We start from the raw sequence: 57,671 nt of genomic DNA on the forward strand, positions 1-57,671 counted from the left end.
AATGCACGGAGCTCGGCGCGCATGGCCTCTATCCCGGCGCGCAGCCCTGCCGCGTCGGGGATGTTGAGCCGCACTCCGCCGAAGTCCAGGCGGTGCCGAAGATTCTCATCGACCGTCTTGAGCGCCACCGGCCATCCCAGCGACTCAGCGGCCTGAAGTGCCTCGTCAGCCGAGTCGACCGGGATCGAGGGCAGAGCTTCGATCCCGTAGCTGCCGAGGAGCCGGCGTGTCTGGTCGCTATCCAGGCGGCGCAGCCCCACATCCCTCACGCCGGACAGGACGCCGCCGAGCAAGGCCGCTGCGTCCTCCTCGTTGACATCGCTGAGCTCGGCGAAAACACCGTGCTCGCCCACGCGCCACCGGCTGTAACGTACGACGGCGCCCAGCGCCGACACGGCCGCTCCCGGACTGGCGAAACACGGCAGTCCCATACCCTCGTCCTCGCCACCGGGAACCGCGGCGGACCACAAGCCCTCAAGCTGCGCGGCTGGGTCCAGTACGCCCGTGAAGCATGCAACCACCGGCTTTCCCGCTGCCCTGCCGCACTCCTGCAGTACCGGCAGGATCGCGTTGGGGGCGAGCCCTACCGCGGGGATGAGCGTAAGAATCAGGGAGTGAACGGCCGGATCGTCGAGAGCTTCGGTGAGCGATGCCTTCAGCTCGGGCAGTGCGACCGACTGGCCCGCGTCGAGATCGAGGTGTGCGTTCATCCGAACCACGTCGAGCTCGTGCGCAAGGGCGGCGTCCGCGAGGACCTTTCCGAGGGCCAGGGAGTTGCTGAACACAGCTACGCCGGGACCATCGGGAACAGGCTGGCCGACCACGATCTGCGCCACGTCCATCAGCTGTTCGGTGGTCTCGACCCGGATCACGCCGGACTGGCGCAGCATGGCGTTCAGGGCGCCGCTCGGGGCCTGCGTCGTGCGCACCGCGTGACCGGGCGGCAGCTGCAGTCCCATCACATCGGACTTGGCGACGATGACCGGCTTCATCCTGGACAACCTGCGGGCTATGCGTGAGAACTTGCGCGGGTTGCCGATCGACTCCAGGTAGAGCGCAACGGCCCGCGTCTTCGGATCGTCTTCCCAGTACTGCATCGCGTCATTGCCGGACACATCGGCCCGGTTGCCCGCCGACAGCGCTGAGGACAATCCAAGCGAACGCCTGCTGGCGGCTGCGTGGAGCATGACGCCGATCGCCGCCGACTGGCTGAAGAGGCCGAGCCCTCCGCGTTTCGGCAGTTCAGGCGCCATCGACGCGTTCAGCCGGACTTCGGGATCGGTATTGATGATGCCAAGGGACGCCGGTCCCACCACCCGCATGCCATAGGATCGGGCGCTGTGCACCAGCGCGCGCTGCCGCGCCAGCCCCTCGCCGTCGTCGTCCGCGAAACCTGCCGTCGCCACGAGCAGGCCCTTCACGCCCGCGCGTCCGCACTCCTCGACGACAGGGAGGACCTGGTCGTAGGGCACCGCGATCACGGCGAGGTCCACGGGACCCGGCACCTCCGCAATGGAGCCGTACGCAACCATGCCGTTCAGTTCGAACGCTTCAGGATTGACTCCGGCGACGGGTCCGGTGAAGCCGCCGTCGACGATGTGCTCGAGGAGGGAATAGCCCACGCTCCCCCAACTGCGGCTGGCCCCAATCACCGCGACTGACGACGGCATGAGCAGCGTTTGCATGCTGCGGGCCTCCGCACGGTGCTCCCGTGCTTCCATGACCGCGCGGGACTTCTCGGTCGGGTCGATGTTGAAGGTCAGTTCGACCACGCCGTCGTCGAACCGGCGGTCCACTTCGTAACCCGCTTCGGCGAATACCGTAATCATCTTCCTGTTTTCGGGCAGCACCTCGGCGGTGAAGCGCCGGATGCCGTTCTCCCGTGCGGCCACCGCAAGGTGCTCGAGCAGGATGGATCCCAGTCCCCTGCCCTGGTAGGCGTCCGAGACGTTGAAGGCCACCTCGGCCTCGTCCGGATCATCCAGGCGGTCGTAGCGGCCGATACCGATGATGTCCTGGCCGCGGGTCACCACGAAAGCCACCCTGCCCACATGGTCAACCTCGGTGAACCGTCTGAGTTCCTTCTCGCTCAACGAAGACTTGTACGTGAAGAAGCGGAGGTAGATGGAGTTCTGGGACTGCTTCATGTGAAAGGCCTGAACGGCATCGGCGTCCGACGGCGCGATGGGCCTCAGATGGCCGGTGGAGCCGTCCCGCAACACGACGTCTGCCTCCCAATATTCAGGGTATAGTCCGTCAGCCACCATAGACTCACAGTAGTGGGCGGCTGCGGTTCCGTCAGCCAAGCACCACTGCGACCCGATACCGCGGCCAAACACAGCCGTCCCGACGACCACCGCAAGCACAGTTACGCAATCAGCTGCCGAAGGACCCGAAACACCATGGCCAGGCGCCAAGCAACACCACCGGATACGGATTACACCGAGAAGATCATCGACATTGACGTCACCTCCGAGATGGAGGGCTCCTTCCTGGAGTACGCCTACTCGGTGATCTATTCGCGCGCACTTCCCGACGCCCGCGACGGCCTGAAGCCGGTGCAGCGCCGGATCCTGTACATGATGACTGACATGGGCCTGCGCCCCGACCGCGGCCACGTGAAGTCAGCGCGTGTCGTGGGCGAGGTCATGGGCAAGCTCCACCCCCACGGGGACGCCGCCATCTACGACGCCATGGTCCGGATGGCCCAGGACTTCTCGCTGCGTCTGCCGCTCATCGACGGGCACGGAAACTTCGGTTCGCTTGATGACGGCCCCGCAGCGGCCCGTTACACCGAGGCCCGCCTCGCCGCAGCGGCGCTCACGATGACGGACCACCTCGGCGAGGACGTCGTCGACTTCATCCCGAACTATGACAACCAGCTCACGCAGCCCGAAGTCCTGCCCGCAGCCTTTCCGAATCTCCTCGTCAACGGAGCAACCGGCATAGCCGTCGGCATGGCCACCAACATGGCTCCGCACAACCTCGGTGAGGTCATCGCGGCGGCCCGGCACCTGATCGACAACCCGGACGCGACGCTGGATGACATCATGCGCTTCGTTCCCGGACCCGACCTCCCCAGCGGCGGCAAGATCGTCGGCCTGGACGGCATCCGGGACGCCTATGCCACGGGCCGCGGATCATTCAAGACACGGGCCGCGGTGGAGGTTGAGCAACTCTCGGCACGCCGCACCGGCCTCGTGGTCACTGAACTGCCGTACATGGTGGGACCCGAGAAGGTCATCGAAAAAATCAAGGACGCCGTGACAGCGAAGAAGCTGCAGGGCATTTCCGACATCGTGGACCTGACGGACCGTACGCACGGATTGCGTCTGGTCATCGAGCTGAAGAACGGGTTCAACCCGAACGCGGTGCTCGCGCAGCTCTACCGGTACTCCCCGATGGAGGACTCCTTCGGCATCAACAACGTCACCCTGGTAGACGGCCAGCCGCGAACCCTCGGGCTCGTGGAACTGCTGCAGGTGTACATCAGCCACCGCATCTCGGTTGTCCGGCGCCGCACCTCCTACCGGCTTGGAAAGAAGAAGGATCGCCTCCACCTGGTGGAGGGCCTGCTCATCGCCATCGTGGATATCGATGAGGTCATCCAGATTATTCGTTCCTCCGATGAGGCAGCAGCGGCCCGGACAAGGCTCATGTCGATCTACGACCTGACGGAGATCCAGGCCAACTACATCCTCGAGCTCCGCCTGCGCCAGTTGACCAAGTACTCGCGCATCGAGCTGGAGAAGGAGCAGGACGAACTGCGCAGGGAAATTGCTGAACTCGAGGAGATCCTCGGCTCTGAGCAGAGGCTGCGCGGTCTGGTTTCCGAGGAGCTCGCCGCCATCGCGGAGCAGTTTGCCACCCCGCGGCGCACCGTGCTGCTCGAATCGGAGGCAAGCGCCCCGTTGAGGGGCACCGTTCTGCCTACGCCGGCAGGCAACGGCGCCAAGGCGCCGCTGACCCTCGAGATCGCGGACGATCCGTGCTGGGTCGTCCTTTCGACCTCCGGTCAGCTTGCACGCACAACGGGCCAGGAGCCCATCGCCGACGGCGGCCAGCGGGTGAAGCACGACGCCTTCACCTCCATCGTCGCGACCACCGCCCGCGCGGAGATCGGAGCCCTGACCTCCTCCGGACGCATGGTGCGGCTGCAGGTGGTGGACATGCCCGCGCTCCCTCCCACGAACGGAATCCCGAATCTGGCCGGCGGAGTCTCGGTCAAGGAATTCATCACGCTCGAACGCGGCGAGTCTCTGGTGGGCCTCGTGCCCCTGGACAAGTCCTTCGCGCTCGGTACCGCGCAGGGCGTGGTCAAGCGCGTTGTCCCCGACTACCCCCTCAACCGCGATGATTGGGAAGCGATCACCCTGAAGCCCAAGGACAGCGTGGTGGGCCTTGCTCCGGCCGGCGACGCCGACGACCTCGTCTTCGTCACCCGTGAGGCGCAGCTGCTGCGCTTCAACGCCTCCGCGGTACGGCAACAGGGCCGCATGGCCGGCGGGGTGGCCGGCATCAAGCTGGCCGGTGACGACGCCGTCGTCCACTTTGGTGCGGTGAAGGCGGACGATCCTGACGCCGTCGTCGTGACCATTGCAGCGGGCAGTGAGGCCCTGCCGGGGACTACTCCGGGCTCGGTCAAGGTCACGGAGTTCGCCGAGTACCCGGCCAAGGGGCGGGCCACCGGCGGCGTGCGCTGCCACCGGTTCCTGAAGGGCGAGGACCACCTGGCGCTTGCCTGGGCCGGACATGGGCCGGCGCGGGCGGTGTCGGCTACAGGTGTGGCACGGGCGCTTCCAACGGAACATGGCCGCCGCGACGGTTCCGGTGTGGCGCTGTCGCAGCCGGTCGAGGCTATCGGTCCCAGCCCTGCCTAGACCCTGATGTCCCCAAGCCCAGGTGAGGCTATTCCGGCGTTATTCCGGCGTCCCGAGCCGCTTCTCGTAGGCCATCGACCGGCGGGTGGGCGTGTATCCCATGCGCTCGTACAGGCCAAGGGCGCCCGACGGATTCTCGGTGTCCACGCCGAGGCCGGCGTTTTCCATGCCGCTTGCCTTGAACCGGCGCATGGCTTCGGCGAGGAGCGCCGGTGCAAGACGGCGCCCGCGCCAGTCGCGTCTCACGCCGAGCAGCTCGATGTAGCCCTCGTCGTGGCCGACGAGCTCCTTTGACTCAGGGTCATAGCTGGCGATCGCATAGCCAACCACCTCACCGGACGAATTGTCGATCACCGCGAGGCTCCACTCGGCCCGGAACTCGGGGTGTGTGACGGTGTACCGCCAGCTTTCCTCGTCGCGGGGTTCACTTCCCCAGTGGTCCCGGAATGCGTCGTTGTGGGCCAAGCGGATTGCTTCGGAGAGGTCGTCGCTGAAGGTCACGATCTCGAATTCCGGATCGAGATCGACTTCCGGAATGTCCTCCGACAGATCCCGTGTCATCTCCGTGAACCATCGGACAATGCTGCTGCCTTTGGACTCCATCAGCGCCTGGTGGCCCGGGTTCAGCTCTTCGACGTAGGAACGGATGAAACCGCCCTCGATTCCGGCGTCCCTCAGCCGTTGCCGGGCCCGTGCGAGGTGCCAGTCATGAATCGAACTGCCGATCCCCCTCCGCCGCCAGGCAGGGTCGACACCTCCGAAGACGTGGACCAGTTGTGAACCGGGATTGGCGCTGATTCGGCCGAAAGCCCGGGGGGTTCCTTCCTCGTCCAGGCCCAGAATCGTGTCCAGCTCGGGGTCGTTCTTCGAGGCCTCGAGTACTTCCTCGAGATCCGCCCGCTGCTCGATCCAGTCCGGCTTGTCCGCGACGGCCATCCGGCGCAGCAGGGCCTCCCAGCCGTCGATGTCCGCGTCCGTTATTGCCCGCCAGCGCAGCTGCTGGTCGGTGGGTTTCAGCTCAGGCGTAGGCATGCTCCCAGCGTAGGTGATTGCCGGTATTGCCCGGAGAAAGTTCGACGCCGGTGTCGCACCTGAGTGCCTCCGCCCGGTCGTGGGTGACGAGCAGAACTGGTTTGTCACCCAGGCCGTTGCGCAGGTCGCGCATGAGCCGGCCGGCGCCGTCGGAATCCAGGTGGGCGGTGGGCTCGTCGAGGATCAGTGCCGGAGCGCGGGTCAGCAGTGCGCGTGCCACGGCAAGGCGCTGCCGCTGTCCGCCCGAGAGGCGGCTCCCGCCGGCGCCGATCCTGGCATCCAGTCCCCCGGTGCGGTCACGTACGGCGACGGCCAGTCCCACCCGCTCGAGCACGCGCCAGAGCTCATCGTCCCCGGGCAACTCGTTCGGGTCGCAGGCGAGCAGGAGGTTCGCCCGCACGGATGAATCGAACAGGTAGCCTTCCTGCGGGCACCAGGCGGCAGGCAGCGCGCCCGGCCCGGGATCCTCCGAAGCGCTGACGAGGTACCTGCCGCGGCTCAGCGGGAGGAATCCAAGCAGCGCGCCGATGATGGTGGACTTGCCGCTGCCCGAGGGGCCGGTGAGCGCGGTCCAGGACCCGCTGCGCACCTCAAGGGTGACGCCCTCCACCACATTGATGCCCGGCTCGTACCCGACGGCGGCATCCACCAACGCGAGGGCAGGTGCTTCCTCTGCCCGCACGGTCTCCGGCACACGTCCCGGACCCGCCTGACCCTCCAGGGCGGGCCGGGGCTGCAGGTTCGCGTCGAGCCGCCGCGTCACGGCACCGAACGGACCCCACTGCTGCACGGCGGCAACCCCGAGAGCAAGCGGCTCGATCAGCGCAAGCTGCATGAGTACGACGACGGCCACCACCTCCGCGGACTGCCCGCCGGAGCCGGCGAGAATGGCGATCGCGGCGGCCGTGCAGCCGAGGATGACGAGCGCTTGCCCCGTGCCGGCTGCCCAGGAACTGCGCCGCAGGCCGCGGGCGGCGCAGGCTTCCAGTCGCGCGAGGCGGTCGAGGGCCCGGCAGGTGAGCCCGTTGACGGAGATGTCCCGCGACGCCTGGAGAAGGCTGGTTGTTTCCGCAAGGGAAGCCGCGCGCAGGCTGATTCCCGCCGCTCCTGCCGAGCGTTCCGCCAGCAGCGCGGCGGCCGGGGCAGCCAGGAGCCCGACGGCGACCGCGAAGACCTGCCAACCGATAGCGGAAGGCAGGAGAATCGCCGTCGTTCCGATGGCGGCCAGGCCGGTCAGGACGGCGGTGAGCGGCGGGAAGGTTGCCCGCGCAGCGGTGTCGCGCAGCTCGTCGATGTCACCCACAAGGCGTTCGATGCCCCCGGACCCGCGGGAGAGCGAGCGCCAGGATTCGGCACGTCCCAGCAGGGTTTGCCATAGCCGTAGCCGGATGGCGTCGGCCGTCTGCAGGATGCTCTCATGCAGCCACAGTCGCTCACAGTAGCGCAGCAGGGAACGGCCGATTCCGAAGAACCGCACGCCGACGATGGCGGCCAGCAGATAGAGGATGGGCGGCTGCTCGGAGGCCCGGACGATCAGCCAGCCCGAGAGGGCGGTGAGCGCGACGGCGAAGACTGACGAACCCGTACCGAAGGCGAGCGCTGCGAGGAACCGTGGCGACCAGGGACGCACCAGGGCGAGCGCACGGAGAAAAGTGTGGGGGGTCGCGCGGTTGTCCGTCGGTTCGGGCGGCCCGTCCTGATGGACAGGCTCCCCTACCGCAGTTGCCGGCTCTGCCGGTTCCGGGGCCGTTTCCCGGCGGGCTGGAGCACCAGATCGAGGAAGCCGACCGGCCTGCATTTGCCTGTCCACCGCCGGCCCAAGGTCGATCGTCCGGTCGGCAAGGGCTGCGGTCTCGTCGTCGTGCGCGATGAGCACAACCGTCACGGTTCCGCGCAGGTGGTTGACGGTGCGGCGGATGATGTCCGAGGAGGCTTCATCCACGTGCGCTGTGGGTTCATCGAGCAGGAGGGTTCCGCCGGTGGGCTCAATGCGCAGCAGGGCCCTCGCCAGCGCGAGCCGCCGGAGCTCTCCCGGGCTCAGTTCGCCCGTCGACTTGTCCAGCAGATGCGTGCCTCCCACTCGCGCAAGGGCGCGCAGGAGCGGTTCGTCGTCCGGGGGCGAGTCGGCGTAGAAGGCGAGTTCTTCCCGAACAGTACGAAGGAGTGGCTCGGGATGCTGCGGTACCCAAGCGATCGGTCCGGGAATCGGTGTCGCTGCTCCGGTTATCTGGAGACCGGGCTGGGGCATTCCGGCGAGCAGGCCCATCAGCGTGGACTTTCCCGAGCCGCTGGCTCCCCGCACCGCGGTGATGGTCCCCGGGACCAGCGTGAAGCTGAGGTTCTGCACGATCGGCGCCTCGGAGCCGTCGAACCGGAAGGTGAGTTCCTCCGCTCCGGCGGGTGCGCCGTCGTCCTGTCCTTGCGCCGCTCGGGGAGCCGGGGGCGAGTCGATGATGGCGCGCACGTTGCGTCCAACCTCAAGTCCGTCGTCGCTGGCGTGATGCGCGGCTCCCAGATCCCGAAGCGGCAGGTAGCACTCCGGGGCAAGGATAAGGGCGAGCAGGCCGACCTCGAGTCCCACGTCCCCGTGAATAAGGCGTACCCCGACGAAGACGGCTACAACGGCAACCGAGATCGTGCTGATGAGTTCGAGGGCGAGGGAAGACAGGAAGGCGATGCGCAGCGTTTCCATGGTGCGGCGCGAGTATCCCGCGCCGATGTCCTGGAGCGCGCGGGTCTGGGCGCTGGCACGGCCGAGGCCGACGAGCGCCGGCAAGCCCTTCGCCAGTTCCAGCAGGTGGTCCGACAGCCGGTCCAGCGAGGCCCGCGCGTCTGCCGTGCGGTCCTGCGTATGCCAGCCGATGAGCACCATGAATACCGGGATCAGCGGAATGGTCACCACGATGACGACTGCGCTGATCCAGTCAGCGGCAAGGATGCGCGCGCCGACCAGGAGAGGGACCACGGCGCAGGTGATCAGGGCGGGCAGATATTGGGTGTGGTATTTGTCGAGGCCGTCGAGTCCGCGCGTGAGCAGCACGCTGAGCGCTCCCGTGCCCTGCTTGCCGCTTCCGGAACCGCCCTCAGCGAGCACCCGCCCAAGCGCTTCGCGGCGCAGCTGCTCCTTCACGCCGTGTGCGAGTTGCTGCGCGGTTCCCTGCTGTGCCCAGGCGGCACCGGCGCGGAGCCCTGCGCCGGCCAGCCCTAGCCAGAGCAGTTCCACCGCAGGCTCCAGACCGCCCGCCAGTGAAGCAACGCCCCGGGCAATTGCTTCTGCGACCAGAATCAGAGCGGCCGCCTTCACCGCCGCGAGGACGCCCAGGACATAGATTGGCCCTACCGGGACGGCGGCACCCGCCGGTCCGCGGGCCAGCACCCGGTCGATCACAGCGGGCTCACGGAATGCGCTTCGGGGATGCTCTGCTCAGTGACGCGTTTCCGGAAGACCCAGTAGGTCCAGCCCTGGTACGCGAGCACCAGCGGCACGCCGAAGGCGGCGATGATGCTCATCAGCCCAAGTGTGTAGGGAGAACTGGATGCGTTCTCGACCGTGAGGCTGAACGCCTCGTTGAGCGTTGATGGCAGCACAACCGGATAGACCGAGCCGAAGATGCACGCCAGTGACGCCGCCAGCGCAACTCCCAGCCAGATGAAACCCCAACCGTCGCGCGAGGAACGCTCCGCGAACCACGACGCAACGGCCGCGACGACTGCACCGAGCAGGGCGAGGCCCGTCCAGACGGTTCCGTCCGCGATGTATACCCTCGCGGCCCAGAGCAGCAACGGCACGACGGCGATGGGCAGCAGCCGCACCAGGAGCCTGCGTGCCCGCTCCCGGATAGGGCCGTCGGTCTTCAGGACCAGAAACGCCAGCGCATGGGCAATGCAAAACAGCACGACGGCGGCGGCGCCAAGGAGCGCATCGAACGTCAGCCAGACGAACGGTCCACCCACCCGGTCGCCGTTCTCGTTGAGCGGCAGGCCGGTGGTTGTCAGTGCGAGGGCCGCGCCGATCCCTGCCGCTGAGGTGAAGGAGCCGAAGAAGATCGCCCGGTCCCAGCGGCGGCGCCACTGGTCGCTGTTCATCTTCCCCCGGTATTCAAAGGCGACCGCCCGAAAGATCAGTGCCAGGAGCACCAGGACGAAGGGCAGGTAGAGCGTGGAGAGCAGCGATGCGTACCAGAGCGGGAAGGCCGCAAGGGTGGCGCCGATGGCAGTCACGAGCCATACCTCGTTGCCGTCCCACACGGGGCCTACGGTGTTGAGGAGGACCCTCCGCTCGCGGTCCGTCCGTGCGAAGAGTTTCATCAGCATGCCGACGCCGAGGTCGAACCCCTCGAGGAAGAGGTAACCGGTCCACAGCACTGCGATCAGGATGAACCAGATCGTCGGAAGCAGTTCGTTCATGCGCGGTGTTCCTTTCCGCGGGGTAGGATTCGGGTCGGGAAGTCAGTAGGCGAAGGCGAGGACATCGTCGTCATCCTTTCCGCGGGAGGAGCTGTCGTCGTCGCTGGGTGCGGCAAGTTCCGGCATGGCCGAGGCAACGCCGCCGCGCACATAGGTGAAGAGCAGCCTCACCTCGACGACCAGCAGGACGGCGTAAACGAGGGTTAGCGCAACCAGGGAAAAGACGAGTTCGGCCAGTGACACCCCGGGCGACACGGCCGCGGCCGTGAACATGAACACGCCGTCGACGCCGCTGGGATCCGGGTTGGGCGCTACCACGAAGGGCTGGCGGCCCATCTCCGTGAAGATCCAGCCGGCGGAGTTGGCTCCGAAGGGGGCGAGGATCCCGAACACCGCAAGCTGCATGAGCCGGCGCGATTCGGGGACCGTCCCCTTCCGCAAAATCCACAGTGCTACCGCGGCTGCGCCGGCCGCCATCACGCCGAAGCCGATCATGATGCGGAAACCCCAGTAGGTAACCTCCATGACCGGGAGGTAGTCGATGGGCATTCCGGCGCGCTCGCCGTACATGGGGTCATTGGGAAGGGTCTTTCCGTACTGCTCCTCGTATTCCGGCAGAAGCGTGTTGACGCCTCTGACCTCGGTGGTGAAATCACCGTTCGCGAGGAAGGACAGCAGGCCGGGCACTTCGAAGACCGCCACTATGTCGTCGCAGTTCTGGGAACCCAGATTGCCCACCGAGAGGACGGAGAAACCGGTGCCGTCGTGGCAGGCGGCCTCAGCTGCCGCCATTTTCATAGGCTGCTGTTCGAACATCAGCTTCGCCTGCAGGTCACCCGAGACTGCCGTCCCGGCGAATGAAACAAGCGCGACGACGGCGCCGATTCGCGCTGAGCGCAGCCACACCTGGTGGTCCATGAGGCCGCGTGACCGGGTGTCATCCTTGCCGACGACCACCGTGCCGTCGTCGTCGACCGTGTCCAGGCCGTCGTGGCGCCGCTTCCAGAGGTGGTACCAGGCGATGCCCAGGAGGAAACCGCCGGCCACCGCGAGGGCTCCGAAAACCGTGTGGGTGAAGGCAACCAGTGCGGTGTTGTTGGTGAAGACCGCCCAGGCGTCCACCATGCGTGCGCGCCCGTCCACGAGCTCCACGCCGACGGGATGCTGCATCCAGGAGTTGGCCACGATGATGAAGTAGGCGGAGAAGACGGATGCCAGTACCGCGGCCCACAGTGAACCGAGATGCAGCACCTTGGGTAGCCGCTGCCAACCGAAGATCCAGAGGCCGAGGAAGGTCGACTCGACGAAGAACGCGAGCAGCGCCTCCATGGCGAGGGGAGCACCGAAGACGTCGCCGACGAACCGGCTGTATTCGCTCCAAGCGAGCCCGAACTGGAACTCCTGCACCAGCCCGGTGGCCACGCCCATGATGAAGTTGATGAGGAAGAGCTTTCCCCAGAACTTGGTCATGCGCAGGTAGTGTTCCTCGCCTGTCCGGTACCACTGGGTCTGCATGACCGCGACAACCAGGCCGAGGCCGATCGTCAGCGGCACCATCAAAAAGTGGTAAACGGTGGTGATGCCGAACTGCCACCGGGCGATTTCAAGTGCTTCCACAGGTCCTCGATTCCACAAGCACAGGCGACGATCCCAAGTTCTACATGTCGTAGAAAAGTATCTTCTACACATCGTAGAACAACTTCCGGGTCCTCTTCTACATGGCGTAGAACCTTTGGCGAAAAAGTTGTAGATTAGAGGAGTCGGAACCGGCTTTGCGACCGCAATACCCGCAGACCAGCGGGAACAAATGGACGAAGGAACAAGAATGGCCACGCTCGGTGAGCTCGAACGCACAGTCATGGACCTGCTGTGGGGTACCCAGGAGGCCTTGACGGCCAACGCTCTCCGTGATGCGTTGGCGCTTGCCCCGGAAGGCACCGCAGAGGGCAAGGAACTTGCGGTAACCACTGTGCTGACCGTACTGTCCCGACTGGAGAAGAAGGGCTTGGTCGAGCGCGAGCGCGACACCCGCCCGCACCGCTACCGCGCGGTGACCAGCCGGGAAGATCACACCGCAGAACTCATGCACGAGGTCCTGGTGACTGCCCCCGATCGCGAAGCAGTCCTCGCCCGTTTCATCGGCAGCGTTTCCGAGAGCGAGGCCCGCACCCTCCGGCGGCTACTGGGCAGCAACTAGCACCCGATGTTCTGGGCCTCCCACTTCCTGGCCACGCTCGCCGTGGTTCTGGCATGGCCTGCCCCGATCGCGCTCTCCAAGGCGCAGTGGCCCTCGCGCTCGCCGTTCACTGCCATGATCCTGTGGCAGGCAATCGCCCTTGCCGGTGGCCTCTCGATGATCGGCGCCATGCTGGTCTGGGGACTCGAGCCGCTGGGAGACAACCTGCTCCAAGCGTTACGCGGGCTCTGGGACGTCCTGGTGAACAATCGGCCGGCAGACACTCTCGGACTGGTTCACGTATTCGCCCTCAGTGCGGCGACCCTGCTGACCGCGCATCTCGTCTTCACGCTGCTCATCACCTATGTGCGGATCACGGGACAGCGACGACGGCACCGAAACCTGCTGAACCTGCTGAGCTCACCCTCGCGCACCAATCCGTCCACCCTCGTTATCAAGCACCCGACCCCGGTCGCTTACTGCCTGCCCGGCGGCGCACGTTCCGTAACGGTCCTTTCGGATGGTTTGATGGGGCTGCTGTCGGAGGAGGAACTGCGGGCCGTACTGGTACATGAGCGTGCCCACCTGAGCCAGCGCCATCATCTTCTGCTGTGGGCCTTTGCAGCGTGGCGCTCTGCCCTGCCCTGGCTTCCGACGTCGCGCCTGGCCCAACGGGCAGTCAACGAACTCATTGAGATGCTCGCCGACGACGAGGCAGTCAAGCAGGTGGATCAGGAAACCCTCGTCGGCGCGATCGCGATAGTGGCCACCGGGTCACACGGACCGGCGACTGTTGCGCCGAAACAGGCGCCCCCGGATGGCAGCATCGAACCGGATCCGGATCAGGAAGACGCCTCGCTCTCCACCGTTCGCAGGCTGCGCCGTCTGCTGGAACCGAAGCGACCGCTCTCCCCCGTGCAGTCCTTCGCCGCGCTGGCGACATCGGCGCTGCTGCTCATGGTGCCCACGGTGCTGCTGATCGCGCCGGGTCTCTTCGACTGACCAAATTTGCGGCCCGCCGCAGGTGCTTCAGGGCCGGCGGCGTCACCGCTCAGGCGTCGATGCGTTCCCGATCCAGCGACGCGGCGCCGGCGACGATGAAGTCTTTCCGCGGTGCGACATCGCTGCCCATCAGCAGGTCGAACACCCGTTCGGCGGCTTCGGCCTCCTGGATCCGCACCCTGCGCAATGTGCGGTGGCGCGGATCCATGGTGGTTTCAGCCAACTGACCGGCGTCCATCTCCCCCAGCCCCTTGTAGCGCTGGATAGGTTCCTTGTAGCGCTTCCCCTCGCGTTCGAGCGTGGCCAGCAACCTGTGCAGTTCCTGCTCCGAGTAGGTGTAGACGGTTTCGTTCGCCTTGCTCCCCGGGTTGAGGATCTCCACCCGATGCAGCGGCGGGACGGCCGCGTAGACACGACCTGCATCGACGAGGGGGCGCATATACCGGAAGAAAAGGGTCAGGAGCAGGGTGCGGATATGGGCGCCGTCCACGTCCGCGTCCGTCATCAGGATGACCTTCCCATAGCGGGCTGCGTCGAGTTGGAAGCTGCGGCCTGATCCGGCACCAACAACCTGGATCAGGGCTGCACACTCGGCGTTGGAAAGCATATCGCCGACCGAAGCCTTCTGGACGTTGAGGATCTTCCCGCGAATGGGCAGCAGCGCCTGGTAGTCAGAGGACCGGGCAAGCTTCGCTGTGCCCAGTGCGCTGTCTCCCTCGACGATGAACAGTTCGGAACGCTCAACGTCGTCGATGCGGCAGTCAGCCAGTTTGGTGGGCATGGAGGACGTCTCCAGCGCATTCTTCCGGCGCTGTGTCTCCTTGTGTACGCGCGCCGAAACGCGCGACTTCATTTCGGCGACGACCTTCTCCAGCAGGAGCGCGGACTGGGCCTTGTCTCCGCGTGCCGAAGAATTGAGTTTGGCCAGGATCTGCGTTTCCACGACCTTTGCGACGATGGCCCGGACGGCGGATGTTCCGAGGATCTCCTTTGTCTGTCCTTCGAACTGCGGCTCGGCCAGACGAACGGTCAGCACTGCCGTGAGGCCGGCGAAGACGTCGTCCTTCTCCAGCTTGTCATTGCCTGCCTTGAGCTTGCGGGCATTGGCTTCGACTACCTTCCGGAACGTCTTCAGGAGCGCCTGTTCGAATCCGGCCTGGTGGGTTCCGCCCTTGGGGGTGGCGATGATGTTGACGAAGCTCTTGACCGTCGTGTCATAACCGATGCCCCAGCGCAGCGCGATGTCCACCTCACAGTCGCGTTCCACTTCAGCGATCCGGCTGTGTCCCTGGTCATCGAGGACGGGCACGGATTCCTTGAACCGCCCGGAGCCGTGGAGCCTCCACACGTCGGTCACTGCGTGATCGATGGCGAGGAATTCCACGAACTCGGAAATTCCGCCGTCGTGGTGGAACACTTCCTCCACCACGCCGTCATGGCCGGGAAGGCCGCGTTCGTCCCGCAGCGTGATCCGGAGACCTGGAACAAGGAAGGAGGTCTGCCGCGCGCGTGCCTGCAGTTCCTCATAGGAGAATTTGGCATCGGCAGTGAAAATTTGGCGGTCTGCCCAGTAGCGGATCCTGGTACCGGTAACTCCGCGTTTTGTGGTGCCCACGACTTCGAGGCGGGAGCTGTCGACGAAGGGAGAGAACTTCGCTGTCGGCAAAGGCTTGCGCTCGTCGGCGAAATTCCCGGGTTCGCCCATGCGGAATGACATCTGGTAGGTCTTGCCGCCCCTGTCCACCTGCACGTCGAGACGGGCGGAAAGGGCATTGACCACGCTGGCGCCCACGCCGTGGAGGCCGCCGGATGCGGTGTAGGAGCCGCCGCCGAATTTTCCGCCGGCGTGGAGCTTGGTGAAGACCACTTCAACGCCGCTGAGCCCCGTCTTGGGTTCAGCGTCCACGGGAATTCCGCGTCCGTCATCGTGCACTTCCACCGAGCCGTCGGCGTGGAGGATGACCGTGATGCTTTGTCCATGGCCTGCCAGGGCCTCATCGACAGAGTTGTCGATGATCTCCCAGAGGCAGTGCATGAGGCCACGGGAGTCAGTGGACCCGATGTACATACCCGGGCGTTTGCGTACCGCCTCAAGACCCTCGAGTACGGAAAGATGGCGGGCTGTGTATTCAGAGCTGGGGGCCACTTCCTTGGAAACTCCTTGGGATTGCGGTCTATCGCGGGGTGGTGTGCGCGACGGGAGCGGCGCGCCGTACCAAGCATATTCTGTCATTTGCGCTAGTGACGGCAGGCTTGCCGGGGCGTTCAGCCCGCGCTTGGACCGCGCGCGGGAGGATACGCGCTCAGCGAAAGCACACCCAGCTTGCGAAGAAACGGCTACGAATAGTGGTTATATGAAGTACAGGAACCACTAAGGAGGCATCCATGACAACAGCTACAGCAACCCGCGAGCTGACCGCGCTTCACCGTTGTGACCGGTGCGGAGCCCAGGCGTATGTTCGCGCAGTCCTTCAGTCCTCCGGTGGTGAGCTTCTCTTCTGCGGCCATCACGCACGCGCTGTGGAGAGCACCCTTCGTCCGCAGACTTCCGAGTGGCAGGACGAAACTGCCCGGTTGACCGAGAAGTCCCAGAGCGCTGTAGAGGCTTAATCGCCATCGTGGTGGAGCCTCCTACTGGATGGCACAACATACAGGAAGAACCCCCTCCTCGGAGGGGGTTCTTCCTGTATGTTCGCCGTGCCGGGACCTCACGGTGCCCGATTCAGGATTCTAGTCGAGGTAGTCCCGCAGAACCTGGGATCGCGACGGGTGCCGTAGCTTCGACATGGTTTTGGACTCTATCTGCCGGATGCGCTCACGGGTGACCCCATAGACCTTGCCGATTTCGTCAAGGGTCTTAGGCTGACCGTCCGTGAGACCGAACCGCATTGCTACTACGCCGGCTTCCCGTTCGGACAGGGTGTCCAGGACGGAATGGAGCTGCTCCTGCAGGAGGGTGAAGCTCACGGCGTCAGCCGGGACGACAGCTTCAGAGTCTTCGATGAGGTCACCGAACTCGGAGTCACCGTCTTCGCCCAGCGGGGTGTGGAGCGAGATGGGCTCACGGCCGTACTTCTGGACCTCCACGACCTTCTCAGGGGTCATGTCCAGTTCGAGTGCCAGCTCTTCCGGGGTCGGTTCCCGGCCAAGGTCCTGCAGCATCTGGCGCTGAACACGAGCCAGTTTGTTGATGACTTCAACCATGTGAACCGGAATACGGATGGTGCGGGCCTGGTCCGCCATGGCACGGGTGATCGCCTGGCGGATCCACCACGTCGCATAGGTGGAGAACTTGAAGCCCTTCGTGTAATCGAACTTCTCCACCGCGCGGATGAGGCCAAGGTTGCCTTCCTGGATCAGGTCCAGGAAAAGCATGCCACGGCCGGTGTAGCGCTTGGCCAGCGAGACGACCAGACGGAGGTTCGCCTCCAGGAGGTGGTTCTTGGCGCGCTTTCCGTCATGGATAACCCATTCGAGTTCCCGACGCAGTTTCGGGTCGATGTTCTCGTTCGCCGCGAGCTTCTCCTCGGCGAAGAGACCAGCCTCGATGCGCAGGGCCAGATCGACTTCCTGCTCAGCATTGAGCAGCGCTACCTTGCCGATTTGCTTCAGGTAATCCTTGACCGGGTCCGCGGTGGCGCCAGCGGAAACCACCTGCTGCGCGGGCGCGTCGTCGTCGTCAGCGTCCGAATAGACGAAGCCGCTGCCGGTGGGTGCTTCCGCAACCTCCGGTTCGGCTGCGTCGGTGTCTGCACTGTCGACGTCCGCAGCTCCGGGCTCGATCTCCTGCTCGGGAAGATCCTCCGCGGGAGCCTTCGTGTTTACACTGCTCTCGTTTGCCGCGCGCTTGGCACCGCGCGCGGTACCAGCCTTCGACGCCGGTTTCGCGGCGGAGGCTTTGCGCTTGGTTGCAGTTGTACCGGGTTCGGTTAACACCGGTGCTGTTGTCTTCTTGGCCGACACTCAAGAACCTTTCATACGGCGGTTTGCGGCGCCACCAAGGGGGCAACACCACTATGACCCTGTCAAGTCCGTGTTTGAAATCAGACCTATCTTCGGAAACTGTTGATACATACAACAGCTCCGCCGAGTGCGCTATTCCCTTGCGGAGATGCAGTGGTGTGAACACCACATCCGCAAATCTATTGCGCGTCGATCTGAAACACGAACCCAACCGGGTCTCAAATTCCATTGTCGCACGCTTTGCGGAAGGCACGTAATTCCTGGACGTAGGATCGGGGGCACCCCGGCTCTCGCGTAGATCGGTCTGCCAACCTGCATCCGTACCGCGTAAGAGCCGTTCCCGGAGCATGCCGGATGTATCGGCCCGCTTAGGCGGCGCAGCGGGAATCTGAAGTCCAGGCAGTTTCGCGTCGGCGAGCCCATGGAGCGAGTGACCCGGTGCCGACCAACGCCAGCAGGAGTTCAGCGAGGGTGTATCCCGGGGTCTCGTCGAGCGCCTCCTGAAGGTAATGGTGCGCACGGGAGCCCCTGCCACGTGCCCACTCAAGCCAGCCGAGGATACTGAGGAGAGCAGCCCGCGGCTGCCCGCTTGCTACGGCCGTCAGCCTCACGAAGAGGGCGTGTGCCGCATCCAGGCGGTTCCAGTCGGGCGTGCCGAGCGTGGCAAGGAAAACCTTCCGGAAGAGAAGGGCAGGGTTCCCTGCAGCCTCTGCCTCCACGCGCGCCGGTTCCGCGGCTTCACCCGCATGCAGACCCCTCTTCATCACTTCGCAGGCCACCGGGAGGCCCACCTCCTCCGGGTCTGCCGGCAGGACGCCACCGTCGACAGCCGCCGCCTGGGCGGCACTGAGGCCGGCGGCAGCCAGCACGATGACGCTGTCGCGCACAGGAGCGCTGGCGAGCCCGGCAAGGAGAAAGGCGATCACTTCCGGCGCTTCCCCGGTGCTCGCTGCCTCCCCCTCGTCAGTGATGAGTGCATTCCAAAGCAAAAGGCTGTCACGGCCCAGACTGGACCTGTCCCATTTGCCGTGCCATCGCTCCATGTAGGCGGAAGTGAGTCTGTGGACCTCTTCGTTGTGAACGGCGTCGACAGTGCCCAAGGCCGCTTCCAGCGATTCGGCGTACGTGCTTCCCTGGAAGACCAACTCAGCGTTGAGGATGCTCTCAGTAATGCGGGTAAGAGGGTGCCCCGGCCATGGACAGCATGACGCGTCCTCGCAGAAGTAGTCCCGCCAGTGTGTGGAGCTGACCAGCCACCCGTCCAGCAGGGTCAGGCCTGCTGCGTCAAGGACCAGATCGAGGCAATGGACCATTGGAGCATGTGGCGGCGCGTCGGGCTCCGCCCATGCGGTGTCGGTGTAAATGACCATCAACGCGCCATCGGCCGACGAATCGGATTCAAGGTAGTCCCGGACTGTTGCCGCGTAGTCCAAAGGATCCGTGTCCGGGGACGGAAGGTCCAGGCGGAGGGTGGCGCCGACGCGCTTGCCCGACATGGTGAGGAACACCAGGCTCTCGCGCGGCTGAAAGCCGAGGACGTGCGGGACGTAGCTGAGGATGTCGGCGGGAGAGCTGACCTTGATGGGTGCGTCGGAACGGGATGCGTTAGCTGTCATGCTTACGACTCTGATACCGCAGCCGGGACCGGAGACGCTGTTGCCGCGCTATGTGGGTAACTGCCATGAACCAAGCCGGTGTGGAGGAAGGGTCGCTACCTGCGGGCTTCGCGGCGTCGTCGTAGTTCCCTTGCGATCGCCTGCCGAAGCGGGGGCACAATGATCGACTGACGCGCCAGCTGGGCACGAACCCGGCGACGGAGCACCACGATCGCGACCGTACCGATTCCAAGCACAAGGAACTGCACCGAAAAAGCGATCCGGAAGGAATCCAGGGCATACAGGTCGCCGTTGGAGAAGCCGCTTGCCAGCAGCACATCGAGAATAAGCCCCACGGCGAACATTGTGAGGAGGGCCGCTGTGAATCCACCGATGTTCACAATGCCGGTTGCGGTCCCGAGGCGGGACGCCGGATTGAACGTCCTGGCGAAGTCGAAGCCGATCATGGATCCAGGTCCCCCGACCGCCAGCGTCACGACCAGCAGCACCAGCAGCCAGACTGGCGCTCGACCCGGATAGGTCAGAACCACCAGCCAGGCAAGTGCGGTGACCGCCGTGATTGCCAGGACCATGGTCGAGCGGCGCAGCGGATGCCTGGCAACGTAAACGCCAAGAAGCGGCCCGCAGATCATGCCGACCACCACGAAGAGCGTCATCAGCAGTGAAGCCGTCGGAGCCGCGAGTTCCTGCGCGCTCACCAGGTAGGGGTAGCCCCAGATTAGGACGAAGACCGTTCCCGAGAACTGCGTCGTGAAGTGGCACCACAGGCCGAGGCGGGTTCCAGGTTGCTTCCATGCCTCCGACAGAGAGACGCCGGTCTGCCGCAGGGATATCCGGTTTCGCTGGTCGCTTCCTTCCGGGTGATCACGGATCAGTGTCAGGCCCAGTACAGCCGCAAGGATGCCAAGCCCGGCTGCGGAGAGAAAAGCGCTGCTCCATCCCACGACCTGCAGTATGGCGAGGAAGGGTACGACACTGAGGATCTGCCCGAGCTGGCCGAGGATGCCTGTCAGTTGGGTCAGCACCGGAATTTTCCGGGTTTCGAACCAGGCAGGCAACAGCCTGAGCACCGCGACAAACGTCATGGCGTCGCCGCCGCCAACCAACAGGCGTCCAACGATTCCCGCCGTGATGGACTCAGCGAAGGCAAGCTGGGTCTGTCCCAACGCCATCAGGACGGCCCCGCTGACAATCATGACGCGCGGTCCAAACCGGTCGACCAGCACCCCTACCGGGATCTGCATTCCTGCGTAGACCACGAGCTGCGCCACAGTGAAGACAGCCAACGCGGACGCTGTGGCGTCGAAACGTTCAGTTGCCTCAATACCTGCGACCCCGAAAGAAGTGCGCTGGGTGACCGCTATCAGGTACGCCAGGACTCCGGCGGCCCATACCACCCAGGCACGCCGGTCCGTCCGGTGTTCCGAATCAGTCCCCAGCCCGTTCCCCTCCGTCTTCACCGGTTGCCGGGGAACCGTCGTCGTCAGTGGTCGGCTCGGGAGCCGCGCTGCCAGGCTCGGGGAATTCATCTTCGTCTGCGCTGTTCAGCGTATCGGCGAGCTCGTCGGCTGCGCGCGGTCCGGCCAGGAAGGCCTCAACGGCGGCTGCGAGCTCTTCGGCGCTGGCCAATTCCATGTTCTGCTTGACCAGCAGGGAACGCCGGGAGCCATCCGTATGCTCGTCGTAGCGCTTCTCCAGCGAGGACACCACCCCCTGCACCTCGGCTGAATTGTCCACCTGCCGTGTGATCTGCCGCTCCACGTCCCGGCCGGCTTCCCGCATCCGGTCGGTGGGCAGGACGCGGCCGATGGATGCGCCAAGGTACTCCAGGGCAGTCACCGCGGCAGGCGGGTACTCGGCCTCCGCCAGATAATGCGGCACGTGCACCACGTAACCGACGACGTCGTGTCCCGTTTCCGTGAGACGCAGTTCAAGAAGATGGCCAACAGAGGACTGCAGCTCCGCAGTGGGTTTCCAGGCGGAGCCCATCCCCTCGATCAGGTCGCCCCGGTTTCCGTGTACCGTCACGCCAAGCGGGCGCGTATGGGGAACAGGCATGGGCAGCGAATGGACCCAGGCGACCAGCGGCACCTCAAGCAGGGAGATCAACTGTCCGACGGCGGCGCAGAACCTTTCCCATTGAAGGTCCGGTTCCATGCCGCTCAGCAGTAGAAACCTCTCCCCCAACCCGTCCTGAAGTACCCGAAGCTCAAGCGCCGGAGGCTGATAATCCCTGAGATGATCCTGCTCAAACGTGATGCGTGGGCGGCGACTGCGGTAATCAATGAGTTGGTCGGTGTCGAAAACCGCCAGCAGCTCATTGTCCAGGGAACCCAGCAGCTCATCGCGTACTTGTGCGACCACCTGGCCGGCATCGACAAAACCGGTGAACCCAGCGATCAGTGGAAGTCCCCGCAGGGTCGGATCTTCGCTGATTGAGTTGCTCACGTTGTAAAGGCTTTGCGGCTCCAACATTGCTTCCTCCTCAGCTCAGGTAAATAGGATCGCCGCCGATGCCGCGATCCTTCGTCACAGTAGGTACCACTCTGGTTGTCAACCCTAGTTGATCGCCTGTAGATCTCAGTTGTCTAACACCCCCGCAGCTCGTACTCATTCCCCTGAACGCGTCCATAGGACGCATGTCACAGGGTGCGACTACGATCGGTAGGAACCCCAAGAGCGTGGCGAAACCCGCACGCCCCTGCAGTAATCTCCAGCCATCGGAAGCGAGGACGAACCTTCGTGAGCAATACCCGCGATATTCACCTGACCGCAGTCTCCCGGGACATCAAGAAATCCGAGTGCGAGGTGTTGGTGATCGGCACCGGCCAGAGCCCGGACGGTCCGATCCTCCTGGACAGCCCACTCTCGGCGAAATCCGCCCGGGCACTGACCGACACCCTCCCCTCGCTGGGAGTTACCGGAGCTGCTGACGAAGTGCGCCGTTTCCCTGGACTGCCCGAGACCGGAGCGGACGTGCTCGTCCTTGCCGGCACCGGACGCAGCGCACCGGGTACCCCGCTCTCCGATGAGACACTGCGCCGTGCGGCTGGAGCCGCCGCACGGCAGCTGGGCGGTGTGGAAAGCATTGCTGTTGCACTTCCCGCAGCCACCGTTGAGCAGGCCGCTGCCGTAGCCGAGGGCATCCTGCTCGGTAGCTATACATACACGGAGCACTACACGGCAGTCGGCGGCAAGGCTCCGCGGCCCTCGGCAAAGACCCTCTCGCGTGTCGCGATTCTCACTCCGGCTGCTGAGGACCGTTCCCTGCGGGCAGCCCTTGACCGGGTGGAGGCACTCGTACGGGGCGTCAATGTGTCCCGTACCCTTGTCAACCAACCGCCGAGCCACCTCTACCCCGAGTCGTTCGCACAGTTCGCACGGGACCACGTCAAAGGCCTGCCCGTCAAGGTGACCGTCCTGGACGAGAAGAAGCTTGAGAGGGACGGCTACGGCGGCATTCTCGGCGTTGGCAAGGGCTCGTCCCGTCCGCCGAGGCTCGTAAAGCTTGAGTACACACCCGCCAAGTCGAAGATCAACCTCGCGTTCGTAGGCAAGGGCATCACGTTTGACTCCGGCGGCCTGTCCCTGAAGCCGGGTGCCGGGATGCAGACGATGAAGCTGGACATGGCAGGCGCCGCCGTCGTGCTCACCGCTGTCGCGGCAATCGCCCAGCTCGGCCTCCCGGTAAGCGTCACCGGCTGGTTGTGTCTGGCGGAGAATATGCCGTCCGGCACGGCTCAGCGGCCTTCAGACGTACTCACCACCTTCGGCGGCCGGACCGTAGAGGTACTCAACACCGATGCCGAGGGGCGCCTGGTCATGGCTGATGCGCTGGCCGCTGCCAGCGCCGAGTACCCCGATGCCATCATCGACGTAGCCACGCTCACGGGCGCCCAGATGGTCGCCCTCGGCAAACGCGTCTCGGGGGTGATGGGTGATGACGGCGTCCGGGACGCCGTGAAAGCTGCTGCCGATCGCGTGGGTGAGCAGTTCTGGCCCATGCCTCTGCCGGAGGAACTGCGTCCGAGCCTCGATTCGACAGTGGCTGACATCGCAAACATCGGGGAGAAATTTGGTGGCATGATGACCGCTGCGGTGTTCCTCCGGGAGTTCGTCGGTGAAGTGGACGGGGAGAAAATTCCCTGGGCACACCTCGATATTGCCGGTCCTGCCTTCAATGAGGGCGGCGCCTACGGTTACACGCCGAAGGGCGCCACAGGTGTGGGGGTTCGTACCCTCCTGGGCTACGTGGAGGACGTCGTCGAGCGCGCCGAGAAACAGTCCGCCTGAACCTGCACCCCCCGGGGTGAGACTCGACACATAGGGGTGTGCTTCAGCCTTCATCAAGTGGCTGATGGTGTGATCTGGCGATAGGGTGAACCCAGATCACACCAAGCATTCCGCCAGACATCAATAGACGCGCGAACCTAAGTGCGTCACCGATCACGCGAGGGAGCGTCCAAGTGGCCGATACGGCAACTGCGCAAGAATTCGACATCCTGATATTGGGCGGAGGCAGCGGCGGCTACGCCGCCGCCCTTCGTGCCGTTCAGCTCGGCTTCACTGTCGGGCTGGTTGAGAAGGCCAAGCTCGGAGGAACCTGCCTTCACAACGGATGTATCCCCACGAAAGCCCTGCTGCATTCAGCCGAGGTTGCAGACAGCGCGCGGTCCGCTGAGAAGTACGGCATCAAGGCCACCTTCGAATCCATCGACATGACGGCCGTGAACGCCTACAAGGACGGCATCGTTGCCGGCAAATACAAGGGCCTGCAGGGACTCATCAAGTCCAAGGGCATCACCGTCATTGAAGGCGCAGGCCGGCTGACCGGACAGAACACCGTTGAGGTTGACGGCACCACCTACACCGGCAAGAACATCGTTCTTGCTACCGGCTCGTACTCACGTTCGCTCCCCGGTCTCGAAATCGGCGGCAAGGTCATCACCTCGGACCAGGCCCTCACCATGGACACCATCCCCTCAAGCGCGATCGTGCTGGGCGGCGGTGTTATCGGTTGCGAATTCGCCTCTGTCTGGAAGTCATTCGGCGTCGACGTCACCATCATTGAAGGCCTGCCATCGCTGGTTCCCAATGAAGATGCCGTGATCGTGAAGAACCTCGAGCGCGCTTTCAAGAAGCGCGGCATAAAGTTCAACACCGGCACCTTCTTCGAAAAGGTCGAGCAGAGCGAGGACGGCGTCAAGGTCATCCTCGCCGACGGCAAGACTTTCGAGGCGGATCTGCTGCTGGTTGCGGTCGGCCGCGGCCCCGTCACGGACGGCCTGGGCTACGAGGACGCCGGCATCACCCTCGACCGCGGTTTTGTTATCACCGACGAGCGTCTGCACACGGGTGTCGGCAACATCTACGCTGTGGGCGACATCGTCCCCGGCCTGCAGCTTGCGCACCGGGGCTATCAGCAGGGCATCTTTGTCGCGGAGGAAATCGCGGGGCTCAAGCCGGTCGTCGTTGAAGACATCAACATTCCGAAAGTCACCTACTGTGAACCGGAGATCGCTTCGGTCGGCCTCACTGAGAAGGCGGCCAAGGAGAAGTTGGGCGATGACAAGGTTGATACACAGGAATATAACCTCGCGGGCAACGGCAAGAGCTCCATTCTCGGTACCGGAGGCATCGTAAAGCTGGTCCGCGAGAAGGATGGTCCGATCGTCGGCGTCCACATGATCGGCACCCGGATGGGCGAGCAGATCGGCGAGGCCCAGCTCATTGTGAACTGGGAAGCTTACCCGGAGGACGTGGCCCAACTGGTTCATGCACACCCCACCCAGAACGAGTCCCTGGGCGAGGCCCACCTCGCCCTCGCCGGCAAACCGCTCCACGGCTGACCGCAGCTTGCGCTGCCGCTTGAACCTGCACCAACTCCCATAAAGCATCACTGGCAACCTCACACCGACCGGCTGTTCCCGGTACCGGCGGTCGAAGGTAGAACGAACAAGGAGAACCGGACACCATGTCTGAATCCGTGAACTTACCGGCCCTGGGCGAGAGCGTCACTGAGGGTACCGTTACCCGTTGGCTCAAGCAAGTCGGCGACCGCGTTGAGGTTGACGAGCCCCTGCTCGAGGTATCAACAGACAAGGTCGATACAGAGATCCCATCCCCGATTGCCGGTGTCATCGAGGAGATCCTTGTCGCCGAAGACGAGACAGCCGAGGTAGGTGCTCCTCTCGTAAGGATCGGCGACGGTTCGGGTGGTTCTGGAAGTTCGGATGACGGCGGGTCGGCTACGGAGGCTCCTGCAGAGGAAGACCAGCAGAAGCAGTCTGCGGAATCAGAGGGACAGGGCGGCGAGGAAGCAGCCGCCCCGGCCGAGGAGCAGCCCTCGGAGTCCGGTGGCAGCGAGGGCGGCGGACAGGGAACCGAAGTTACTCTGCCCGCGCTCGGAGAAAGCGTCACCGAAGGAACCGTCACGCGCTGGCTCAAGGCGGTCGGCGACGAGGTAGAGGTTGATGAGCCGCTCCTCGAGGTCTCCACCGACAAGGTAGACACCGAGATTCCCTCCCCTGTTGCCGGAACGCTTCAGGAGATCCGGGTCAACGAGGACGAGACTGCTGAAGTGGGATCTGTTCTCGCCGTGATCGGCTCCGGCAGCGCCGCCCCAGCGCAGGCTGAGCCGAAGTCGGCCGAACCAGTTGCCGCTGCGCCTTCAACCGAGCGCGAGGAGCCCGCAGCTGAACCGGCGGCGGCCCAGACTGAGTCCCAGCCGGAACCGGCCAAGAGCGCCGAGCCGACTCCTGCCGAGGATACTCCCGCCCCCGCAGCCGCGGAGAAGCCGAAGGAGGAGTCCTCCGGAACGGATTCCGTATACGTCACTCCCCTGGTTCGCAAGCTCGCCAATCAGCACGGCGTGGATCTGGGATCGATCAAGGGCACGGGCGTTGGCGGACGCATCCGCAAGCAGGATGTCCTCGAGGCTGCCGAAGCCGAGAAGACCCCGAAGCAGGACACCCCGAGTGCTGCCTCAGCCGCAGCGTCACCCGCACCTGCTGCTCCGGCGGCCTCAAAGCTGCGTGGCACCGTAGAGAAGGCTCCGCGGATCCGCCAGACCATCGCACGGCGCATGCGGGAGTCGCTGGAAGCTTCTGCGCAGCTCACCCAGGTCATCGAGGTCGACATGACTCGAGTAGCCCGCCTCCGCTCGAAGGCCAAGGACAACTTCCAGGCGCAGAATGGAGCCAAGCTGACCTTCCTGCCTTTCATTGCCAAGGCAGTGACGGAGGCGCTGAAGCAGCACGCCAAACTGAATGCATCGTTCGACGAAGATGCCAAGGAAGTCACTTACCACGACGCCGAGCATCTGGCTATCGCAGTGGACACCGAAAAGGGCCTGCTGGTCCCGGTCATCAACGATGCCGGCAACCTCAATCTGGCTGGTCTTGCCAAGAAGATCGCCGATGTTGGTGCACGCACCCGCACCGGTCAGATCGGACCCGATGAGCTTTCCGGTGGAACCTTCACCATCACCAACATTGGTTCCGTCGGGGCCCTGTTCGACACTCCGATCATCAACCAGCCGCAGGTCGGCATCCTGGGAACAGGTGCCATCGTCAAGCGTCCGGTGGTGGTTACCGACGCTGACGGTGAAGACACCATCGCGATCCGTTCCATGATGTACCTGTGCCTCACCTATGATCACCGTCTGGTGGACGGCGCAGACGCGGGCAGGTTCCTGCAGTCGTTGAAGACCCGTCTTGAGGATGGGGCATTCGAGGCCGATCTCGGCCTGTAATCGCCACGGAAATGTAGAAGGCAGCGTTCCGGTTTCTCGGGGCGCTGCTTTCTGTCTTTCACGTGGCCGCACAGACTTCCCTGTCGAACTGATGGGGAAACACCGGACTTCCCGTCCGGTGCGCATGATTCAACCATTGAACAGGAGAACTCATGGCTACCACACGCTCAGCACACGCTATCTGGTCCGGTGATCTGCCCACTGGATCAGGGCAGGTATCACTCGACACGTCCGGCGTCGGCACCTACGACGTCACGTGGAAGGCCCGCGCGGAGCAGGCTGAAGGCAAGACGAGCCCGGAAGAACTGATTGCAGCTGCACACTCGGCATGCTTTTCCATGGCATTCAGCCTTGCGCTTAGTGAGGAAGGTAAGACCGCTGAGCGCATTGAGACCAATGCCGAGGTCGATTTCCAGCCGGGCGCCGGCATCACTGCCATCCGTCTGACGGTGAAGGCATCTGTGCCCGACCTGAGTGAGGAGGACTTCCAGCGCCTCGCGAACGATGCGAAGAATGGGTGCCCCGTGTCGCAGGCCCTCGCGGCTGTCAAGGACATTTCTCTGGACGCCACTCTCGAGTCCTGATCCCCGTACCACCACGCAATAAGCACGGCGCCCCCTTCACCGTCAGCGGTGAACGGGGCGCCCTGTGTATTGCCGGTATTCAGCGGCGGGGCGGGAGCGGCGGTGGAGCCAGGTTCGGGTAGTTGTTCCGGACCGGCGGCACGTCCGTAGGCAGTTCCTCCAGCATCTCGCGGAGAATACCGACGGCGTGCTCCAGCTGCGGATCCTCCTGGGAGGCGTAAGCGTGCGGTGGAAACGGCACCTCGATATCTGGATCCACTCCGTAGTTCTCCACGCCCCAGTCCACGCCTCCGGTCATCCAGAAGGCGTAGCGGGGTTGCGTGACACCGGTACCGTCAGCCAGCTTGAACCGCCCGTCAATCCCGACGACGCCGCCCCACGTGCGCGTACCGATGACCGGCCCGATGCCCCGAAGCTTCGCGACCTGCGTGATGATGTCGCCGTCGGACCCCGCGAACTCATCGGTCAGGATCACTACGGGGCCACGGGGTGCGTGCGCGGGGTAGGTTCCGGGCTGTTCGCCTCGCGGAAGCGACCAGGCAGTGACCTTGCGTCCGATGAGTTCAGCCACCAATTGCGACGTGTGCCCTCCGCGATTGCGACGCACATCGATGATGAGCCCGTCACGAGCGGTCTCGCGGTCGAGGTCCCTGTGCAGCTGCGCCCACCCGCGTGCAACCATGTCGGGGATGTGGAGGTATCCGAAGCGCTCGTCGGAGGCCTCGTGCACGATCGTGCGGTTCGCGTTCACCCAGTTCTGGTAGCGGAGCCGTTCTTCGCTGCGCAGCGGGACGACCGCCACTCTGCGCATTGCAGGCTGACCGCCGTCGTCGTCGTGTCTTGCGACCGTGAGCTCAACAGCGCGCCCGCCCGCTCCGGTCAGAAGGACAGACGGGCCAAGTTCGGGAGGAACAGGAACGCCGTCGACCGCCTGGATGATATCTCCGGGTTCCACGGCCACTCCGGGAGCAGCCAGCGGCGCGGCCGCCTGCGGGTCCGACGATTCGCCGGCGAAGATACGGTCCACCCGCCAGCCGCGCTCGGACCGACTGAGCTCGGCACCGAGGAAACCCTGCGCGCCGGCGCCCGGCTCGCTGACAAGTGCCGGGGTTACATAAGCGTGGGACGTACCGAGTTCACCATGAAGCTCCCAGAGGACATCCACAAGGTCATCGTGTGACCCGATGCGGTCCAACAGCGGCCGGTAGCGATCACCTACAGTCTCCCAGTCAAGGCCTCCCATGTCCTCGGCCCAGAAGAAGTCCCTCTGGAGACGCCAGGCGTCCTCGAAAGCCTGACGCCATACGCTGGGCGGATCGAGCAGAACGCGGATGCGGTTGAGGTCCACAGTGACCCGCTCGGTTGAATCAGGATCAGCCGGACCGGACGTCGGCACCGCTGTAACGGCTCCGGCGCGGATGACCACAGCCCGTTTGCCGTCGCCGCTGACCTCAAAGGAGTCCGCCTCCTGCACCAGCGTTGTCGTTTCCCGCTTGACCATGTCGAAGCGTTCGAGCCGCTTGGCAGGCTCCTTGGCATCGGTGGTGGCGCGGCCGTCTCCGGTGATCCCCATTGTGTCGGCTGCTACCCAGAGCAGCGCGTTCTCGATGGCCCGCAGGCCCTCATACGACCCCTGCGGCACCGGCACAGGGATGATCCGTTCGGCAAGGCGTTCCGCCGCAACCTCGACGACAGGCCCGGACTCGTCCTTCTCGGCAGCAGGCGCCGGCCGGTCGTGAACTGCCGGTCCGAACGGTGAAGCCGTACCGGCAGCAAGCGCCACTAGGAACGGTTTGGTTGAGCTGGGAAAGCTGAGATCGAAACGGTGGGTGTCATACACCGGATCGAAGCTGCGGTCTGAAAGGAAGGCAATGAACCGGCAGTCGGGCGTGAATGACGGCGCGTGGTCACGGAAGCGCCCATCGGTTACGTTGAGGATCTGTGCATCCCTGGCGGCTCGGGCCAACCGGATGCGGGTGCGTGCTCCCTCGCCCGTTACGGGCTCCGCCCAGACCAGCCAGGCGGAGTCAGGAGAGAATGCGAGGTCGTCGATTGCGCCGTGGGACGTCGTCGACAGGGTGAAGAAATCGGCGCTGCCCACCTCATGGACGAGTATTTCCCCCATCTCGCCTGCGACCGCGATGACCTTGCCATCGGGACTCACCGCAAGATTGCTCGCCCTGAACTTCCCTTCAAAGGGAATGCTGGACAGTGCGGCGCTGCCGGCCTGGTCCTGCGCGACGACGACGGCGGCGTCCGGCGCTCCAGCATCAGCAGTGGGGTCCGGCTCGGCAGCCTCCTGGTCTCCGCTGGAACCATCCCGTTGGGCAGCCGGCACGGGCGCCGGCAAACCGTCATCCGCTGTGCGGGCTTCCGGAAGGCCATGATCGTTCCCGGCAGGAAGGTCGACCTCGAACACATTGCGGATGTACAGCGACTCTTCACCGTCATGGTCAGCAATGTACGCAACTCTGTCAACTCCCATGGGCTTGCCGAGCCGGGCACGCACGCCCGCGGTTGCGTCCACAACCCTGGAAGGCCCGTCACGATGGGTGAGCAGGTGGAGAGTTCCGTGCGACTCAACGACGCTGGCCCGCCCGTCATCGACCGGAACTGCGGCTGCAAGATGGCGCGCGACGTTGAGCGGCTGGGGGCGGCGGCCGGTGGAAGCCGAACCCAGCGTGATGTCCAAAAGCTGCGCTTCGGTGTCGAGTTTGTCGAGAAGCCAAAGCGTTCCCGCCGATTCGTACACCACGCGACTCCCATCAGTGCTTGCGTGCCGAACGTAGAACTCCTCATGGTCCGTGTGGCGCCGAAGGTCCTGGCCGTTCGCACTCACCGAATAAAGGTTGCCGTATCCCTCGTGGTCGGACAGAAACGCCAGCCGCCCGCCAACCCACATGGGATCCGCCAGGTTGCCGTCCAGTTCGGGAAGGAAGCGGCTAAAATCACCCGACCCGTCCGCATCGATCCAGAACTTGCCCGCAGTACCCCCGCGGTAGCGCTTCCACCAGGCCTGTTCCCGGGTGATCACGCTGCCGATGACGACAGGACGCTCATCCCCGACCGCTTCGCCGTAGACGATGGCGTCGAGGGGTCCGTAGGGCACAACGCTGCCCGCGGAACCATCGGCAGGCAGTTTGTACGCCCAGGTGTGCCGTGGGTCCTCGTGGCGGAACGCGCTCGTTGCAATGATCTGACCGTCCGCGGTGAAACCCTTCACCCTGGTGCTCTGGTGGCCCCAGTATGTGAGTCGGCGAAAATTGCCGCCGTCGGTATCGGCTGCAACAACCTCGGGTGCAGCGCCCTGTACCACTGTCCACGCGATGGTGGACCCGTAAGGCGAAAATCTCGGACTCCGCACTGGCTGCTGGAGCGCCGATATCCGCCAGGCGCGTCCTCCGGACACCGGAGCAACCCAAATGTCGTTTTCTGCTGCGAATGTGACGAGATCACCGGACAGATGCGGATAGCGCAGATAGTGAGAGGGAGCCATTACCCGATCATAACCACACGGGAGTAGGGCTCTCAGACGCCGCCCTGGTTGTGCACACCGGCGATTTTCCACGTCTCCTCCTGCTTCACGAGCACAAAGACGAGTTCCTGCGGCGTCGAATCGGTGACCTGGCGCACCGCTGCGCCTGCGCTGTCCATCTCCGTGTATCCCGACATGATTACCGTCGCACTCACGGCTGTTGCGCCTTCCGGAACGTTGATCGAGTCCGTGAGAACTGCCTCCTGAAGGCGGATGCTCAGACCCCTGAATACGTGGCCGCGCTCATTGAGCCCCGACAGGAGCTCCTGGTCAGCCTTCATTGCCTCTGATTCGTTGACGTTCACGTCTGACAGGAGCCCGGCATTTCCAGTTGTCAGGACCATTGCTCTCACTGTTATAAGGGCGGAAAGGGCCTTAACCGGATCCGCGTCGTCCAGCCTTTCCCGCATCTCGGCAGAGAGTTCCGTGCCCGGCGCCTGTCCAGTCGAACCGCTCTTCGCTCCGATCACTTCCTCAACCGCTACTGGCTCCTGAGCCGCCCCACCCGTTGTTAGTCCGATCTCTTTGAGAAGGTACGGGCCGCCCAGCAGCGCTCCGCACAGCACAAGCAGTGCGGCAGCGACCCGCGGCACCGCCGCGCTCCGAGGGATGCGTGGCTGCCGACGAACCCGTACTCTACGGCGACCCGCCTCTCGGGGCTGGGGGCGTAACTCAACACGCCGCGGTGCGGGCCTGCTTGAGCGAAACCGCTCGAGAACCACGGAAAACCCGCGCCGTGGACTCTCCACCTTGTTGGCTGCAGCGCGCCGGGTAAGCAGCTCAGGGAGAACAGAGGGATGCACCGCAGTTACGAGGTCCAGAGGCTGCGGAGCTGCCGAGCGCAAGACAGTCTCCGCCATTTCGGCAGCGGTGGGGGGTTCTTCCGAATCTTCGTGTAACCCGGCTTCAAGAATGTGGAGCAGTTCCAGCGGTACTTCAGGCACGAGCAAGCTGAGCGGCGCCCGGTCCTTCCCCCGGCCGGGCGGGCTCCCGGTTAGCGAGTACCAGCCGACCGCAGCGAGCGAGAACACGTCGGAGGCGAAACCGGCGGCATGGCCTTCTCCATGGTCTTCTTCACCGAAACCCGGTGTGCCGGCGGCACGTACATTCGCTTCACCGAGAAGGCGGCCCACTCCCAGGTCAGCGAGTAGCGGTCTCCCTTCTGCCGTGAACAACACATTTCCCGGCGACACATCACCGTGCTGAACGGATGCGGCGTGGAGGCGTGCCAGCGCCTGGGCAATCGGCGCGAGGACGGTAATACATTCGCCGACACTCAAGCGCCCGCGGGCAGTCACGAGATTCAGAAGCGAACCCCCGCCGGCGTATTCCATGAGGATCGCCGAGCCCTGGTCGGTGGAGACGACGCCATGGATTCCCAGGAGGTGTGGGTGGTCCAGTGTGCCCAACACTGTGCTCTCCCGATTCAGCTGTGCCAGCTGTTCCTCGTCGTCCGGGGGGCCGGGAAATACTTTCAGTGCCCTGCTGGCACCTGTGCGCTCCTCCTCTACCAGCCAGACTCGTGAGCTTCTGCCAATGCCGAGCAGCCTCCCGGTACGGTAACCGCCTAGCCTCGGGGGCGCTTGCGGCTCGGGGCTGCACGTGGACCCCGCTGCCTGCCCAGCTGCGGTTTGGCGAAGGAAATTATCCATAATCACCAGTCTTGGCCATCACCGTTCACCGTGCAGGAGTTATCCACACCCCCACCATCCCTGCGAATGTGAGAACACCGCTGCCCGGGTCTACCCTTGAGGAATGACTCTGGAGTTCGCCCGAATCGGATTCGACCCCCACTTCGTCGACTATCTCGAAGGATGGGACCGGCAGAAGGCTCTGCATGAATCGGTTGTTGCAGGGACGTCGCCGAGTACCGTTCTCCTCCTCGAGCACTCCCCCGTATACACCGCGGGAAAACGGACCGAAGAGCACGAAAAGCCTTTCGACGGCACTCCCGTTGTTCCAGTGGACCGGGGCGGCAAACTGACCTGGCACGGACCGGGCCAGCTGGTGGGCTATCCCATCCTTGCCCTTCCCGAACCCACCCGCGTCGCTGACTACGTGGGAATCCTCGAGGATGTCATCATTGCCGTTTTGAGCGACTACGGCGTCACGGGCATTCGTATCGAGGGGAGGTCGGGCGTGTGGCTGGCCGCCGATCACCGCGGACCGGCACGGAAAATTGCTGCCATCGGAATTCGCATCAACCGGCGGGTGACTATGCATGGATTTGCAATCAACTGCAGTAATGACCTCTCGCCTTTCGCCCAGATCGTGCCCTGCGGAATCACGGACGCCGGAGTAACGAGCATCTCCCAGGAACTCGGCCGAACGGTGTTGCCCGCCGACATCGTTTCTCGGATCGAAGAAGAACTGCGCAACAATGAGACGTCACTGGTGCTCGGTGCCGAAGGCAACCCCCTAGTACCCGGGACAGCACAGGCCGTCGCCAACGACCGGCCGGAAGGAGCTTTACTGTGAGTTTGGCCCCCGAGGGAAGACGCCTGCTGCGCGTCGAAGCACGGAACGCAGCCGTTCCAGTCGAGCGCAAGCCTGACTGGATCAAAGCCAAGGTAAATATCGGTCCCGAATTCGTGGCCATGAAGAACCTGGTGAAAAAGGAAGGACTGCACACCGTCTGCGAGGAAGCAGGATGTCCCAACATTTTCGAATGCTGGGAAGACCGGGAAGCAACATTCCTGATCGGCGGCTCCGAATGCACCCGACGCTGTGACTTCTGCCAGATTGACACCGGACGGCCGGCTCCTCTTGACCGCAGTGAGCCGTTCAAGGTTGCCCAATCGGTCCAGTCAATGAACCTGCGTTACGCAACGGTCACAGGAGTGGCACGCGACGACCTCGAGGACGAGGGAGTGTGGCTCTACGCCGAGACCATCCGCCAGATCCATGCGCTCAACCCGGGAACCGGCGTCGAGATTCTGATTCCTGACTTCTCGGGCAATCCGGAACACATCACCGGCATCTGCGAGGCACGCCCGGAGGTCTTCGCGCACAATGTGGAGACAGTCCCGCGCATCTTCAAGCGAATTCGTCCCGCGTTCCGTTACGAGCGTTCGCTGGATGTCATCACGCAGGGCAGAGACCAGGGCATGGTCACGAAGTCCAACCTCATTCTCGGCATGGGCGAGACCCGCGCCGAAATCTCGGAAGCGCTCCGGGACCTTCACGCTGCCGGCTGCGATCTGATCACCATCACCCAGTATCTGCGTCCCAGCGAACGACACCTCCCAGTGGACCGCTGGGTCAAACCACAGGAATTCGTGGAGCTTCAGCAGGAGGCAGACGAGATCGGCTTCCTGGGTGTCATGAGCGGCCCATTGGTTCGATCCTCCTACCGCGCTGGCCGGCTCTGGGCACGGGCGATGCGCAAGAAGGGTCTCGAGCTCCCACCGGAGCTGGCCCACATCGAGGACTCGGGAAGCACCCTCCAGGAAGCGTCCAGTCTCCTCGCCGGGTAACACGGCAACAGCTGATCCATCAGTTCATCGGACGTTCGCGCCAACGCGCGAACGTCCGATGCGCGTTGGGTATCCCGTAGACTTAAGGCACTATGGCCAACAGTACTGACAACAGTTCCAGCACTCCTTTCGACGCTGACGGATCGAAGCGACGGCGCCGTCCTTTCTCGCGTAAACCGAAGGCGGACAAGCCCCCGAAGAAGCCGGGGACATTCAAGCGGATCGGTGAAGTGTTCGCGATGACGCGGCGCAACGATCCCAACGTTGTCTGGATTATGGTGCTGGCCTTCCTGGCCGTAGTTGCCGTTGGACTCCTCGTCGGATTCCTCATCAACAACGTAATCACTATGCTCCTCATCGCCGTCCCGCTGGCATTCCTGGCTGCACTCTTCATTCTGTCCAGGCGCGCGGAACGCGCTGCCTTCGCGCAGATCGAGGGAAAGCCCGGAGGTGCAGGAGCGGCCCTCAGCGTGTTGCGCCGTGGCTGGATCCTGAAGGATGAGCCGGTGGCGGTGAACGCCCGCACCCAGGATGCCGTCTTCCGCGCAATCGGACGCCCGGGGATCGTACTCGTCGCCGAAGGTCCGATCACCCGCGTCAAGCCGCTGGTCAACGCGGAGCGGGTCAAAATGAACAGGATCGTTCCTGGTGTCCCGGTCCACGTGGTACACGCCGGCAAAGGCGAAGGCCAGGTCCCACTGCAGCGCCTCTCCAAGACGCTGCAGAAGATGAAGAAGAACCTCACCAAACAGGAAGTATCCGCCGTCGACAAGCGTCTCAGCGCGCTTGCAACACGGATGCCCATCCCCAAGGGCGTAGATCCCTTCAAAGCGCGCCCGGACCGCAAGGCAGCCCGGGGCCGCTAGATGAGCGGGCCGGTGCTCTTGATCCGCACCGGCTAAATATGCACCAGCGCTAGATCCGCACCAGCACCGTGCCGACGGCCCGGTCATGCAATCCGCGCTGATCCTCATCGAAAACCACCGCGGGAATCACCAGACAGATCAAAAGCGTGCGCACGATGGCGGCGCCGAGACCAGCTGGCTTGCATTCCAGTCTCTGTACCTGCATGCCGAAGGCGCGGTGCCCAATGCTGTATCCGAGCGTGCCGACCAGCAGCATCTGTTCAAGCGCGAAAATGCCGAGTGTTGCCAAGCTGTCGTAGTTGAAGAATGCTGCCGAGATCAGGCTGCTCAGCGCCCAGTCGACTAAAAGTGCACCCAGCCTGCGTCCCGGGCGGGCAATGGACCCGGCGCCGACCCTCGGCCTGCCGAGGCGCTGACCAGGCCAGTGGCCTTCACCGCGCGACGGAGGCCCTTCCAGCCAAGAACTGATGTCTCTGCGGTCTATCACCTCTCCACTCTACCTGCGTGCCTCGCCGCCCCGAGGGCTCGCGAACGGACACCCACCGGCAGCATACGCCGCCGCAACCAGTGGTGTGCCGAGAGGAGTGCAGTGGAGAAACCGATAGGGTGTAACACGAGCACCGATGCGCGGCGGCCCACTTAAGTTACATGCCGGAAACATTTGCGACACCAGTGGGTAACTGCGCATTCATAGTGTGGAGGCTGTTGCGACCGCAGCAGGTTAAGCCTTGCGGCGTTTCCCCCGCGCTACCGGCCCCGGTCGCTCTCCCCCGAATATGCGTTAGGAGCATAATCCGATGTTCAAAAATGCGGACGAAGTCCTCAAGTACATCGCCGACGAAGATGTGAAATTTGTCGATATTCGTTTCACCGATCTTCCAGGCGTGCAGCAGCACTTCAACGTCCCTGCGAAGTCCGTCGATGCTGACTTCTTCATCCACGGCCAGCTGTTCGACGGATCGTCCATCCGCGGTTTCCAGGGCATTGCGGAATCCGACATGCAGCTGATTCCGGACGTTACCACCGCATTCATCGACCCGTTCCGGATCGAAAAGACCCTTGCGCTGAACTTCTCCATCGTGAATCCCCGCACCGGTGACCCTTACCACCGCGATCCGCGTGGCGTCGCCGAGCGTGCGGAGGCCTACCTGGCATCGACTGGCATCGCGGACACCGCGTTCTTCGCTCCCGAGGCAGAGTTCTACATCTTCGAGAACGTTCAGTACGAGTCCAGCCCGCAGGGCAGCTTCTACAAGGTCGACTCGATCGAAGCGCCGTGGAACACCGGCCGTGAGGAAGTCGGCGGCAACCTCGGCTACAAGACCCCGTTCAAGGGCGGCTACTTCCCCGTAGCTCCCGTGGACAAGCAAGCTGACCTCCGCGACGCAATGTGTGTCGAGCTGGACGCGGTCGGCCTTGAGGTTGAGCGTTCGCATCACGAGGTCGGCGGTGCAGGTCAGGCCGAGATCAACTACAAGTTCACCACCATGGTGCACGCAGCTGACGACCTGCAAAAGTTCAAGTACATCATCAAAAACGTTGCCAACGCTTGGGGGAAGTCAGCGACGTTCATGCCCAAGCCGATCTTCGGCGACAACGGGTCCGGCATGCACTGCCACCAGTCACTGTGGAGCAACGGCGATCCGTTGTTCTACGACGAGCGTGGCTACGCCGGGCTCTCGGATCTTGCCCGCTGGTACATCGGCGGGCTCCTCAAGCACGCTTCGGCAGTACTCGCCTTCACCAACCCGACGGTCAACTCGTACCGCCGTCTGGTCAAGGGCTTTGAGGCCCCCGTCAACATGGTGTACTCGCAGGGTAACCGATCGGCCGGCATCCGGATCCCGATCACCGGTTCCAACCCGAAGGCGAAGCGCATCGAGTTCCGCGCTCCGGATCCGTCCTCCAACCCTTACCTGGCCTTCGCGGCGCAGCTGATGGCCGGCCTTGACGGAATCAAGAACCGGATCGAGCCGGCGGACCCGATCGACAAGGACCTCTACGAGCTCCCCGCAGAGGAGGCCAAGGACATCCAGAAGGCTCCGGGTTCCCTCGAGGAAGCGCTCCTGGCCCTGGAAGCCGATAACGAGTTCCTTCAGGCAGGCGGTGTATTCACCCAGGACCTGATCGATACCTGGATCGCGTACAAGCGCGAAGTGGAGATCACCCCGCTCGCCCTACGCCCGAACCCGTATGAGTTCGAGCTGTACTACGGCGTCTAATAAGACAGACAACAGCAGAAGGGTCGCATTTCGGTGCGGCCCTTCTGCTGTTTAAGGTGCGACGGCGTCAGTCGCCGTAGCCGTAGAAATAGCGCTCGAAAATCGCGCGACTCCGGCGGGTCAACCGCAGATAGTCCTCTTCAAGCTGCGTCCCTTTCCCCGGTCCGTAGCCGCACCAGCGGGCCACCGCTTCGAGGTCGCGGCGGGAGGACGGCAGCACATCGGACTGCTTGCCACCCCATACAGTGTTAGCAGCCCTCACACGGGAGGCGAGCCGCCAGCTCGCTCGCAGGGTAGCGACGTCGTCGGCCGGCAGGAGCCCGTGCTCCTCCGCCGCCACCATCGCCTCGAGGGTTGAGGTGGTCCGCAGCGCCGGTATACCGCGGGCGTGCTGCAATTGCAGTAGCTGGATGAGCCACTCAACGTCACTCAGCCCTCCTCTGCCCAGCTTCAGATGGCGCGATGGGTCCGCGCCGCGCGGCAGCCGTTCGGATTCCATGCGCGCCTTGATGCGCCGTATCTCGCGCAGGTCGGCTTCCGTAACGTCCCGCTCGTAGCGCAGCGGATCAATGAGCTGCACAAAGTCGGCGGCCAGCTGGTCATTGCCTGCCATGGGCAGCGCGCGCAGCAGTGCCTGCGACTCCCAGACCAGGGACCAGCGCCGGTAGTACTCACGGAAAGACTCCAGGGAGCGCACCATGGGTCCCTGCTTGCCCTCTGGCCGCAGGTCCGCGTCCACCTCGAGGACCCGTTCCGCGAGAATCGGCGGCGTGCAGGGCTGCTGCAGTAGTTGGCGCAGTTGACCGACGATTCCCTCGGCCTGGGTCTGCGCGGCCGCGGGGTCGGCTCCGTCACGCGGCCGGTGCACATACATGACGTCGGCGTCGGATCCATAGGTGATCTCGCGTCCGCCTTGGCGTCCCATGGCGATGACGACGACGTCGGTCAGCGGCTGCTCCCCGGCGTACACCTTCGCTTCGGCAACGTTGAGCGCGCCGAGGACGGCCGCCCGATCGGCGTCCGCCAGCGCCGGACCCACATCCTCCTGAGTCAGCAACCCTGAGCTGTCCGCGATTGCGATCCGCAAAATCTCCCGGCGCCGGATCAGCCGGATGAGGCGCATCGCCTCCTTTGGCGCTGGGTGTCGGGACATCTTTGACTGGATTTCCTGCCATTGAGCCTCGAACGGCAGCGGCAGCAGCTTTTCGTCGGAGCCAAGCCACTTTGTCGATTCAGGAGAGACCTCGAGCAGGTCTGTGATGAAACGACTTGAGGAAAGAATGTGACACAAACGCTCGGCTGCGGCCCTCGAGTCTCTGAGCATCCCCAGATACCAGTGCGTCTCCCCCAGCGACTCGCTCAGGCGCCGGAATCCGAGCAGGCCGGCGTCCGGGTCCACGCCGTCGGCGAGCCAGTCAAGGAGCACCGGCAGCAACTGCCGCTGCAACGCCGACCGACGGCTGATCCCCGTGGTCAATGCCTCAATATGGCGCATCGCTCCGCGCGGATCGAGATAGCCGAGCGCCGCCAGCCGGGCGCGGGCGGCCTCCGGCGTCAGACGGACCTCGTCAGCACTGAGGTTTGCCGCGGCGTTCAGCAGCGGCCGGTAGAAGATCGCTTCATGCAACCGCCGCACAAGCCGCTTGGTCTGGTGCCACTGTTCGGTGAGCGCAGCCGCCGTCGGGCGCGTCTCCAGCAGGGAGCTGGCCGAAGATTTCGCCAGCGCCTTGAGGTTCGCCTCATCCTCAGGCATGAGGTGGGTGCGGCGCATCTGAACGAGCTGAATTCGGTGTTCAAGCACACGGAGGAACCGGTAAGCCTCATCGAACTCCCGGGCATCCCGCCGACCGATATAGCCCGCCGAACTCAGCGCTGCTATTGCTGCCGTAGTGGCTCGGGTACGGAGTGATTCATCAACTTTGCCGTGGACCAGCTGCAGCAGCTGCACAGTGAATTCGACATCCCGAAGGCCGCCCGCGCCCAACTTCAGCTGCCGGTTGACCTCGTGGGACGGGATATTGTCCGTGACCCGCCTTCTCATTCCCTGCACCGACTCGACGAAACCCTCGCGTTCCGACGACGTCCAGACCAGGTCGGATACCGCCGCAGCATAACTCGCGCCCAGCCCCGGATCACCTGCGATGGGACGGGCCTTGAGCAGCGCCTGGAACTCCCAGGTCTGGGCCCAGCGCGCGTAGTACATCAGATGCGAGTCGAGGGTGCGGACCAGTGGGCCGTCCTTGCCCTCGGGGCGCAGGTTCGCGTCGACCTCCCAGAGCCCCGGTTCCCGGCCAGCCGAGGTCACTGCGCGCGAGATGCCCGCCGCAAGGCTTGTCCCAATCCGGACGGCGGTGTCCTCTCCCAGACCATCCGCCTCGATGACATAGATGACGTCGACGTCGGAGATGTAGTTGAGTTCGCCTGCCCCGCATTTGCCCATCCCGATCACGGCCAGCCGGACGGACGCAATATCCCCGGGAGGGAAGGTCGCCGCAAGTTCCGCGCGTGCGACCGCGAGAGCTGCTTCGAGCGCCGCTGCCGCGAGGTCGGCAAGTTCCTGTCCGACAGATGGAAGGAAATCGGTCGGCGACGCGGCACCAAGGTCCCGAATGGCCAGTTCAGTGAGATGGCGACGGTAGCGCGTTCGCAAGGCGCGGTACGCTTCCTCCCCCGTCTGAGCGGCTACGGGATTACTGTCCCGGGCGTCTGCGCCGACGGAAGCCAGCAGGGAGGTCCGCAGTGATGCTGCGTCCACCCTTCCGGGTTCAGCGCTGGTCCTCATCCGGACCACATCGGCGTGCTCCGGATGACGCATCAGGAATTCCGCGAGAGCTTCGGAGGCTCCGAGCAGGCGGAACAGCGCTTCCGGGTCAGCGTCGTCCTCCTGCAACAGGTCGCGAATCCCCGGCTGGACCGCGAGCAGTCGCACGAGTGACTGGAGCGCAAGGTCGGGATTCGCGGCATGGATGAGCCCTGCGAAGAGCCTGTCCTCGGGGATATCGCGAAGTTCGGCAGCGGCGAGGAAGCGGCTGCTCTTGTCGAGGTCCGTGAATCCCCTGCTGATCAGTTCCCTGTTCAGGCTCATGTACTGCTTCTTTCGGGCTAGAGGATCCCGAGGTTGCGCCTCAGTTCGTAAGGGGTCACCTGGATCCGGTAGTCATGCCACTCGGCACGTTTGTTGCGGAGAAAATTCTCATACACCTGCTCGCCGAGGATTTCGGCAACCAGTTCGGAATCCTCCATGGCACGGACGGCGTCGTGCAGGCTGGCCGGCAACGGATCGTGGCCCATTGCACGCCGTTCCGCTGCTGTGAGGCTCCAGACGTCGTCTTCGGCTCCGGGCGGCAGATCGTAGCCCTCTTCAATACCCTTCAGGCCCGCACCGAGCAGCACAGAGTATGCAAGGTAAGGGTTGGTGGCCGAGTCTATGCCGCGGTACTCGATGCGTGCGGACTGGCCCTTGTTCGGCTTGTACAGCGGGACCCGCACCAGGGCGGATCGGTTGTTGTGTCCCCAGGACAGGTAGCTCGGAGCTTCACCGCCGCCCCACAGGCGTTTGTAGGAGTTGACGAACTGGTTCGTTACTGCGGTGAATTCAGGTGCATGGTGCAGGATGCCGGCGATGAACTGGCGTGCCGTTTTCGAGAGCTGGAACTCGGCGCCCGCTTCGAAGAACGCATTGGTGTCACCCTCGAACAGCGAAAAGTGTGTGTGCATGCCGGAGCCGGGGTGGTCGGAGAAAGGCTTGGGCATGAACGTTGCGTAGCTGTTCTGCGTCAGCGCCACCTCCTTGATCACCGTGCGGAACGTCATGATGTTGTCTGCGGTCTGCAGTGCGTCGGCGTAGCGGAGGTCGATCTCGTTCTGCCCCGGGCCTGCCTCATGGTGGCTGAACTCGACTGAAATGCCGACTGACTCGAGCATCGCGACGGCGGTCCGCCGGAAGTCCTGGGCAACCCCGCCGGGTACGTGGTCGAAGTATCCCGCCTGATCCACGGGAACGGGCTGGCCGTCCGGGCCAAGCTCGTCCGACTTGAGCAGGTAGAACTCGATCTCTGGGTGCGTGTAGCACGTGAAACCCATGTCGGCGGCTTTGGCCAGGGTCCGCTTCAGCACTCCACGCGGATCGGCCGACGACGGCTGGCCGTCGGGAGTGAGGATGTCGCAGAACATCCGGGACGTCTGCTCTTTCTCACCGCGCCACGGAAGAATCTGGAAGGTGGAGGGATCCGGCTGGGCGAGCATGTCCGACTCGAAGACCCGCGCCAGCCCTTCGATCGAGGATCCGTCGAAGCCGAGGCCCTCCTCGAACGCACCCTCTACCTCCGCCGGCGCGAGCGCCACCGACTTCAGCGAGCCAACGACGTCGGTGAACCAGAGCCGCACGAAACGGACGTCACGTTCCTCGATGGTGCGTAGGACGAACTCCTGCTGACGATCCATTCCAACCTCTTTCCCACTTCACAGCTTTTCCCACTGCCCGTCGGCCGCGACGGTCTCCCCACAACCGGAGCGTCTGCTCCGCAGTCCGCTGCTCACTTTACTGACAATGCCACGCCAACGCGGAACCTCGTCCCCCGGAACCACGCCCCGTACAGTATGCGGGGCTTGTGTTACGCGGGCATTACCCGTGAAGTAGGCTCGTGGTCATGAATTCCGCGGAAATCCCAGCCCCTTACGGCACCGGATCGCTGCCCGGCAGCACGCCGTCCTCCCCGCCGGTGGCCCGGATCCGGACCCATCATCTGCAGGCCGCGAAAGACGAGGGCAGGCGCTTTGCCATGCTCACAGCCTACGACCAGTACGCTGCCGAGATTTTCGATGCTGCCGGTATAGAGGTGCTCCTTGTCGGGGACTCAGCGGCGAACAACGTATTGGGTCACGCCACCACCCTGCCTATCACTCTCGACGAGATGATCCTGTTCTCCCGAGCAGTGGCAAGGGGCGCGAGCCGCGCGCTTGTGATCGCGGACCTGCCGTTCGGGAGCTATGAGGTTTCTCCTGCGCAGGGCGTCGAATCGTCCGTTCGTCTGATGAAGGAAGGCCTCGTGCACGCCGTGAAGATGGAAGGTGGAGCCAATTACGCGGATACTGTGCGCGCCATCGTCCGTGCAGGCATTCCCGTTATGGCTCACGTCGGCTTCACGCCGCAGAGCGAGCATTCACTCGGCGGCTACCGCGTCCAGGGCAGGGGCGACGCCGCCCGGCAAGTGGTTGACGACGCCGTCGCCCTCGCCGAAGCGGGAGCCTTCTGCGTGCTGATGGAAATGGTGCCCGCCGACGTCGCGGCTGAAATTGACCGGACGGTCAGTGTGCCGACCATCGGTATCGGGGCGGGTTCGGCAACCACCGGGCAAGTGCTGGTGTGGCAGGACATGGCCGGCATGCGCTCGGGTAAGCAGGCCAAGTTCGTCAAACAGTTCGCGGATGTCCGCTCGGTCCTCGCCGATGCTGCCCGTGCTTACGGCGACCAGGTCCGGGACGGGAGTTTTCCCGGCCCGGAGCACAGTTTCTAGGCAGACCCCTTTGGGGTCCGCGGCGCGCTATTCTTCATCCTGAGCCTCCCAGGCCCGGTTGCGCTCCTGTACCTTTTCCAACGCCCGCTCCGCTTCCGCCCGTGTGGGGTATGGCCCAATGAGCTGGCTCCAGTCGGACTGTGCGTCCTCTTCAACCTCATGCGTTCGGACGTTATACCAGTACTCCACCATCGCGGCCTCCTTAGTCTTACTTTCACTTTCGGCTCCGTGGTTCCACACCGATAGGATCTAGCGTATGCCCCACCATTCCTCTACCGCACCCGTCGGCACGCTCACGCAGGGGACCCTCAGCCCTCCCCGCAAGGTGCCGTCGTCGATTCAGCGCCCGGAGTATGTGGGCCGGCCGGGTCCCGCGAAGTTCGAAGGGTCCGAGGTCAAGTCCCCTGAGATGATCGAGCGGATCCGTCGGGCGGGCAAGATCGCAGCACAGGCTATTCAGGAGGTCGGCCGCCACATCAAGCCGGGCGTCACCACAGATGAGCTGGATGCAGTCGGGCACCAGTTCATAATCGACCATGGAGCCTACCCGTCCACGCTCGGTTACCGCGGGTTCCCGAAGTCGCTGTGCTCCTCGCTCAACGAGGTCATCTGTCACGGCATTCCAGACTCGACTGTGCTCACCGACGGCGACATCATCAACATTGACATCACCGCCTACATTGACGGTGTGCACGGGGACACCAACTACACGTTCCTGGTCGGCGAGGTCGACGAAGAATCGCGTCTGCTGGTCCAGCGCACCCAGGAGTCCCTGAACAGGGCAATCAAGGTGGTTGCGCCCGGGCGCGAAATAAACGTCATCGGCCGTGCCATTGAGTCCTACGCGAAGAGGTTCGGCTACGGTGTTGTGCGGGACTTCACAGGTCACGGAGTCGGCGAAGCCTTCCACACGGGGCTGATCATTCCCCATTATGATGCCGCGCCGGCCTACAACCGGATCATCGAACCCGGAATGGTCTTCACCATTGAACCCATGCTTACCCTCGGAACCATCGAGTGGGACATGTGGGCCGATGACTGGACCGTCGTTACCAAGGACCGGAAGCGCACCGCCCAGTTCGAGCACACGCTGGTGGTGACCGAGACCGGCGCCGACGTGCTGACGCTCCTCTAGCAAGACCAGCAGCACTTGCGCGCCACCCTGTGCGCTGACCGAACACACTCGAAACGATCCCTGGAGAATCATGGGCAAGAACAGCGACAAGAAGAAGGACGGCAGGAAGCTGCCCTCCACGGTTATTGGTATTGATATCGGCGGCACCGGCATCAAGGGCGGCATTGTCGACCTTGCCGCCGGGGCGATTCTGGGCGATCGATTCCGTGTGGAGACGCCGCGGCCGGCCACACCGGAGGCAGTCGCCGTCGTCGTCGCCGACATCGTCGCCGAGCTGTCCACCCGGGAAGGTGCGCCGCCGCAATCGCTGCCCATCGGAGTGACCTTCCCGGCGATCATCCAGCACGGTGTTGCACGCTCAGCGGCCAACGTCGACGAGAGCTGGATCGACACCGACGTTGATGCCCTGTTCACCAGGGTCCTTGGCCGTGATGTGCACGTCATCAATGACGCGGACGCCGCCGGTCTTGCAGAGGTTCAGTACGGTGCCGGCAAGGGCGTCAACGGTACGGTCCTTGTGATCACCCTCGGCACCGGCATAGGTTCGGCCTTCATCTTCGACGGCAAGCTCGTTCCAAATGCGGAGCTCGGGCACCTCGAGATCGACGGACACGACGCCGAAACCCAGGCATCAGCCGTTGCCCGCGAACGACTGGGGCTGGACTGGGAGGAGTACTCCGTCAAACTGCAGCGCTACTTCTCACACGTCGAGTTCCTGTTTTCGCCCGAACTCTTCATTGTGGGCGGCGGCATTTCCAAGCGCAGCAAGGACTTCCTGCCCAACCTGTCGCTGCGCACGCCCATCATCCCTGCAGAGCTGCGGAACCATGCAGGCATTGTCGGAGCAGCACTGCAGGCGGCGCTTCACTTCAAAAGCGAGCCCGTCGAGGCGCAGCCCATCGAAGTGAAGTAATGCAGGCGGCCGTGGTTCCAGCGGCCTGAAGCACGGCCTTGTTGGTGCCGGTGGTGGCAGCGGCTTCCCCTCCGCGGCCACCACCGGAGATCAGGTGGCCGTAAGCGGCCGTTGTGTGCCGGCGGGAACCTTGCCCGCCGCATTCTCCGCTTCGCGGCGAAGTTTCTCGATAGCCTTCTCGAAGTCCTCAAGCGAGTCGAAGCCCTGGTACACGCTGGCGAAGCGAAGGTAGGCTACCTGGTCCAGCTTCTGGAGTGGCCCGAGGATAGCCAGGCCAACCTCGTGGGCATCAATCTCTGCGACGCCGCTGGCACGGATGGACTCCTCGACTTCCTGCGCCAGAAGGGCCAGGTCATCTTCCGTGACCGGACGGCCCTGACACGCCTTGCGCACGCCGCTGATCACCTTGCTCCTGCTGAATGGCTCGGCCACTCCCGAACGCTTGATGACAGCCAGGCTGGTGGTCTCCACCGTCGTGAAGCGCTTGCCGCATTCAGGGCACTGCCGACGACGGCGAATTGCTGATCCGTCATCAGTCAGCCGGCTGTCCACGACCCGGGAGTCGGAACTGCGGCAGAACGGACAGTACATGCCACACCTCGTCTCAGCTCAAGCGAATTGACCATTTGATCGGATAACAGACGGCTTTTGCAGCCGTGCCATCAACTCATTCTAGAACTAGATGTAGTGAAACTACAACAGTGTCATTACTACATGTAGTGGTCGCCCCGCTTGCCGATGAACCGCAGAATCTATGAAGACTCAGGGAAGCGGACACGTACTGCATCGCCGTGCCCGGGCAGGTCCTCCGCCTGCGCAAGCTGGATGACGTGTTCGCTGACCTCTCGCAGTGCGTCGGCACTGTAGTCAATGACCTGCATGGCACGCAGGAAGGTAAACACGCTCAGCCCCGAAGCAAACGCCGCTGTCCCGGCAGTAGGCAGGACGTGGTTGGAGCCGGCACAATAGTCGCCGAGACTCACCGGGCTGTAGTCACCCACGAACACGGCCCCGGCATTACGGATGCGAGCAGCAACCGTTGATGCCGCTGCCGTGTGGATCTCGAGGTGTTCCGCAGCGTACGCGTCACATACCGCGATGCCGTGATCGACGTCGTCCACCAGGATGGTGCCGGACTGGGGTCCGGCCAGTGCTGTCTCTACCCGCTCGCGGTGCCGGGTGGACTCAACCTGGACCGACAGCTCCGCACGCACCGCGGCCGCTAGCTCAGCCGAGGGTGTGATCAGCACCGAGGCGGCGTTGGGATCGTGTTCGGCCTGGCTGATGAGATCAGCAGCGACAAGCCGGGGCTGAGCCGTGCCATCCGCCAGCACAGCGATCTCCGTGGTGCCGGCTTCGGCGTCGATACCAACGACTCCCTTGACCAGCCGCTTCGCTGTAGCGACGTAGATGTTCCCCGGACCGGTGACAACGTCCACCGGCTCGACCGCCTCGCGGCCGTCGTCACCAGGCACTCCGTAGGCAAAGGAAGCAATCGCCTGAGCGCCGCCGATTCCGTACACCTCATCGACGCCCAGCAGCTCCGCAGCCGCCAGGATCACCGGGTGGGGCAATCCTCCGAAGTTTTTGTGCGGCGGCGATGCCAGTGCGATGGATTCCACGCCGGCAGCCTGCGCGGGCACCACATTCATGATGACCGACGACGCCAGCACTGCCAGCCCGCCGGGGACGTAGAGCCCCACCCTTCCCACCGGCACCCAGCGTTGGGTAAGTGTTGCGCCGGGGCGGATGTCGACGACGATGTCCTCCGGCTTCTGTGCCAGTGCGAAGGTTCGAGCGCGGGCGATGGACTCCTCCAGTGCCGCGCGCACATCGGGCGCGAGTGATCGGAGAGCTTCACGCAGAGCTTCGGCCGGAACCCGGGGGTGGACCTGGTCAACATCATCGAACCGCTGCGCCAGCTCACTGAGGGCATCGAACCCGCGAGTGCGGACGTCGGCGATGATGCCTTCGACGCGCGAGGCGACAGAATCAAAAGACGCCGTGGTGCTCCGCGGCATGGCGGCCCTCAGCTCGGCTGCGGACAGATGGGTTCCGCGCAGGTCAATCGTGCGGAAGGCGTCATAGGAAATTGATGCGGTCTGAGCAGTCACAGGCGCAATTCTACCGGCGGCTGACTTTGCTCCTGCCACTTCCGCTTCCTGAACCGTTACCCCTTCTGCCGAACGAGCAGCAGCGCGAGCAGCGAGGACAGGAAGACCACCAGGGCCGCCGCTGCGGGCCAGATCATTGCCACCCCTAGGGAGCGCAGGACAAAGGGGAACTCGGTATCTCCGCCCGGGAACAGGAACCCGAGCCCCTGCCCTACCGCGACGGCCAGGACGGAACCCAATATGCTTCCTGCAACAGCGGCGCACACGCGTTGCCACGCCCCCGGTAGGTCCACGCGGTTGGCCAGCAGCCACCCGACGACGACGCCGGCCACAAGTTCCAGACCGCCCAGCACCAGATCGCGGACCAGCCACGTCTCGGCCGTCGCGCGGTCACCGTAAAGTGCGCCCCCAGGTGCAGCGACCCACCAGATCACGCCAAGGACAGGGCCCAGCAGTGTCATTGCCGCGGCCCACCAGAGCAGCGACGACGGGGGTACCGGCGTCTGGGTGGCCGGACCGGCATACACCGGTGGCGGATAAGTACCGGGCTCCGCGGCTGACTCCTGCATCTGTTTACTCTAACCGTGCAGAACTGTGCGGATCACGCATCGAGACACGTTGGCCCGAGCAGTACTTTGAGGTCTCCGAACAGCGCCGGCGTGGGATTGACCCGAAGGTCGACCGGCAGCGAGAGCACCGCCAACTGCCGTTCCTTGCGCACGTGCAGCCGCACCTCGGAGTTCCCGCGGTGCTGCCTCAACACGGACCCGAGCTCATGGATCACCGGCTCGGTAGCCCTGTGGTGGAGCATGGAGATGACCACCGGCCCGGAGTGGCCCTCGGTCAGGTCCGGAACAGAGAGCTCCTGCGCATTCAGCGTGACAGTACCGTCGTCGCGCCGCTGCAGGCGTCCGCGGACCACCACGATCAGGTCCTCCTCCAGCACCGAGGCGATGGGCCCGTACACCTGACCGAAGAACATGACCTCCATCGACCCGCCGAGGTCCTCGATCTCTGCCCTGGCGTACGCATTGCCGCTGTTTTTGGCGATCCGGCGCTGCAGAGAGGTGATCATGCCGGCGATGGTCACCGAGGCGCCGTCGGCCGGGCCGTCTTCCCCGATGATCGAAGTGATTGCCGAGTCGGCATGCTGGCTAAGGAGCCCCTCAAGACCCTGCAGCGGGTGGTCGGAAACATACAGTCCAAGCATGTCGCGTTCGAAAGCGAGCTTGTCCTTCTTGGCCCACTCCGGCAGATCGGGTACCTCAACCGAAAGGCCGGTCCCGGCGCCCGGATCGTCGAAGGCACTGAAAAGATCGAACTGGTTGGCGGCCTCGTTCCGTTTCAGTACGACGACGGAATCCACCGCTTCCTCATGGATCATCGCCAGCGCGCGGCGAGGATGTCCCAGCGAGTCGAAGGCGCCGGCCTTGATGAGCGACTCAATGGTCCGCTTGTTGCAGACTACCGAGGGAACCTTCTGCAGGAAGTCCGAGAAGGAACTGAATGCGCCCTTCTCCTCGCGGGCACCCACCATGGCCGCCACCACGTTGGCGCCGACGTTTCGAATTGCGCCCATGCCGAAGCGGATATCCGTGCCGACAGGGGTGAAGTTCACGCTGGACTCGTTGACGTCGGGCGGCAGCACCGTGATGCCCATACGACGGCACTCGTTGAGGTAGAGCGCAAGCTTGTCCTTGTCATCTCCCACGCTGGTGAGCAGGGCCGCCATGTACTCGGAGGGATAGTGGGCCTTGAGGTAGGCGGTCCAGTACGCCACCACACCGTAGGCGGCGGAGTGCGCCTTGTTGAACGCGTAGTCCGAGAAGGGCAGGAGGATGTCCCAGAGGGTCTTGACCGCGGCATCGGAATAGCCGCTGTCCTTCATGCCCTGGGAGAATCCGGCGAACTGCTTGTCCAGCTCCTCTTTCTTCTTCTTGCCCATGGCGCGGCGGAGGATATCTGCCTGACCCAGCGAGTATCCGGCGACCTTCTGCGCGATGGCCATAACCTGCTCCTGATACACGATCAGGCCGTACGTGGTGTTCAGGATCTCGGCGAGCGGTTCCTCGAGCTCCGGATGAATCGGAGTGATTTCCTGGACTCCGGTCTTCCGCAGCGCGTAGTTCGTGTGCGAATTGGCTCCCATGGGGCCCGGCCGGTAGAGCGCAATAACAGCCGAGATGTCCTCGAAGTTGTCAGGACGCATCAACTTGAGCAGCGAACGCATGGGCCCGCCGTCGAGCTGGAAAACACCCAGCGTGTCACCGCGGGCTAGCAGTTCGTAGGACTCCTTGTCCTCGAGCGGCAGTGTCTCGAGGTCAAGCTCGAAGTCGCGGTTGAGCTTGATGTTCTCAAGCGCGTCGGTCATGATCGTCAGGTTTCGCAGCCCGAGGAAGTCCATCTTGATCAGGCCGAGGCCCTCACAGGTCGGGTAGTCGAACTGCGTGATGATCTGGCCGTCCTGATCCCGGCGCATGATCGGGATGATGTCGATCAGGGGCTCCGAGGACATGATGACGCCGGCGGCGTGGACGCCCCACTGCCGTTTCAGGCCCTCAAGCCCCAGGGCGGTCTCGAAGACCTTCTGCGCGTCGGCGTCGGCCTTAAGCAGTTCCCGTAGCTCCTCGGCTTCCGAGTAGCGCTTGGCTTCCTTGTTGTGGACATCGGCCAACTGGATGCCCTTGCCCATGACATCCGGCGGCATTGCCTTGGTGAGCCGCTCCCCCATGGAGAACGGATAACCCATGACGCGCGATGAATCCTTCAGCGCCTGCTTGGCTTTGATCGTTCCGTAGGTGACGATCATGGCCACACGTTCGTCGCCGTACTTCTCCGTCACGTACCGGATTACTTCCGCACGGCGGCGATCATCGAAGTCGACGTCGAAGTCGGGCATGGAGACGCGGTCAGGGTTGAGGAAGCGTTCGAAGATCAGCCCGTGGCGCAACGGATCGAGGTCCGTGATGCGCATGGCGTACGCAGCCATGGAACCGGCGCCCGAACCACGGCCGGGACCAACCCGGATTCCGTTGTTCTTGGCCCAGTTGATGAAGTCGGCGACCACCAGGAAGTACCCGGGGAAGCCCATCTGCGAGATGACCCCGACCTCGTAGTCCGCCTGCTTGCGGACATCGTCCGGGATTCCCTCGGGGTAACGGTAATGGAGGCCCTTCTCCACTTCCTTGACGAACCAGGACTGCTCGTTCTCCCCTGCGGGAACGGGGAACCTCGGCATGTAGTTGGCGTTGGTGTTGAATTCGACCTCACACCGCTCGGCGATGAGAAGAGTGTTGTCACAGGCATCCGGGTAGTCGCGGAAGATCGCCCGCATCTCCGCTGGCGACTTCAGGTAGAACTCGTCCGCGTCGAACTTGAACCGCTTGGGATCCGCCATGGTGGAACCGGACTGCACGCACAGCAGCGCCGCGTGGGCTTTGGCGTCCTCCGCATGGGTGTAGTGCAGGTCATTGGTTGCAACGAGGGGCAGGCCAAGCTCACGGGCCAGCTTAATGAGGTCGGCCTGGACGTTCCGTTCGATGTCGAGCCCGTGGTCCATGAGCTCGCAGAAGAAGTTGTCCCGGCCGAAAATGTCACGGAAATCCGACGCTGCCTGGACTGCCTCCCGGTAGAGGCCGAGCCGCAGCTTTGTCTGAACCTCACCCGAGGGGCAGCCTGTGGTTCCGATCAGACCCTTCCCGTAGGTCTGCAGCAGGTCGCGGTCCATACGCGGCTTGTAGAGGTAGCCCTCCAGAGAGGCCAGGGAGGACATTCGGAAAAGGTTGTGCATTCCCTCCGTGGTCTCGGACCACAGAGTCATGTGGGTGTAAGCACCGGCGCCCGAGACGTCGTCGCGTCCGCCACCGCCCCATTGGACGCGCGTCTTGTCCGCGCGTGCGGTCCCCGGCGTGAGGTAAGCCTCGACGCCGACGATCGGTTTGACGCCCGCGTTGCGCGCCTTGTTCCAGAAGTCGAAAGCGCCGAACACGAACCCGTGGTCGGTGGTAGCCAGCGCATTCATGCCGAGTTCGGTTGTATGACTGAACAGATCGTTCAGACGGGCGGCACCATCGAGCATCGAATACTCGGTGTGGTTGTGAAGGTGGACGAAGGAGGAGGACGGAGCTGAGGAAACCACCAACTCATTCTAGCGAGCACCGGTGACGGTTCCGGGCACGCCGGGCGGGTGTCGGTTCTCAGACCGTCCCGCTGGCCAGCGCGTCGAGGGCATACTGCAGATCCATGGGGAATCCGCTCTCAACGACAACCCGCTCCCCGCTGCGTGGGTGCTCGAAGGAGAGCATGCTGGCGTGCAGCCACTGCCGGGTAAGTCCCAGCTCGGCGGCGAGCCGCGGATCGGCGCCGTAGGTCAGGTCACCGGCGCAGGGATGCCTGAGTGCGGAGAAGTGCACGCGGATCTGGTGGGTCCGGCCGGTTTCCAGCCGCACCTTGACCAGGCTCGCCTTGCCGAATGCTTCCTCCACCGCATAATGGGTGACCGAGGGGCGGCCGTCCTCCATCACGGCGAATTTCCAGTCGTGCGCCGGATGACGCCCGATGGGTGCCTCTATTGTTCCCTCGAGGGGGTCTGGCAGGCCCTGAACCAGGGCGTGATACTGCTTGTCGACGGTACGGTCCCGGAAAGCCTGTTTGAGAGCGGTATAGGCGTGCTCACTCTTAGCAACCACCATCGCACCGGAGGTGCCGACGTCGAGCCTGTGAACGATGCCCACACGCTCAGGGGCACCGGAGGTGGAAATCCGATAACCGGCAGCAGCAAGAGCTCCAACAACAGTTGGGCCAACCCAACCCGGCGAGGGGTGGGCGGCAACGCCCACCGGCTTGTCGATGACTACGAAGTCATCCTCATCAAGAAGTATCCCCATCCCCTCAACAGGCTCGGCCACGATCTGCAGCGGGTCCGGTTCATCCGGTACGACGACGGTGAGCCGGCTCCCCGGCACCGCGCGGACCGACTTCTGCACGGCCGCACCGTCCATGGTGACGTAACCGGCACTGCACCACGCCGCAACTGCCGAGCGGGAGGTTCCCATCAACTCTGCCAGGACGGCATCTACGCGCTGGCCTGCTGCCGACTCTGGAATGTCATAGGTGCTAGGCGCGTTCGTCATCGACCACCTCGGTACCGTTTGCCTGCTCCTGCTCTTCATTGCTGCGCCGTCCGTCCAGACCGATGCCGCGAAGGGTAAGCAGACAGATAAGAATGACACCGCTCACGACGGCGGTGTCAGCGATGTTGAAGATTGCGAAGTTAGGCAGGGCTATGAAGTCGACGACATGCCCCTGGCCGAAGGAGGGTTCGCGGAACAGCCTGTCGGTGAAGTTACCGAGGGCGCCACCCAGAACAAGCCCGAGCGCGATCGCCCAGCCTTTCGAGGCGACCTTGCCAATCTGGCTGATGATGGCGATCGAGACAAGGGCCTGAATTATGGTGAATACCCAGGTGATCTCGGTGCCGATGGAGAACGCCGCGCCCGAGTTGCGGATGAAGTGCCAGCTCAGAACGGGTGGCAGCACCTCGGTGACCTGGCCCTCCACCATGGTGGAGACAACCCAGATCTTGGTGAGCTGATCGATGATGTAAGCGACGAGCGCGAAAGCAATCAGGAGCAGTGCGTATCTTGCTCCGATGCGTTTGCCATGCTTGCGGTGCCTACGGCCTGAATCGGGGCCTGAGGCGGGAGGATGCTCGGTCATGATGCTTTCAGTTGTACGCGCCGGAGGCGGCGATGGACGCGGGCTCACATCCAGAGTACGGCAGAGGCCAGCCGCCGGATAAACCGGCGACTGGCCTCAATGGAACCTTGGCTACTGTTTAGACGTCAGCCGTTTCTGTTGCGACGGAACCACGGGAATCGAGGTCGCGCAGCTGTCCCTCGATGTATGCCTTGAGGCGGGAGCGGTAGTCGCGCTCGAAGCTGCGGAGCTGCTCCACCTTGCGCTCGAGAACGGACTTCTGCTGCTCGAGGGCACCGAGAATCTTGCGGCTCTTATCCTGGGCATCATTGACGAGGCCGCTGGCTTCAATCTGTGCCTCGGCGATGATCTTGTCGCGCTGCTCAACACCCGCATTGACATACTCATCGTGAAGCTTCTGTGCCATGGCGAGAACGCCGGCAGCCGACTCAGCGGTGGCGGTCTGCTGAACGGGAGCGGCTGCAGCAGCCGGCTGGGGAGCAGGACGATCTTCTGCCTTCGGCGCTTCAGCCTTGGGCTCCTCGGGCTTCTCTTCCTCGCGGACCTCTTCGGTCTTGGTGCTGGCGGCGACGGGAGCCGGGACCGCAGCGTTCTGCGCCGTGCCCGTGGAAACTTCCGAAAGCTGGCGGCGAAGGTCGTCGTTCTCCTGGTTCAGGCGACGCAGTTCGACGACGATCTCGTCGAGGAAATCGTCTACCTCGTCCTGGTCGTAGCCCTCACGGAACTTGGTGGGCTGAAACCGCTTGTTGACAACATCTTCTGGCGTCAGGGCCATCTGGTCACCTCATAGTGGATTAGTCGAAGCCGCCTGTAGAGCAGACCTGACAACGGTACTGAAAATTGTGGACGAGCTCGTGGAGGCTGACCCTCCTGCTTCACACAATATGTGAGTCAGCGTATATCTTTTAGATCTCGAAAACTAACCGGATCAGGCCACTGCCAACGAGCCGGCGATGGTCTTGAGAATCGTGGCCCCAAGAAACACCACGATGAACGCCATGTCGAGTGACACGCCGCCCAGCCGGAGAGGCGGAATCAGCCGACGGAACAACCGGATGGGCGGATCCGTCACCGCGTACACCATGGAGGCAAGAACAAGTGCAAGCCTGCGGGGACGCCAGTTGCGGGCAAACATCTGGACGGCGTCATAGACGATACGGATGATCAGCGCGAGCTGGAACAGCATCAGCACCAGGTAAAGCAGGGCGAAGACCAAGCTCACGTGTCAGTCACAGTCCTCTGGCATGAACGGAATAGTTACCAGTACCAGTAAAGCGCGTCAGCTTTGATTGAAGAAACTCGCCTGCTCATCGCTGGCCTTCTGATCTTCGCCGAGAACCTCGATGTAGGAGGGGGACAACAGGAACACCTTGTTGGTAACACGCTCGATCGAACCATGGAGGCCGAAGACGAGTCCTGCGGAAAAATCGACGAGCCGCTTCGCGTCAGACTCGCCCATGTCTGTGACGTTCATGATGACTGGAATGCCGTCGCGAAAGCTTTCTCCGATGATCTTCGCGTCATTGTAGGAGCGCGGGTGCACCGTGGTGATCTGGCGGAGCGATGAAGCGTCTTCACGCGTGGACTGGGCGCGCTTGATGGGGGTAACCGGGGCGCGGTACTCCTCGGGAGCCGCCTTCACCACCGGCGGAGCCTCGACATGGCGCTCGTCACGGTCGTAGTCCACGGAGTAGTCCTCATTCCTGCTGTGAGATGTCTTGGGTTCAGGCTCGTAGTGCTCATCACCGTCGGCGAGCCCAAGGTAGATCATTGTCTTGCGCAGTGCGCCAGCCATGGTAGCTCCTGTCATTCCTTCGTCATGCACGATCGCCCAGGCACGTCCTGGATTGCCCGCGGTTACAGCGTCGACGCTACCCCACAGGAGGGCGAGCACCGAGAACATCTGAACCGACGCGCAGGTGTGTCGCACCTGCCTCGATGGCGTGTTCAAGATCACTGCTCATCCCCGCGGAGATACCCGTGGCACCGGGGTAGCGGGCAACGACGCCGGCCGAAATGTCAGCCAGACGGCTGAACGCCTCGCGGGGGTCACCGCCGAGCGGCGCCACGGCCATCACTCCCGCCAACCGCAGAAGGCCGGCGTCGTCAATCCTTGCAGCCACCTCGTGCACATCCGAAGGATGGGCTCCTCCCCGGCCGGGCTCGTCGACCGACAGGTTCACCTGCACATAGCAATCCAACGGGACCGGATGGACCACCGCGCCCTCCTCCCCCGACGACCCGGAGCCCTGGGCACGCCGCACCATCGCCTTCTGGAGCGCATTCACCAGTGACGTGCGGTCGACGGAGTGGACCGAGTGCGCGTAACCGGCAACCGATCGTGCCTTGTTGGTCTGGAGTTGGCCGATGAAGTGCCAGCGCAATCCTGGGTCGGAGACCTCCTCCGCTTTGGCAGCGGCTTCCTGGGCCCGGTTCTCCCCGATGTCCCGCACGCCCAGCCCGGACAGCAACACCACATCCGATGGCGGAAAGTACTTCGTCACCACAATGAGGGCCGGTCGGTCGGTGCGGCCGCATGCCGCCATCGCGCGATCGATGCGCTCGTTGACCTGACGCAGATTCGACTCGAGTTCAGACCGTCTGTCCTCAGCCACGGCGCCACACCAACCCTGCCAGACGCCCTACCGGGCGGCCCTGCCCGACAGCCCGATGCGAAAACAGGCTTTCGTTCTCAAGGGTGCACAGCGTGCTGTCCGTCCCAAGATCCTGAACGTCCACGCCCACCGATTCGAGCTGTCCACGGACGCCCGCCGGAAGGTTGAGGGCAGGGGTTCCCCATCGCGTACTGCTGGAGGTCGACGGCACAGCACGAGCGAACTCCTCGCGCATTTGTTCAGGTACTTCATAGCACCTGCCGCACACCGACGGACCTATCCAGGCTGAGATCAGCCCAGCTCCGCGTTGCCGCAGTTCATCGACTGTCCGTCCCGCGATATTGCCCTCAACTCCTTTGCGTCCGGCGTGAACCACCGCTGTGACGGATCCACCGCGCGCAGTCGAACCGACCAGCACTACCGGAACGCAGTCCGCCACAAGGACGGCAAGTGCCTCATTGCCGGTAGGGCTGACAAGCGCATCAGCCTGCGGCACATGGCCGGACCGCACTTCAGCGACAACCGTCGAGTGGGTCTGGTTCATGAAATGGAGCGCACCTGTTTCAATTCCCAGTTCCCCCTCCAGTGCTTGCCTGGAACGAGCGACGGCACCCGGGTCGCCTCCGACCCGTGGTGCGAGGTTCCCCGCGCCACGGTCGGTAAAGGCGACCCGGATGCCGGGCGCTGCAGGCGATGCCCAGAAAAACACCGCTTACTTCAGGAAATCAGGAACGTCCAGATCATCGGAGCGTCCGGTCGAGTAATCGGGCTCGACCACCGCGGGGAGGTCAACGTCGAATCCGGCGTCACCGGGAACGTCGTTACCCCGGCCGTTCGACGAGTGCTGCGACCACGACCCGTAACCGGCTCCGGCGGCAACCGCCTGCGGTGCCTGAGCATGTTCCCGACCGATAGCCGGCGCGGATGCGGGCTTGGCAGCCGGCGCTGCCGGCTGCGAGGTCGCATCCACCTGGTCAAAACCCGCTGCGATGACCGTGACCCGGGCCTCATCTCCCAGTGCATCGTCGATCACGGCGCCGAAGATGATGTTCGCCTCGGGGTGCGCAACCTCCTGGACCAAGCGGGCGGCCTCGTTGATCTCGAACAGTCCGAGATCGGAACCACCCTGGATGGAGAGCAGAACGCCGTGAGCACCGTCGATGGACGCTTCGAGAAGCGGCGAGGCGATGGCCAACTCGGCTGCCTTGACCGCGCGGTCCTCGCCACGGGCCGATCCGATACCCATCAGGGCCGAGCCTGCGCCCTGCATGACCGACTTCACGTCAGCGAAGTCGAGGTTGATCAGACCCGGGGTGGTGATGAGGTCGGTGATGCCCTGTACACCCGACAGGAGCACCTGGTCCGCCGAACGGAACGCGTCGAGCATGGAAACGTTGCGGTCGCTGATGGACAGGAGGCGATCATTCGGGATCACGATGAGCGTGTCGACTTCATCGCGAAGTGTGTCGATGCCGGTCTCCGCCTGGTTGGAACGGCGGCGGCCCTCGAAGGTGAACGGCCGGGTTACAACGCCGATGGTCAACGCGCCGAGCGAGCGGGCGATTCGCGCTACCACGGGCGCTCCGCCGGTGCCTGTGCCACCGCCTTCACCGGCCGTGACGAAGACCATGTCTGCCCCGCGGAGGACTTCCTCGATCTCCTCTGCGTGGTCTTCGGCGGCCCTGCGCCCAACTTCCGGGTCTGCGCCGGCGCCCAGGCCGCGGGTAAGCTCACGGCCGACGTCGAGCTTTACATCGGCGTCGCTCATGAGCAGTGCCTGCGCGTCTGTGTTGATGGCGATGAACTCAACGCCGCGCAGGCCAACCTCGATCATTCGATTGACGGCGTTCACGCCACCGCCGCCGATGCCGACGACCTTGATGACGGCCAAGTAATTCTGCGGTGCTGCCACGTCCTGTGTCCCTTGTTCGATCTGTGCGCTGGTGGGGTCTTTGTGGGCTGGAGGTTCCAACCTTCTACCCGACTAACATTCACCTTCAGGTTGAAAGTTAATGTTATGTCAAGTAACTTCTTATTGAGACGCTAGGTGCATGGTCACCGGCATGCAATGACCACCTCCCGCGTGTCGGCAAACTTACCGAGTTACTGGGCGCGAAGGCGTACTCACGTCATAGACCTTCACGGGCG

General features: G+C 63.9%; 44 protein-coding genes (2 of these 44 running past the window's edge). 15 read left to right on the plus strand and 29 right to left on the minus strand.

Going from position 1 to position 57,671, the window contains the following annotated elements; all coding sequences use genetic code 11:
• Nucleotides 1-2,267: the 5' portion of a bifunctional acetate--CoA ligase family protein/GNAT family N-acetyltransferase gene (locus AC4D1W_RS14400; RefSeq protein WP_490899178.1), read on the minus strand. 430 nt of this gene lie to the left of the window's left edge; 2,267 of the gene's 2,697 nt are visible here — the first part of the coding sequence; its start codon is at nt 2,265-2,267; its stop codon lies off the left edge, out of view.
• 135 nt (nt 2,268-2,402) lie between these two features.
• Between AC4D1W_RS14400 and AC4D1W_RS14405 the strand changes: the two genes are divergently transcribed.
• Nucleotides 2,403-4,880 carry a DNA gyrase/topoisomerase IV subunit A gene (locus AC4D1W_RS14405; protein ID WP_490892371.1) on the plus strand — a complete coding sequence of 826 codons (2,478 nt, stop codon included), beginning with the start codon at nt 2,403-2,405 and terminating at the stop codon, nt 4,878-4,880.
• 39 nt (nt 4,881-4,919) lie between these two features.
• Here AC4D1W_RS14405 and AC4D1W_RS14410 read toward each other — a convergent pair whose 3' ends face one another.
• Genes AC4D1W_RS14410 through AC4D1W_RS14425 form a run of 4 tightly spaced genes read right to left on the minus strand, consistent with a single transcriptional unit; the run spans nt 4,920 to nt 11,936 of the window.
• Nucleotides 4,920-5,912 (minus strand): GNAT family N-acetyltransferase, encoded by a 993-nt coding sequence (locus AC4D1W_RS14410; protein ID WP_490899179.1) that lies wholly within the window; start codon nt 5,910-5,912, stop codon nt 4,920-4,922.
• Nucleotides 5,899-9,300 (minus strand): thiol reductant ABC exporter subunit CydD, encoded by a 3,402-nt coding sequence (cydD, locus tag AC4D1W_RS14415; RefSeq protein WP_490899180.1) that lies wholly within the window; start codon nt 9,298-9,300, stop codon nt 5,899-5,901. Before cydD ends, AC4D1W_RS14410 begins: the two co-directional genes overlap by 14 nt.
• Nucleotides 9,297-10,319 carry a cytochrome d ubiquinol oxidase subunit II gene (gene cydB / locus AC4D1W_RS14420; RefSeq protein WP_490892374.1) on the minus strand — a complete coding sequence of 341 codons (1,023 nt, stop codon included), beginning with the start codon at nt 10,317-10,319 and terminating at the stop codon, nt 9,297-9,299. The genes cydD and cydB overlap by 4 nt, the downstream gene beginning before the upstream one ends.
• Before the next feature lie 42 nt (nt 10,320-10,361).
• Complete coding sequence (locus AC4D1W_RS14425) at nt 10,362-11,936, minus strand: cytochrome ubiquinol oxidase subunit I (RefSeq protein ID WP_490892375.1); 1,575 nt, start codon at nt 11,934-11,936, stop codon at nt 10,362-10,364.
• A 208-nt stretch (nt 11,937-12,144) separates the two neighbouring features.
• Between AC4D1W_RS14425 and AC4D1W_RS14430 the strand changes: the two genes are divergently transcribed.
• Together AC4D1W_RS14430 and AC4D1W_RS14435 are read left to right on the plus strand one after the other, a co-directional pair.
• Entirely contained in the window at nt 12,145-12,516 is a 372-nt protein-coding gene (locus AC4D1W_RS14430) for a BlaI/MecI/CopY family transcriptional regulator (protein ID WP_490892376.1), read from the plus strand.
• A gap of 6 nt (nt 12,517-12,522) precedes the next feature.
• Nucleotides 12,523-13,497 carry a M56 family metallopeptidase gene (locus AC4D1W_RS14435; RefSeq protein WP_490899181.1) on the plus strand — a complete coding sequence of 325 codons (975 nt, stop codon included), beginning with the start codon at nt 12,523-12,525 and terminating at the stop codon, nt 13,495-13,497.
• Between the two features lie 49 nt (nt 13,498-13,546).
• On the opposite strand, the gene AC4D1W_RS14440 is transcribed toward AC4D1W_RS14435, so the two are convergent.
• The gene (locus AC4D1W_RS14440) at nt 13,547-15,643 is read right to left on the minus strand and encodes a DNA gyrase/topoisomerase IV subunit B (RefSeq protein WP_490899182.1); all 2,097 of its coding nucleotides are present in this window, start codon (nt 15,641-15,643) and stop codon (nt 13,547-13,549) included.
• A gap of 239 nt (nt 15,644-15,882) precedes the next feature.
• On the opposite strand from AC4D1W_RS14440, the gene AC4D1W_RS14445 reads away from it, so the two are divergent.
• Nucleotides 15,883-16,107: a DUF7455 domain-containing protein gene (locus AC4D1W_RS14445; protein WP_490892379.1), complete on the plus strand. Its 225-nt coding sequence runs from the start codon at nt 15,883-15,885 to the stop codon at nt 16,105-16,107.
• Between the two features lie 120 nt (nt 16,108-16,227).
• Here AC4D1W_RS14445 and AC4D1W_RS14450 read toward each other — a convergent pair whose 3' ends face one another.
• The 4 genes from AC4D1W_RS14450 to AC4D1W_RS14465 form a co-directional block, all read right to left on the minus strand.
• A complete protein-coding gene (locus AC4D1W_RS14450) occupies nt 16,228-17,460 on the minus strand; it encodes an RNA polymerase sigma factor (RefSeq protein WP_490892380.1) in 1,233 nt (410 codons plus the stop codon).
• Nucleotides 17,461-17,828: 368 nt separating this feature from the next.
• Complete coding sequence (locus AC4D1W_RS14455; RefSeq protein ID WP_490899183.1) at nt 17,829-19,076, minus strand: DUF4192 domain-containing protein; 1,248 nt, start codon at nt 19,074-19,076, stop codon at nt 17,829-17,831.
• Between the two features lie 95 nt (nt 19,077-19,171).
• Nucleotides 19,172-20,536, minus strand: coding sequence for an MFS transporter (locus AC4D1W_RS14460; protein ID WP_490899184.1), 1,365 nt, complete (start codon nt 20,534-20,536; stop codon nt 19,172-19,174).
• On the minus strand, nt 20,505-21,551 hold the full coding sequence (locus tag AC4D1W_RS14465; protein ID WP_490899185.1) for a proteasome assembly chaperone family protein: 1,047 nt from the start codon (nt 21,549-21,551) through the stop codon (nt 20,505-20,507). The genes AC4D1W_RS14460 and AC4D1W_RS14465 overlap by 32 nt, the downstream gene beginning before the upstream one ends.
• Before the next feature lie 267 nt (nt 21,552-21,818).
• Between AC4D1W_RS14465 and AC4D1W_RS14470 the strand changes: the two genes are divergently transcribed.
• The 4 genes from AC4D1W_RS14470 (at nt 21,819) to AC4D1W_RS14485 (ending at nt 27,413) form a co-directional block, all read left to right on the plus strand.
• A complete protein-coding gene (locus AC4D1W_RS14470; protein ID WP_490899186.1) occupies nt 21,819-23,369 on the plus strand; it encodes a leucyl aminopeptidase in 1,551 nt (516 codons plus the stop codon).
• A gap of 173 nt (nt 23,370-23,542) precedes the next feature.
• A complete protein-coding gene (gene lpdA / locus AC4D1W_RS14475) occupies nt 23,543-24,925 on the plus strand; it encodes a dihydrolipoyl dehydrogenase (RefSeq protein ID WP_490899187.1) in 1,383 nt (460 codons plus the stop codon).
• A 125-nt stretch (nt 24,926-25,050) separates the two neighbouring features.
• A complete protein-coding gene (gene sucB, locus AC4D1W_RS14480) occupies nt 25,051-26,829 on the plus strand; it encodes a 2-oxoglutarate dehydrogenase, E2 component, dihydrolipoamide succinyltransferase (RefSeq protein WP_490899188.1) in 1,779 nt (592 codons plus the stop codon).
• 152 nt (nt 26,830-26,981) lie between these two features.
• Nucleotides 26,982-27,413 (plus strand): OsmC family peroxiredoxin, encoded by a 432-nt coding sequence (locus AC4D1W_RS14485; RefSeq protein ID WP_490892387.1) that lies wholly within the window; start codon nt 26,982-26,984, stop codon nt 27,411-27,413.
• Between the two features lie 79 nt (nt 27,414-27,492).
• On the opposite strand, the gene AC4D1W_RS14490 is transcribed toward AC4D1W_RS14485, so the two are convergent.
• A complete protein-coding gene (locus AC4D1W_RS14490) occupies nt 27,493-30,909 on the minus strand; it encodes a S41 family peptidase (RefSeq protein WP_490899189.1) in 3,417 nt (1,138 codons plus the stop codon).
• Nucleotides 30,910-30,941: 32 nt separating this feature from the next.
• On the minus strand, nt 30,942-32,600 hold the full coding sequence (locus AC4D1W_RS14495; RefSeq protein ID WP_490899190.1) for a serine/threonine protein kinase: 1,659 nt from the start codon (nt 32,598-32,600) through the stop codon (nt 30,942-30,944).
• A gap of 103 nt (nt 32,601-32,703) precedes the next feature.
• On the opposite strand from AC4D1W_RS14495, the gene lipB reads away from it, so the two are divergent.
• The 3 genes from lipB to AC4D1W_RS14510 all read left to right on the plus strand — a co-directional run bounded on the left by lipB (nt 32,704) and on the right by AC4D1W_RS14510 (nt 35,290).
• Complete coding sequence (lipB, locus tag AC4D1W_RS14500; protein WP_490899191.1) at nt 32,704-33,426, plus strand: lipoyl(octanoyl) transferase LipB; 723 nt, start codon at nt 32,704-32,706, stop codon at nt 33,424-33,426.
• A complete protein-coding gene (gene lipA / locus AC4D1W_RS14505; protein ID WP_490892391.1) occupies nt 33,423-34,424 on the plus strand; it encodes a lipoyl synthase in 1,002 nt (333 codons plus the stop codon). The genes lipB and lipA overlap by 4 nt, the downstream gene beginning before the upstream one ends.
• Nucleotides 34,425-34,516: 92 nt before the next feature.
• Nucleotides 34,517-35,290 (plus strand): DUF4191 domain-containing protein, encoded by a 774-nt coding sequence (locus AC4D1W_RS14510; protein WP_490892392.1) that lies wholly within the window; start codon nt 34,517-34,519, stop codon nt 35,288-35,290.
• Nucleotides 35,291-35,339: 49 nt separating this feature from the next.
• Here AC4D1W_RS14510 and AC4D1W_RS14515 read toward each other — a convergent pair whose 3' ends face one another.
• On the minus strand, nt 35,340-35,777 hold the full coding sequence (locus AC4D1W_RS14515; protein ID WP_490899192.1) for an RDD family protein: 438 nt from the start codon (nt 35,775-35,777) through the stop codon (nt 35,340-35,342).
• Nucleotides 35,778-36,087: 310 nt separating this feature from the next.
• On the opposite strand from AC4D1W_RS14515, the gene glnA reads away from it, so the two are divergent.
• Nucleotides 36,088-37,512: a type I glutamate--ammonia ligase gene (glnA, locus tag AC4D1W_RS14520; protein WP_490892394.1), complete on the plus strand. Its 1,425-nt coding sequence runs from the start codon at nt 36,088-36,090 to the stop codon at nt 37,510-37,512.
• A gap of 67 nt (nt 37,513-37,579) precedes the next feature.
• On the opposite strand, the gene AC4D1W_RS14525 is transcribed toward glnA, so the two are convergent.
• A complete protein-coding gene (locus AC4D1W_RS14525) occupies nt 37,580-40,597 on the minus strand; it encodes a bifunctional [glutamine synthetase] adenylyltransferase/[glutamine synthetase]-adenylyl-L-tyrosine phosphorylase (protein ID WP_490899193.1) in 3,018 nt (1,005 codons plus the stop codon).
• Between the two features lie 17 nt (nt 40,598-40,614).
• Nucleotides 40,615-41,955 carry a glutamine synthetase family protein gene (locus tag AC4D1W_RS14530; RefSeq protein ID WP_490892396.1) on the minus strand — a complete coding sequence of 447 codons (1,341 nt, stop codon included), beginning with the start codon at nt 41,953-41,955 and terminating at the stop codon, nt 40,615-40,617.
• 206 nt (nt 41,956-42,161) lie between these two features.
• Between AC4D1W_RS14530 and panB the strand changes: the two genes are divergently transcribed.
• Nucleotides 42,162-43,028, plus strand: a complete 867-nt coding sequence (gene panB, locus AC4D1W_RS14535; protein WP_490892397.1) for a 3-methyl-2-oxobutanoate hydroxymethyltransferase — start codon at nt 42,162-42,164, stop codon at nt 43,026-43,028.
• 27 nt (nt 43,029-43,055) lie between these two features.
• Here panB and AC4D1W_RS14540 read toward each other — a convergent pair whose 3' ends face one another.
• Nucleotides 43,056-43,220 carry an SPOR domain-containing protein gene (locus AC4D1W_RS14540; protein ID WP_490892398.1) on the minus strand — a complete coding sequence of 55 codons (165 nt, stop codon included), beginning with the start codon at nt 43,218-43,220 and terminating at the stop codon, nt 43,056-43,058.
• Between the two features lie 64 nt (nt 43,221-43,284).
• Between AC4D1W_RS14540 and map the strand changes: the two genes are divergently transcribed.
• Both map and ppgK read left to right on the plus strand, forming a co-directional pair.
• Nucleotides 43,285-44,163, plus strand: a complete 879-nt coding sequence (gene map, locus AC4D1W_RS14545) for a type I methionyl aminopeptidase (RefSeq protein WP_490899194.1) — start codon at nt 43,285-43,287, stop codon at nt 44,161-44,163.
• Nucleotides 44,164-44,233: 70 nt separating this feature from the next.
• Complete coding sequence (gene ppgK / locus AC4D1W_RS14550) at nt 44,234-45,076, plus strand: polyphosphate--glucose phosphotransferase (RefSeq protein WP_490892400.1); 843 nt, start codon at nt 44,234-44,236, stop codon at nt 45,074-45,076.
• Between the two features lie 90 nt (nt 45,077-45,166).
• On the opposite strand, the gene nrdR is transcribed toward ppgK, so the two are convergent.
• The 13 genes from nrdR to AC4D1W_RS14615 form a co-directional block, all read right to left on the minus strand.
• The gene (gene nrdR / locus AC4D1W_RS14555) at nt 45,167-45,667 is read right to left on the minus strand and encodes a transcriptional regulator NrdR (protein WP_490892401.1); all 501 of its coding nucleotides are present in this window, start codon (nt 45,665-45,667) and stop codon (nt 45,167-45,169) included.
• A gap of 161 nt (nt 45,668-45,828) precedes the next feature.
• The gene (gene hisD / locus AC4D1W_RS14560) at nt 45,829-47,190 is read right to left on the minus strand and encodes a histidinol dehydrogenase (protein ID WP_490892402.1); all 1,362 of its coding nucleotides are present in this window, start codon (nt 47,188-47,190) and stop codon (nt 45,829-45,831) included.
• A gap of 56 nt (nt 47,191-47,246) precedes the next feature.
• The gene (locus AC4D1W_RS14565) at nt 47,247-47,759 is read right to left on the minus strand and encodes a hypothetical protein (protein WP_490892403.1); all 513 of its coding nucleotides are present in this window, start codon (nt 47,757-47,759) and stop codon (nt 47,247-47,249) included.
• A gap of 32 nt (nt 47,760-47,791) precedes the next feature.
• Nucleotides 47,792-51,328 carry a DNA polymerase III subunit alpha gene (gene dnaE, locus AC4D1W_RS14570; RefSeq protein ID WP_490892404.1) on the minus strand — a complete coding sequence of 1,179 codons (3,537 nt, stop codon included), beginning with the start codon at nt 51,326-51,328 and terminating at the stop codon, nt 47,792-47,794.
• 58 nt (nt 51,329-51,386) lie between these two features.
• Nucleotides 51,387-52,322, minus strand: coding sequence for an RluA family pseudouridine synthase (locus AC4D1W_RS14575; protein ID WP_490892405.1), 936 nt, complete (start codon nt 52,320-52,322; stop codon nt 51,387-51,389).
• The gene (gene lspA, locus AC4D1W_RS14580) at nt 52,306-52,908 is read right to left on the minus strand and encodes a signal peptidase II (protein WP_490899195.1); all 603 of its coding nucleotides are present in this window, start codon (nt 52,906-52,908) and stop codon (nt 52,306-52,308) included. Before lspA ends, AC4D1W_RS14575 begins: the two co-directional genes overlap by 17 nt.
• Before the next feature lie 118 nt (nt 52,909-53,026).
• Nucleotides 53,027-53,683 carry a DivIVA domain-containing protein gene (locus AC4D1W_RS14585; protein WP_490892407.1) on the minus strand — a complete coding sequence of 219 codons (657 nt, stop codon included), beginning with the start codon at nt 53,681-53,683 and terminating at the stop codon, nt 53,027-53,029.
• Nucleotides 53,684-53,836: 153 nt separating this feature from the next.
• Nucleotides 53,837-54,130: a YggT family protein gene (locus AC4D1W_RS14590; protein WP_490892408.1), complete on the minus strand. Its 294-nt coding sequence runs from the start codon at nt 54,128-54,130 to the stop codon at nt 53,837-53,839.
• 57 nt (nt 54,131-54,187) lie between these two features.
• Nucleotides 54,188-54,703 (minus strand): cell division protein SepF, encoded by a 516-nt coding sequence (locus AC4D1W_RS14595; RefSeq protein ID WP_490892409.1) that lies wholly within the window; start codon nt 54,701-54,703, stop codon nt 54,188-54,190.
• 76 nt (nt 54,704-54,779) lie between these two features.
• A complete protein-coding gene (locus tag AC4D1W_RS14600; protein WP_490899196.1) occupies nt 54,780-55,523 on the minus strand; it encodes a YggS family pyridoxal phosphate-dependent enzyme in 744 nt (247 codons plus the stop codon).
• On the minus strand, nt 55,516-56,232 hold the full coding sequence (locus AC4D1W_RS14605; protein WP_490892411.1) for a purine nucleoside phosphorylase YfiH/LACC1 family protein: 717 nt from the start codon (nt 56,230-56,232) through the stop codon (nt 55,516-55,518). The genes AC4D1W_RS14600 and AC4D1W_RS14605 overlap by 8 nt, the downstream gene beginning before the upstream one ends.
• 3 nt (nt 56,233-56,235) lie before the next feature.
• Nucleotides 56,236-57,435: a cell division protein FtsZ gene (gene ftsZ / locus AC4D1W_RS14610; RefSeq protein ID WP_490892412.1), complete on the minus strand. Its 1,200-nt coding sequence runs from the start codon at nt 57,433-57,435 to the stop codon at nt 56,236-56,238.
• A 183-nt stretch (nt 57,436-57,618) separates the two neighbouring features.
• Nucleotides 57,619-57,671 carry the end of a cell division protein FtsQ/DivIB gene (locus AC4D1W_RS14615; RefSeq protein WP_490899197.1) on the minus strand. Its footprint extends 850 nt past the window's final position, so 53 of the gene's 903 nt are visible here — the last part of the coding sequence; the start codon falls outside the window, past its right edge — the gene reads right to left on this strand; its stop codon occupies nt 57,619-57,621.

The organism is Arthrobacter sp. TJ-170 (assembly GCF_058269305.1).

What these genes read in the sequence shown, in the direction of transcription:
- AC4D1W_RS14405 (WP_490892371.1), top strand. Translation starts at nt 2,403, where the DNA reads ATGGCCAGGCGCCAAGCAACACCACCGGATACGGATTACACCGAGAAG.
- AC4D1W_RS14410 (WP_490899179.1), bottom strand. Translation starts at nt 5,912, where the DNA reads ATGCCTACGCCTGAGCTGAAACCCACCGACCAGCAGCTGCGCTGGCGG.
- cydB (WP_490892374.1), bottom strand. Translation starts at nt 10,319, where the DNA reads ATGAACGAACTGCTTCCGACGATCTGGTTCATCCTGATCGCAGTGCTG.
- AC4D1W_RS14430 (WP_490892376.1), top strand. Translation starts at nt 12,145, where the DNA reads ATGGCCACGCTCGGTGAGCTCGAACGCACAGTCATGGACCTGCTGTGG.
- AC4D1W_RS14435 (WP_490899181.1), top strand. Translation starts at nt 12,523, where the DNA reads ATGTTCTGGGCCTCCCACTTCCTGGCCACGCTCGCCGTGGTTCTGGCA.
- AC4D1W_RS14445 (WP_490892379.1), top strand. Translation starts at nt 15,883, where the DNA reads ATGACAACAGCTACAGCAACCCGCGAGCTGACCGCGCTTCACCGTTGT.
- AC4D1W_RS14455 (WP_490899183.1), bottom strand. Translation starts at nt 19,076, where the DNA reads ATGACAGCTAACGCATCCCGTTCCGACGCACCCATCAAGGTCAGCTCT.
- AC4D1W_RS14465 (WP_490899185.1), bottom strand. Translation starts at nt 21,551, where the DNA reads ATGTTGGAGCCGCAAAGCCTTTACAACGTGAGCAACTCAATCAGCGAA.
- sucB (WP_490899188.1), top strand. Translation starts at nt 25,051, where the DNA reads ATGTCTGAATCCGTGAACTTACCGGCCCTGGGCGAGAGCGTCACTGAG.
- AC4D1W_RS14485 (WP_490892387.1), top strand. Translation starts at nt 26,982, where the DNA reads ATGGCTACCACACGCTCAGCACACGCTATCTGGTCCGGTGATCTGCCC.
- AC4D1W_RS14490 (WP_490899189.1), bottom strand. Translation starts at nt 30,909, where the DNA reads ATGGCTCCCTCTCACTATCTGCGCTATCCGCATCTGTCCGGTGATCTC.
- AC4D1W_RS14495 (WP_490899190.1), bottom strand. Translation starts at nt 32,600, where the DNA reads ATGGATAATTTCCTTCGCCAAACCGCAGCTGGGCAGGCAGCGGGGTCC.
- lipB (WP_490899191.1), top strand. Translation starts at nt 32,704, where the DNA reads ATGACTCTGGAGTTCGCCCGAATCGGATTCGACCCCCACTTCGTCGAC.
- AC4D1W_RS14510 (WP_490892392.1), top strand. Translation starts at nt 34,517, where the DNA reads ATGGCCAACAGTACTGACAACAGTTCCAGCACTCCTTTCGACGCTGAC.
- glnA (WP_490892394.1), top strand. Translation starts at nt 36,088, where the DNA reads ATGTTCAAAAATGCGGACGAAGTCCTCAAGTACATCGCCGACGAAGAT.
- AC4D1W_RS14525 (WP_490899193.1), bottom strand. Translation starts at nt 40,597, where the DNA reads ATGAGCCTGAACAGGGAACTGATCAGCAGGGGATTCACGGACCTCGAC.
- AC4D1W_RS14530 (WP_490892396.1), bottom strand. Translation starts at nt 41,955, where the DNA reads ATGGATCGTCAGCAGGAGTTCGTCCTACGCACCATCGAGGAACGTGAC.
- panB (WP_490892397.1), top strand. Translation starts at nt 42,162, where the DNA reads ATGAATTCCGCGGAAATCCCAGCCCCTTACGGCACCGGATCGCTGCCC.
- AC4D1W_RS14540 (WP_490892398.1), bottom strand. Translation starts at nt 43,220, where the DNA reads ATGGTGGAGTACTGGTATAACGTCCGAACGCATGAGGTTGAAGAGGAC.
- map (WP_490899194.1), top strand. Translation starts at nt 43,285, where the DNA reads ATGCCCCACCATTCCTCTACCGCACCCGTCGGCACGCTCACGCAGGGG.
- ppgK (WP_490892400.1), top strand. Translation starts at nt 44,234, where the DNA reads ATGGGCAAGAACAGCGACAAGAAGAAGGACGGCAGGAAGCTGCCCTCC.
- nrdR (WP_490892401.1), bottom strand. Translation starts at nt 45,667, where the DNA reads ATGTACTGTCCGTTCTGCCGCAGTTCCGACTCCCGGGTCGTGGACAGC.
- AC4D1W_RS14565 (WP_490892403.1), bottom strand. Translation starts at nt 47,759, where the DNA reads ATGCAGGAGTCAGCCGCGGAGCCCGGTACTTATCCGCCACCGGTGTAT.
- AC4D1W_RS14575 (WP_490892405.1), bottom strand. Translation starts at nt 52,322, where the DNA reads ATGACGAACGCGCCTAGCACCTATGACATTCCAGAGTCGGCAGCAGGC.
- lspA (WP_490899195.1), bottom strand. Translation starts at nt 52,908, where the DNA reads ATGACCGAGCATCCTCCCGCCTCAGGCCCCGATTCAGGCCGTAGGCAC.
- AC4D1W_RS14585 (WP_490892407.1), bottom strand. Translation starts at nt 53,683, where the DNA reads ATGGCCCTGACGCCAGAAGATGTTGTCAACAAGCGGTTTCAGCCCACC.
- AC4D1W_RS14595 (WP_490892409.1), bottom strand. Translation starts at nt 54,703, where the DNA reads ATGGCTGGCGCACTGCGCAAGACAATGATCTACCTTGGGCTCGCCGAC.